52 protein-coding genes and 2 pseudogenes (2 of these 54 cut by a window edge) are annotated in these 56,689 nt (G+C 60.6%); 34 read left to right on the plus strand and 20 right to left on the minus strand.

Annotated features, from left to right (window positions below; all coding sequences use genetic code 11):
* The 5 genes from AC1DZU_RS26735 to drmD all read right to left on the minus strand — a co-directional run.
* A protein-coding gene (locus AC1DZU_RS26735) for a helix-turn-helix domain-containing protein (protein WP_477289654.1) crosses the window boundary here: on the minus strand, nucleotides 1–172 show its start. The gene continues 935 nt to the left of window position 1, outside the view; the window shows 172 of its 1,107 coding nt (coding positions 1–172); its start codon is at nucleotides 170–172; its stop codon lies beyond the left edge, outside the window.
* Between the two features lie 64 nt (nucleotides 173–236).
* Entirely contained in the window at nucleotides 237–725 is a 489-nt protein-coding gene (locus AC1DZU_RS26740; RefSeq protein ID WP_477289655.1) for a hypothetical protein, read from the minus strand.
* Nucleotides 725–1,255: a hypothetical protein gene (locus AC1DZU_RS26745; protein WP_477289656.1), complete on the minus strand. Its 531-nt coding sequence runs from the start codon at nucleotides 1,253–1,255 to the stop codon at nucleotides 725–727. The genes AC1DZU_RS26740 and AC1DZU_RS26745 overlap by 1 nt, the downstream gene beginning before the upstream one ends.
* Nucleotides 1,228–4,785 carry an Eco57I restriction-modification methylase domain-containing protein gene (locus tag AC1DZU_RS26750; protein ID WP_477289657.1) on the minus strand — a complete coding sequence of 1,186 codons (3,558 nt, stop codon included), beginning with the start codon at nucleotides 4,783–4,785 and terminating at the stop codon, nucleotides 1,228–1,230. The genes AC1DZU_RS26745 and AC1DZU_RS26750 overlap by 28 nt, the downstream gene beginning before the upstream one ends.
* Before the next feature lie 8 nt (nucleotides 4,786–4,793).
* Nucleotides 4,794–7,958 (minus strand): DISARM system SNF2-like helicase DrmD, encoded by a 3,165-nt coding sequence (gene drmD, locus AC1DZU_RS26755; RefSeq protein ID WP_477289658.1) that lies wholly within the window; start codon nucleotides 7,956–7,958, stop codon nucleotides 4,794–4,796.
* A 360-nt stretch (nucleotides 7,959–8,318) separates the two neighbouring features.
* Here drmD and AC1DZU_RS26760 point away from each other — a divergent pair, with 360 nt between their 5' ends.
* Nucleotides 8,319–9,539: a hypothetical protein gene (locus tag AC1DZU_RS26760; RefSeq protein ID WP_477289659.1), complete on the plus strand. Its 1,221-nt coding sequence runs from the start codon at nucleotides 8,319–8,321 to the stop codon at nucleotides 9,537–9,539.
* Nucleotides 9,540–10,025: 486 nt separating this feature from the next.
* On the plus strand, nucleotides 10,026–10,826 hold the full coding sequence (locus tag AC1DZU_RS26765; protein WP_477289660.1) for a hypothetical protein: 801 nt from the start codon (nucleotides 10,026–10,028) through the stop codon (nucleotides 10,824–10,826).
* Between the two features lie 141 nt (nucleotides 10,827–10,967).
* Here AC1DZU_RS26765 and AC1DZU_RS26770 read toward each other — a convergent pair whose 3' ends face one another.
* Complete coding sequence (locus tag AC1DZU_RS26770; protein WP_477289661.1) at nucleotides 10,968–11,195, minus strand: DUF1127 domain-containing protein; 228 nt, start codon at nucleotides 11,193–11,195, stop codon at nucleotides 10,968–10,970.
* 117 nt (nucleotides 11,196–11,312) lie between these two features.
* Between AC1DZU_RS26770 and AC1DZU_RS26775 the strand changes: the two genes are divergently transcribed.
* On the plus strand, nucleotides 11,313–12,221 hold the full coding sequence (locus AC1DZU_RS26775; RefSeq protein WP_477289662.1) for a transcriptional regulator GcvA: 909 nt from the start codon (nucleotides 11,313–11,315) through the stop codon (nucleotides 12,219–12,221).
* A 20-nt stretch (nucleotides 12,222–12,241) separates the two neighbouring features.
* Here the strand turns inward: AC1DZU_RS26775 and AC1DZU_RS26780 are convergent, their stop codons facing one another.
* A complete protein-coding gene (locus tag AC1DZU_RS26780; protein ID WP_477289663.1) occupies nucleotides 12,242–12,406 on the minus strand; it encodes a hypothetical protein in 165 nt (54 codons plus the stop codon).
* Between the two features lie 7 nt (nucleotides 12,407–12,413).
* Nucleotides 12,414–12,635, minus strand: a complete 222-nt coding sequence (locus tag AC1DZU_RS26785) for a hypothetical protein (protein WP_477289664.1) — start codon at nucleotides 12,633–12,635, stop codon at nucleotides 12,414–12,416.
* A 924-nt stretch (nucleotides 12,636–13,559) separates the two neighbouring features.
* On the opposite strand from AC1DZU_RS26785, the gene AC1DZU_RS26790 reads away from it, so the two are divergent.
* On the plus strand, nucleotides 13,560–13,748 hold the full coding sequence (locus AC1DZU_RS26790; RefSeq protein ID WP_477289665.1) for a hypothetical protein: 189 nt from the start codon (nucleotides 13,560–13,562) through the stop codon (nucleotides 13,746–13,748).
* A 277-nt stretch (nucleotides 13,749–14,025) separates the two neighbouring features.
* Nucleotides 14,026–14,400, plus strand: a complete 375-nt coding sequence (locus AC1DZU_RS26795) for a response regulator (protein WP_477289666.1) — start codon at nucleotides 14,026–14,028, stop codon at nucleotides 14,398–14,400.
* A gap of 483 nt (nucleotides 14,401–14,883) precedes the next feature.
* Here AC1DZU_RS26795 and AC1DZU_RS26800 read toward each other — a convergent pair whose 3' ends face one another.
* Nucleotides 14,884–15,084: a hypothetical protein gene (locus AC1DZU_RS26800; protein WP_477289667.1), complete on the minus strand. Its 201-nt coding sequence runs from the start codon at nucleotides 15,082–15,084 to the stop codon at nucleotides 14,884–14,886.
* On the minus strand, nucleotides 15,081–15,935 hold the full coding sequence (locus tag AC1DZU_RS26805) for an ATP-dependent DNA ligase (RefSeq protein ID WP_477289668.1): 855 nt from the start codon (nucleotides 15,933–15,935) through the stop codon (nucleotides 15,081–15,083). Before AC1DZU_RS26805 ends, AC1DZU_RS26800 begins: the two co-directional genes overlap by 4 nt.
* Nucleotides 15,936–16,292: 357 nt before the next feature.
* Here AC1DZU_RS26805 and AC1DZU_RS26810 point away from each other — a divergent pair, with 357 nt between their 5' ends.
* From AC1DZU_RS26810 to AC1DZU_RS26835, 6 genes are all read left to right on the plus strand, one after another.
* On the plus strand, nucleotides 16,293–17,117 hold the full coding sequence (locus AC1DZU_RS26810) for a hypothetical protein (RefSeq protein WP_477289669.1): 825 nt from the start codon (nucleotides 16,293–16,295) through the stop codon (nucleotides 17,115–17,117).
* Nucleotides 17,118–17,631: 514 nt separating this feature from the next.
* Nucleotides 17,632–18,333: an SOS response-associated peptidase gene (locus tag AC1DZU_RS26815; RefSeq protein ID WP_477289670.1), complete on the plus strand. Its 702-nt coding sequence runs from the start codon at nucleotides 17,632–17,634 to the stop codon at nucleotides 18,331–18,333.
* A 4-nt stretch (nucleotides 18,334–18,337) separates the two neighbouring features.
* On the plus strand, nucleotides 18,338–18,631 hold the full coding sequence (locus AC1DZU_RS26820) for a ribbon-helix-helix domain-containing protein (protein ID WP_477289671.1): 294 nt from the start codon (nucleotides 18,338–18,340) through the stop codon (nucleotides 18,629–18,631).
* A complete protein-coding gene (locus AC1DZU_RS26825; RefSeq protein ID WP_477289672.1) occupies nucleotides 18,628–18,873 on the plus strand; it encodes a hypothetical protein in 246 nt (81 codons plus the stop codon). The genes AC1DZU_RS26820 and AC1DZU_RS26825 overlap by 4 nt, the downstream gene beginning before the upstream one ends.
* A 265-nt stretch (nucleotides 18,874–19,138) precedes the next feature.
* Entirely contained in the window at nucleotides 19,139–19,444 is a 306-nt protein-coding gene (locus tag AC1DZU_RS26830) for a DUF1236 domain-containing protein (RefSeq protein WP_477289673.1), read from the plus strand.
* A 323-nt stretch (nucleotides 19,445–19,767) separates the two neighbouring features.
* Entirely contained in the window at nucleotides 19,768–19,980 is a 213-nt protein-coding gene (locus AC1DZU_RS26835; RefSeq protein ID WP_477289674.1) for a hypothetical protein, read from the plus strand.
* A gap of 12 nt (nucleotides 19,981–19,992) precedes the next feature.
* Here AC1DZU_RS26835 and AC1DZU_RS26840 read toward each other — a convergent pair whose 3' ends face one another.
* The 4 genes and pseudogenes from AC1DZU_RS26840 to AC1DZU_RS26855 form a co-directional block, all read right to left on the minus strand.
* Complete coding sequence (locus AC1DZU_RS26840) at nucleotides 19,993–20,328, minus strand: hypothetical protein (RefSeq protein WP_477289675.1); 336 nt, start codon at nucleotides 20,326–20,328, stop codon at nucleotides 19,993–19,995.
* A 524-nt stretch (nucleotides 20,329–20,852) separates the two neighbouring features.
* A complete protein-coding gene (locus tag AC1DZU_RS26845; RefSeq protein ID WP_477289676.1) occupies nucleotides 20,853–21,059 on the minus strand; it encodes a hypothetical protein in 207 nt (68 codons plus the stop codon).
* Between the two features lie 265 nt (nucleotides 21,060–21,324).
* The gene (locus tag AC1DZU_RS26850) at nucleotides 21,325–23,202 is read right to left on the minus strand and encodes a polysaccharide biosynthesis protein (protein WP_477289677.1); all 1,878 of its coding nucleotides are present in this window, start codon (nucleotides 23,200–23,202) and stop codon (nucleotides 21,325–21,327) included.
* A 392-nt stretch (nucleotides 23,203–23,594) separates the two neighbouring features.
* Nucleotides 23,595–24,079, minus strand: a pseudogene (locus tag AC1DZU_RS26855) (cytochrome b).
* A gap of 264 nt (nucleotides 24,080–24,343) precedes the next feature.
* Here AC1DZU_RS26855 and AC1DZU_RS26860 point away from each other — a divergent pair.
* The 4 genes from AC1DZU_RS26860 to AC1DZU_RS26875 all read left to right on the plus strand — a co-directional run bounded on the left by AC1DZU_RS26860 (nucleotide 24,344) and on the right by AC1DZU_RS26875 (nucleotide 28,007).
* Complete coding sequence (locus tag AC1DZU_RS26860; protein ID WP_477289678.1) at nucleotides 24,344–24,646, plus strand: hypothetical protein; 303 nt, start codon at nucleotides 24,344–24,346, stop codon at nucleotides 24,644–24,646.
* 179 nt (nucleotides 24,647–24,825) lie between these two features.
* On the plus strand, nucleotides 24,826–25,545 hold the full coding sequence (locus AC1DZU_RS26865; RefSeq protein WP_477289679.1) for a thermonuclease family protein: 720 nt from the start codon (nucleotides 24,826–24,828) through the stop codon (nucleotides 25,543–25,545).
* Nucleotides 25,546–26,018: 473 nt separating this feature from the next.
* Nucleotides 26,019–27,023 (plus strand): YihY/virulence factor BrkB family protein, encoded by a 1,005-nt coding sequence (locus tag AC1DZU_RS26870; RefSeq protein ID WP_477289680.1) that lies wholly within the window; start codon nucleotides 26,019–26,021, stop codon nucleotides 27,021–27,023.
* A 51-nt stretch (nucleotides 27,024–27,074) separates the two neighbouring features.
* Complete coding sequence (locus tag AC1DZU_RS26875; protein WP_477289681.1) at nucleotides 27,075–28,007, plus strand: complex I NDUFA9 subunit family protein; 933 nt, start codon at nucleotides 27,075–27,077, stop codon at nucleotides 28,005–28,007.
* Nucleotides 28,008–28,101: 94 nt separating this feature from the next.
* Here the strand turns inward: AC1DZU_RS26875 and AC1DZU_RS26880 are convergent, their stop codons facing one another.
* Nucleotides 28,102–28,956 carry a transglutaminase-like domain-containing protein gene (locus AC1DZU_RS26880; RefSeq protein WP_477289682.1) on the minus strand — a complete coding sequence of 285 codons (855 nt, stop codon included), beginning with the start codon at nucleotides 28,954–28,956 and terminating at the stop codon, nucleotides 28,102–28,104.
* 67 nt (nucleotides 28,957–29,023) lie between these two features.
* Nucleotides 29,024–29,923: a transglutaminase family protein gene (locus AC1DZU_RS26885; RefSeq protein ID WP_477289683.1), complete on the minus strand. Its 900-nt coding sequence runs from the start codon at nucleotides 29,921–29,923 to the stop codon at nucleotides 29,024–29,026.
* 217 nt (nucleotides 29,924–30,140) lie between these two features.
* Here AC1DZU_RS26885 and AC1DZU_RS26890 point away from each other — a divergent pair, with 217 nt between their 5' ends.
* The 16 genes and pseudogenes from AC1DZU_RS26890 to AC1DZU_RS26965 all read left to right on the plus strand — a co-directional run bounded on the left by AC1DZU_RS26890 (nucleotide 30,141) and on the right by AC1DZU_RS26965 (nucleotide 46,257).
* The gene (locus AC1DZU_RS26890; protein WP_477289684.1) at nucleotides 30,141–30,332 is read left to right on the plus strand and encodes a hypothetical protein; all 192 of its coding nucleotides are present in this window, start codon (nucleotides 30,141–30,143) and stop codon (nucleotides 30,330–30,332) included.
* A gap of 22 nt (nucleotides 30,333–30,354) precedes the next feature.
* The gene (locus AC1DZU_RS26895; protein WP_477289685.1) at nucleotides 30,355–30,537 is read left to right on the plus strand and encodes a hypothetical protein; all 183 of its coding nucleotides are present in this window, start codon (nucleotides 30,355–30,357) and stop codon (nucleotides 30,535–30,537) included.
* Nucleotides 30,538–30,680: 143 nt separating this feature from the next.
* Nucleotides 30,681–31,526: an alpha/beta fold hydrolase gene (locus tag AC1DZU_RS26900; protein ID WP_477289686.1), complete on the plus strand. Its 846-nt coding sequence runs from the start codon at nucleotides 30,681–30,683 to the stop codon at nucleotides 31,524–31,526.
* Nucleotides 31,527–31,688: 162 nt separating this feature from the next.
* Nucleotides 31,689–31,883: pseudogene (locus tag AC1DZU_RS26905) on the plus strand (chloride channel protein); the annotation flags it as partial.
* A 241-nt stretch (nucleotides 31,884–32,124) separates the two neighbouring features.
* Entirely contained in the window at nucleotides 32,125–33,090 is a 966-nt protein-coding gene (locus tag AC1DZU_RS26910; RefSeq protein WP_477289687.1) for an ABC transporter substrate-binding protein, read from the plus strand.
* An 11-nt stretch (nucleotides 33,091–33,101) separates the two neighbouring features.
* Nucleotides 33,102–34,052 (plus strand): ABC transporter permease, encoded by a 951-nt coding sequence (locus tag AC1DZU_RS26915; RefSeq protein WP_477289688.1) that lies wholly within the window; start codon nucleotides 33,102–33,104, stop codon nucleotides 34,050–34,052.
* Entirely contained in the window at nucleotides 34,033–34,884 is an 852-nt protein-coding gene (locus AC1DZU_RS26920) for an ABC transporter ATP-binding protein (protein ID WP_477289689.1), read from the plus strand. Before AC1DZU_RS26915 ends, AC1DZU_RS26920 begins: the two co-directional genes overlap by 20 nt.
* Entirely contained in the window at nucleotides 34,884–35,696 is an 813-nt protein-coding gene (locus tag AC1DZU_RS26925) for a TetR/AcrR family transcriptional regulator (protein WP_477289690.1), read from the plus strand. Before AC1DZU_RS26920 ends, AC1DZU_RS26925 begins: the two co-directional genes overlap by 1 nt.
* Before the next feature lie 45 nt (nucleotides 35,697–35,741).
* Entirely contained in the window at nucleotides 35,742–37,106 is a 1,365-nt protein-coding gene (locus AC1DZU_RS26930) for an aminotransferase family protein (protein WP_477289691.1), read from the plus strand.
* A gap of 80 nt (nucleotides 37,107–37,186) precedes the next feature.
* The gene (locus AC1DZU_RS26935; RefSeq protein ID WP_477289692.1) at nucleotides 37,187–38,356 is read left to right on the plus strand and encodes an acetyl-CoA acetyltransferase; all 1,170 of its coding nucleotides are present in this window, start codon (nucleotides 37,187–37,189) and stop codon (nucleotides 38,354–38,356) included.
* Nucleotides 38,353–39,960 carry an acyl-CoA synthetase gene (locus AC1DZU_RS26940; RefSeq protein ID WP_477289693.1) on the plus strand — a complete coding sequence of 536 codons (1,608 nt, stop codon included), beginning with the start codon at nucleotides 38,353–38,355 and terminating at the stop codon, nucleotides 39,958–39,960. The genes AC1DZU_RS26935 and AC1DZU_RS26940 overlap by 4 nt, the downstream gene beginning before the upstream one ends.
* Before the next feature lie 842 nt (nucleotides 39,961–40,802).
* On the plus strand, nucleotides 40,803–42,953 hold the full coding sequence (locus AC1DZU_RS26945) for an alpha/beta fold hydrolase (RefSeq protein WP_477289694.1): 2,151 nt from the start codon (nucleotides 40,803–40,805) through the stop codon (nucleotides 42,951–42,953).
* A gap of 112 nt (nucleotides 42,954–43,065) precedes the next feature.
* On the plus strand, nucleotides 43,066–43,359 hold the full coding sequence (locus AC1DZU_RS26950) for a GYD domain-containing protein (protein ID WP_477289695.1): 294 nt from the start codon (nucleotides 43,066–43,068) through the stop codon (nucleotides 43,357–43,359).
* A gap of 345 nt (nucleotides 43,360–43,704) precedes the next feature.
* A complete protein-coding gene (locus AC1DZU_RS26955; protein ID WP_477289696.1) occupies nucleotides 43,705–44,622 on the plus strand; it encodes a ketopantoate reductase family protein in 918 nt (305 codons plus the stop codon).
* Between the two features lie 33 nt (nucleotides 44,623–44,655).
* Complete coding sequence (locus tag AC1DZU_RS26960) at nucleotides 44,656–45,396, plus strand: class I SAM-dependent methyltransferase (RefSeq protein WP_477289697.1); 741 nt, start codon at nucleotides 44,656–44,658, stop codon at nucleotides 45,394–45,396.
* Between the two features lie 123 nt (nucleotides 45,397–45,519).
* Complete coding sequence (locus AC1DZU_RS26965; protein ID WP_477289698.1) at nucleotides 45,520–46,257, plus strand: GNAT family N-acetyltransferase; 738 nt, start codon at nucleotides 45,520–45,522, stop codon at nucleotides 46,255–46,257.
* Between the two features lie 15 nt (nucleotides 46,258–46,272).
* Here AC1DZU_RS26965 and AC1DZU_RS26970 read toward each other — a convergent pair whose 3' ends face one another.
* Entirely contained in the window at nucleotides 46,273–46,482 is a 210-nt protein-coding gene (locus AC1DZU_RS26970; protein WP_095088617.1) for a hypothetical protein, read from the minus strand.
* A 110-nt stretch (nucleotides 46,483–46,592) separates the two neighbouring features.
* Complete coding sequence (locus AC1DZU_RS26975) at nucleotides 46,593–47,363, minus strand: SDR family NAD(P)-dependent oxidoreductase (RefSeq protein WP_477289699.1); 771 nt, start codon at nucleotides 47,361–47,363, stop codon at nucleotides 46,593–46,595.
* Between the two features lie 430 nt (nucleotides 47,364–47,793).
* Between AC1DZU_RS26975 and metH the strand changes: the two genes are divergently transcribed.
* The 3 genes from metH (at nucleotide 47,794) to AC1DZU_RS26990 (ending at nucleotide 54,643) form a co-directional block, all read left to right on the plus strand.
* Nucleotides 47,794–51,603: a methionine synthase gene (gene metH, locus AC1DZU_RS26980; RefSeq protein WP_477289700.1), complete on the plus strand. Its 3,810-nt coding sequence runs from the start codon at nucleotides 47,794–47,796 to the stop codon at nucleotides 51,601–51,603.
* A gap of 178 nt (nucleotides 51,604–51,781) precedes the next feature.
* Nucleotides 51,782–53,176, plus strand: a complete 1,395-nt coding sequence (locus AC1DZU_RS26985) for a multicopper oxidase family protein (protein ID WP_477289701.1) — start codon at nucleotides 51,782–51,784, stop codon at nucleotides 53,174–53,176.
* Nucleotides 53,177–53,326: 150 nt separating this feature from the next.
* Entirely contained in the window at nucleotides 53,327–54,643 is a 1,317-nt protein-coding gene (locus AC1DZU_RS26990; protein WP_477289702.1) for an NAD(P)H-dependent oxidoreductase, read from the plus strand.
* 3 nt (nucleotides 54,644–54,646) lie between these two features.
* Here the strand turns inward: AC1DZU_RS26990 and proC are convergent, their stop codons facing one another.
* On the minus strand, nucleotides 54,647–55,462 hold the full coding sequence (gene proC, locus AC1DZU_RS26995; RefSeq protein WP_477289703.1) for a pyrroline-5-carboxylate reductase: 816 nt from the start codon (nucleotides 55,460–55,462) through the stop codon (nucleotides 54,647–54,649).
* Nucleotides 55,463–55,542: 80 nt separating this feature from the next.
* Nucleotides 55,543–56,689 carry the 3' portion of an O-antigen ligase family protein gene (locus tag AC1DZU_RS27000; protein ID WP_477289704.1) on the minus strand. It continues 179 nt past the right edge of the window, so the window shows 1,147 of its 1,326 coding nt (coding positions 180–1,326); its start codon lies off the right edge, out of view; the stop codon is at nucleotides 55,543–55,545.

Consider the following 56,689-nt stretch of genomic DNA (forward strand, 5'->3'; position numbering starts at 1 on the left):
CGAATATCTGGACGGCGCGCAGCAACTCGTCCGCCGCGACCTTGCGCTCGCCGGTTTCTATAGCAGACAGAGTCTGCCGATCCTTGAAGCCGAATAGCTCGGTCAGGGCCTCCTGGGACAGCTTCCGCTGGTCCCGCAGCGCCTTTATGCGCGCGCCGATGGTCGTGGTCATTGGAGCCTCCGTCGCAACCATATAGTCTTGCAGAATCATATTTGCAAGATTTTCTTGCGTATGCCTATTTGCCTAAAGCGACTCCTACGAGCACCGCGACGAGTGAACCGAGAAAGCTCGCTACAATCGGCACCCACCAGCGCCAGTCTGTATGTTGCTCGCGCGCCTTGGCGTGGAGCTCGACTGCAAGATCAATCAGCGTCTTGATTTGTTGCTCAGGGACTGGCGGACGCGAGACGAGTTTCTGATCCGAAACCGGCAGCGCATCATATTCTGCTTGGGTCAACGAGCGGCTTTCCTTTCGGAAAAATAACCGTGGCGAGGCTCTACGCCAGATGAGAGCGTAGTGACCCTCGTAATTGGGCGATCTGCGAAAGAATTCCGGGTGTTCATCGAAGACTTTTTGCCAATGGTCGCCCTTCGCCTTGTCACCGGAGATGCCATCCGCCCAGTCTCTACAAGTCTGACTGGACCGATCATTCATCGACATGAATTGGATGGCGGCAATCACATCCGCGAGGCGTCCAGGAATCAGATACGGCGACTTTGCCATCAAGCCTCCTCGCTAGCTTCGTCTTCGTCCAGCCTCTCGTCATCATTTTCCCTCACCCGCTTGCGGCCCTTCTCGTGCAGGCCCCGGCGGACTTCTTCCGCGTAGCGTTCGGCGTTGAGGGCGAGAAGGCGGGAAAGGACAAGGTCGCGTTGAGCGGCGGGCCAGAAATAGCGGCCCTGGTAGGTGTGGTCGTCTTCGGTGTCTTCGGTGAGGAACTCGGGCTTGAGCGTCTCGGCGAGATCGTCCCAGCCATAGGCACGGAGCACGGCGCGATCCATCTCGTCATGCAGCTCGCGCAGGCGCTGGATGGCCGCGCTGGTCTCGCTGTCCTTGTGGAAGCGATTATAGGTCTTGGTCATGCCCTCGTCGGCGGCGACCATCAGCTCGGCGCGGTGGTCGTGATAGGCCTGACCGGTCGGTTCGAGTATCGGATCAGTCTCGTAGCCGAGTGTAAAGGGGAAGGTCTCGAAGCAGTCTGAAGGGGCGTAGGCTAAACCATCCCCTAAGTCGATGAGAAACGTCGCGCCCAAATCTCATGGACACGAGATTGGAACACAGTGAATGCCGCATACGTTTCAAACATGAACACGTTAAGATTGGACGTAAAAACTACTCCGGTATCCAAGAATGCGAAGCAGTATTCACTAGCTGCCTGACTGGCAGTCACTAAAACTCTTTTTTTGCCAATTACTGCCCTATAAAGACCAGGCTGCCTATCACCGAATCGCCACCACCGAGCCCGACGCGCCGGTCGCTTATCACGGCTCCGCTCCGGCTTGACTCTTCTTGATACGATTTCCAGCAGGTCGGGCCAGTCTTCAGCTACTGAGCCGGGATAGTCGACGGGCACGAAACCGCCGCGCACCAGCTGTTGCTTTTCGTCCGCGTTCAATGACGCCCAAGTCGCCGTATCGACCACACGGCCCAACGGGAAGTCCGCGAAATCAATCACATATCGGTGCGGCAAGTGACTAGGAGAATTTGCTGCTTCGGCCCAACCGATCACTGGGAAGATGCGTCCGGAATTCGCCGGATTGCTTTCTAGAAGGGCCTTCATTGTATCAAGATTTTCCGTCAGACCCTTTGCGGCACCATCGTCATCAAAGGTGAACCCCATGCCCAGTATGACTGAGCCTTGGAAAACCTTGGCGAAGTTAGAGTGCAGCTGTTGAGGTGCCTCGTCCGCATAGCCACTGACGAGGTATGCGGAAATGCGTTCCACCTGCCGTCCGTCGAGAAATGCGGGGCGATTGCGACCACTTTTTGCTATGTGAATGATTGACACAATGACCGCTGCGCCTTGCGTGGGCCATTGGTAACGTCTTATTGCGCGATATATCTGACCGTCAGCTTGCAGTATAGACAGGAGCCCTACCTCCCTGGTGTCGCCCTGCGCAATCGTGTTGGTAGCAATTAGCCCAAAGACACCACCCGTGCGCAACAAAGCAAAGCTTCGGCGGAAGAAATGTGAGACGAGATCTGCGTTGCCATGCGCTCCCTCGTGCAACTGCTGGAGCCACAAGACATAGTGAGCGCCTGAGCTGGCGCTGATCGTGTTCTTCCCTGCAAACGGAGGATTGCCGACAATCGTGTCGAATCCCGGATTGTCGCGCATGAACACTTCCGGGAATTCAATCTGCCAATGGAATGGCCGCCAGCCTTGGGCGGTGCGGAAGCGCGTCGCCGCAGATGCGAGCCTGCCCCATTCCGGTCTGAAATTCGCGGTGATCCAGCTCTCGACTTCGGTCCGTGCCTGTTCTCTAGCTTTCGCTTTGTCTGCCGAAAAGAACGCAGCGACCATCGCGTCACCGACCTGCCTGGCAGGTTCGATCTCCTCCTCGACACGGCGATGTCGCGACTCCTGGATGGCTCGGGTCACGTCATCGGGGGCAGTTCGGATGGCCTCGCGACCTTCAAGCGCCTTTCGCACCTCGTCACGGATCAGCTGTCGGAAGAGAGGCAGACCTGGCTTGCTGTCGTCCCAGTTCGCTGCCTCGATCTCCCTCTGCGTCAACCCGACAAGACTATCCCCCGCCTTGATCGCGTGGTCGAGAAACGAGAACTCGTGCTCGCGGGCGAGCGTGGCGAGCCACAGCGACAGCCGCGCCAGGTCAACCGCCATCGGGTTGCGGTCGACGCCATAGAGGCAGCGTTGTGCCACCAGACGACGCGCATGAATCACTTCGTCCTCGTCCGGCGGGATGGTGGGCTTCTCCGCCTTGTGCATATCCCATGCTTGTTCCAGCCGAGCGCCGAGTTGACGGCAGGCCTCGACGAGGAAGGCGCCGGAACCGCACGCGGGATCGAGCACCTTCAGCGAAAGCACAGCCTCGGGCGAGGCGTCCGCGCCGATGCGCTCGAAGGACGGCTCCAGCGCATGGCGCACGATCGGTTCGGTGAGCGAGCGTGGCGTATAGTGCGAGCCGGAGCGACGGCGCTCATCGGTCGGCTGCAGATAGGGCACACCAGCGCCGATCGGCGTAGCCTTCGGCGACGCACGCTCATCCACTGCGCTGCCGAGCGCCTCTACCAGCGCATCGACATTCTCCGCGGCCTTCACGGCGGCGGCCTGTTTTGTCGAGAGCTTGATCGACTGATCCTTGAGCCATTTCTGCCGGTCGGATGGCTTCTGTGCCAGGAGGGTTTCGAGGCCGATGAAGTTCGGGAGCTTCTTCTCATCCTTGAGCGCGATCATGCGCTCGCCGGCGCGCCTGGCGGTGAAGCCCATGACGGTCTCGTAGACGGAGCCGATGCTTTCCACATCGAGCGATCGGTAAGAGAGACGCTCGCGCACCTTCTGGTTGTCGAGGCCACGGCCCTCGACCGTCATCAGCCCGTGCAGGATGCGTAGGATGGTGCCGTCAGATACCGACAGCACCTCAGCTGTTTCCTTCGCCGAGCCCTTGTCGCGCCCGTCTAGGAAGGTGAAGGCATGGGGATCGAACAGCTTGCCACCGCGACGCGCCACCCAGTCGGGATAACCCTCGTGAATGATGCGGAACACGGCGAGCAGCTGCCCCCAGGCCCCGCGGCGCTCGTCCATGGTATCTGGGTTCAGCGCCTCGTCGTCGAGCAGGCGCGCATACAGTGTCTTGATCGAGTAGCCTTGCTCCCATAGCGCCCTAAGATCCGGCTCGCGGGCCGAGGGCAAGAGGTCCCGGTCCTCGGCATAGAGCAGGAAGACCAGCCGCATCAGGCAGGTCAGCAGCCCCTCGTAGAGATGGTGCGGATCATTGGAGCCCAGCGCCTCGATCCGGGCTGGATCAGCGCGGTGCACACCACGCAGCAACTCATAGAGCGCCTCGAGCACCTGGCTAGAGAGCTTTTCGGAAACCTCGTTCTGCGCTTCGCGCGACAGCTTAAGAAGCTGCCGCAGTCGCGTTTCCTTCGGGCCGGTCCAGAAGGCGTTTCGCCCGAGACAGAGCTTCAGTCCGGCCAACATTGGCCGGCCTTCGACCCGCCCGAGCGCGGCCAGTGGCCAGGTGAGCCACCCGGCGGTCTCGCCGCGTGGCGCGTGTATCAGCCGCAGCGTGTTGCGGGCAATGAGGATGCCGGTGCCGACACTGGTTTCACGCAACAGCCGCTCGAGCCGTTGGTGCGGGCTCGCCTCCCACTCGTCGGCGCCGAACTGGCCGCGCCCGTCGGGATCGAGCTCCGGATGCACCAGCACCAGCACCTGCGCCGGCACGTCAGGCTCGCCTTCGCCATCGCGCCACAATAGCGCCATGTGAGGCTCCAGCAACGTGCCGTGTTCGGGCAGGGTTCGCGACAACTCTGAAGACACCGCCGGTCCGTCCGGAGCACCGGCGACATACCTTGCCGGCCAGCCGAGGAGCGTGCCGAGAAAGCGCCACGGATCGCGAAGCACAAAGCCTCGGTCATCCTCGCGCTCGGACTTCAGCGGCAGGCCGAGGGCTTCCGCGGCTGCCTCGGTGTCTAGCGGACCCTGCCGTAGCGGCGTCAGTCCACTGTTACGCAGCACGTTCGCGCCAAGGACCAGGCCCTCGGGTTGCAGGTAGTTCAGCCACTGGCTGGTTTCGTCGATATCGCCCAGTGCCAATTGTCGCCTCAACTCGTCGTGGGCCAAAGATAGACGAGCCCGATCGGCTCGAGCTGGCGCGCTGCTACGGCGTAGTTGTCGCGCACCTTTTGCGGTTCAGAGTCGAGATCCTTCTGCAGCCGCACAAGCTTGTCATACCAGGAGCGGCGGTCGGCCTCGAACTGTCGCAACTCGCGCTCGGCCTGCTGCTTCTGCTCCTCGCTCTGATAGAGCTCGAACGACAATTGTGCCGGAGGTTCGGCATCACGCACGCTTTCCCTTACGCGCTTGATCTGCCGCTCGAGCAAATCGCGCAGGCCATCGGCCTCCCGCTCGCCGTTTTGCGCTAGATCCTTGATCGCGGCTGCCTCAGCCGCGGAAGCACGGCGTTCAAGGTGAGGCCTGAGATCGGCGATGTCCGCATCCACCGACTGCTTGAGGCGTTCGACGATGCCGTCGCCAGGCGACCGCCCGGTGCGCAAAGCCTCTTCGAGCTGAGCGATCGTGGTCGCTTCGCCTGTGTCACCGAAAGGCTCGAGCAGGATTTCTCGACGCACATCACGCCACGCGGCTGTCACCGGGATAATCTCCTCATGCAAACGCCGCGCATCCGGCCCGAACAGCGACAGTCGACCAATCAGCACCACGCGCGGCTGAGCGCCCGCCCCAACGATTGCCGTCACGCGGCCGATAGACGTCCGGAAGCCCTGAGACGCGAAGCGCGAAATCAGCCGCTTCACCAGTCGGTGTTCGAGATGCAGTTGAATGATATCCTGCGGCTCGGGCTCGCCATCGGCAAGGACCGGTGGATCGAAGACCAACCCACGCACCGGCGTCTCCCGCCGCCACCGGGCGCGATCACGCTGGCGCGGCGGACGGCCCGAGCGCAGCTCGTCGAAGAGCGCTGCCCACGTCGCGTCCTTCGCGAAGGCTGGCCAGTCCGGGTTGAGTGTGACCGCTTCAGGAACGGCGAAGTGGCCCGGCTCGAGCCTGGCGCCGTCGTCGGCCAGTGCGATCTCGACGATCCGCTTCACGTCCGCACCGGCAACGCCAACACGCTGGCGGGCATCTTCGAGCCGTCGCTGCAACCAGTCCTGCTCTTCCTTCAGTCGCCCGATGCGCCGATCTGCCTCGTCGTCAAGATCGCGCTTTGCGGCTCCGACGCCATCGTCGGTGACGTTCTCGATCTCATCCGCAAGACGGTCCACCTCGCCACGCGAGATGCCGCTTTCGGTGAGCCGCGTCTCGATCTTGAGGCGCAGCACTTCGCCAGCCGTGCCCAACTGCTTGCGGATGATCTCGGTCTTGCGGATCAGAGTATCGAGCACGCGATCTTCGACACGCTGCTTATAGAGAAAATACCGGCAGCTCACCGTAGCGGCGGGCTGCAGTTTGCGGTCGATGCGGCCATTCCGCTGTTCGAGCCGGGATGGATTCCAGGGCAAGTCGATGTGGATGAGGTCGCGGCAGCGGGTCTGCAGGTTAAGACCCTCGCGCGCTGCATCGGTGCAGACGAGAATGCGGATCGGCGCCTTGTCGAAGGGCGCGTTGAAGCGCTGCTTGATGACGTCGCGCTCGTCAAGGCTGGTCCGGCCCGTGAAGCTGACGATGCGGCCATTCAAGTCGATCCTGCCACGACTGCGCTCGCTCAGGCCCTCCTCGAGACGTTCGACGACCCAGCGGCGGGTATCGTCCCATTCGGTGAACAGGATCAGCCTGCGATCCTTCCACGCGTGCTTCTCGTCGAGCATCTCCGCTTCGATCCAGTCAAGGAGCTTTTCGATCCGCTGGTCAGGGGCATGCCGATGCGCCTCAGTGATCTTCAGCATGGCTTCGACATGGGCGATCGCGGCATTGAGATCGCCGAACTCTCCACGCGCGTCGTGTGTGATCAGTTCGATGAGATCGTCGCTCTCGTTCACGTCCTCGGCTGTGTCATCGGCACTAACCAGCTTCTCCTGCCGACGCTGAAGCGTCCGCAAGTGCGTCCTCAGCGTGCGATCGAAGGCGATGATCGAGGAGAACAGGCGCTGCTGCAGGTTGGCGAACAGGAATTTCGCCCGGCTCCCGCCCATATTGCCCGATCGGTAGGCATCCAGCATGGCGGCCAGCTTCAACTCTGGCGCGTCGGACGGCAGCCCATCGATGACGATCGGGGCGACCAGGCGCTCGGGAAACTTGTGCCCCAGTCGGCGCAGGTCTTCCTTCAGCCGGCGCACCATGACCGGCTCGAGGTCTTTGGCGCTCACCTCGATCCCGCGGGTGAAACGCTGTGGGTCTAGGATATCCAGAAGGGTGGAGAACGAGTTGGAGTGACCGTTATGCGGCGTCGCCGACAGGAACAGCCGGTGCTCGAACGGCTGCGCAATTTCCCTCACGGCACGCGTCAACTGCGACTCGGTCGCCCAGGCGATCCCGCCGGCCGGAGCCGCATGATGAGCCTCGTCCAGGATGAACATCGAACGCGCCCGATATGCGCCGAGGACATCCCGCAAGCCGCTCATGTAGGTCTCATCCGCCAGCACACTGTGCGAGACAATGAACCGCGATCCGATGCTCCATGGATTCGCCGAAAAGCCACGACGCCGGCGGCTCTCGAGCAGGTATTCGCGGTCGACGATGGTGAAGTCGAGGCCAAATTTTTGCGACAGCTCGTCCTGCCACTGTGATTGCATCGATGCCGGCGCTGCGACCACAACGAAGCTCAGCCGCCGGCGCAACATAAGCTCGCGCACGATCAGTCCTGCCTCGATCGTCTTGCCGAGGCCAACATCGTCGGCGATCAGCAGATTGACGCGAGGGAGTTCGAGCGCCTTCGCTAGGGGAAGCAGCTGGTATTGCTCGAGCCTGATCCCCGAGCGGAATGGTGCCTGAAATAGCCTGCGGTCGGCTGATGTCGCCGTGCGCCACTCCGTGGCGCGGAGGTGTGCACCGAGGCGCCGTGGGCTTTCAAATGTGTTCTTTAGTAAGTTCGACCAGTCCGAAGTATCGACCGCCTCCAGATCGAGCTCGGCCTTTACAGCAACGCGCAGCCCATCGCCTTGCGAATCGTCTTCCACCGACACCAGATCCAGTGTCGGCACAGGCCCGCCCTCAGCTAGCGCCTCCACGATCCACGTCGTTGATCGGGCCCGAACGAAGTCACCCGGTCGAAGTATCAATCCACCAGCCAAAGAAGAATCCCCCTGCACCATGATGAAGCGTTTTGTCGAGCCGGGTCAACTCGGATGACTTATTTTGAAGCTCAAAGCCATCAGGGTCGGTGAAGCACGCATGCCCGGCACGGTCGTTCGGACGTGCCGGACAATAGCGAACCGGCGAATGTTTGTTCAAATTGCGATGAGCGGTATCGAGGCTCTGGGACCAGCGGCCGCAACTAGCTTGCATCGCGTAGTTGAGCTTCGCTGGCCGGACGGTGGCTACTTTCCGGCACGTCGACGGCGATCTGCTGACCTGCCGGGACCCCGTCTGTGAGATAAGCTCTATGAACCAGGATCGATTGCGGCTATGGGCGCTGGCCCACCTCCTCTCTGGCCCTTGATACAGCTACGCGCATGACCTCGCATTCCATCGTTCTGCCGGCCGTCAAGTCGTCCGCGGCCTACCGTCTCTCCTACGTAGAGCAGCAGGTAGAGAAGAAGCAGAAGCGGTTTCAGAACCGGATTTTCCTGCAACCGCAGATCGACCTGAAGGCCTATACATGCCGAGCGGTCATCGACTGGGCCGATATCCGCTTCCAGACGGTGAAGCATACCCAGTGGAGATGGATTAAACACTACATCGACAGAGCGATCGGGGAGAGGGTCTACGTCGAGAAAAAGGCACTCGACGATGACGGAAAATTCCGGGATTTCCGGGTGCGCATGCAGGAACCGACTACCAAGGATCTGCTGCTTGCGGAAGAAGTCGTCAGGGCGAAATGGAACCTGTGCGAGCCGGTAGCGATCGTCGGCCTCGAAGTCAGTGTCGATTTCAAGCCGCGCAAACCGTCCGACGAGGCGCTTGCGCTGATGTTCGGTGTCCTGGTGCGCAGCCACCTACCCAGCCGGGATGTCATTGACGAGCCGGCCGACCGCCCGAGGTTCGCTTGGGACAAAGGCGACGACGCCACCCGCTACGTGCTCGGTTATGATCCGAGGCATCCCGAGCGCAGTGACGCTTTCCTGCTCGATCCACCGAAGGACAAACCGGCGACGATCGACTCCACCTACTACGCCGGCGCCAAGGAATCGCACTTTGCGTGGCGAACGATGATCAAGCTGCTCGACAAACAGAACATCGCCACTGGTGCCAGGGAAGTTCTGCCGGAAGAGGAGCGGAGGGTGCGGATCGAGGTCACCGTGGACAAGGGCGAACTCAACGAGATGGGCATCCGCTCGATCGAGGATCTTGCAGGCTTCAAGTTCCAGCGCTTCCAGGGCGGATACTTTAAGTTCGCTCTCCCGACCTTCCCGGACCTTGCCTACCTGCGGGAAGAGAAAAGGGGACTGCTCTTGGAACAGCTCCGGAAGACGCGGCTGCAGCGGTTTCTGAACGCGGGTGTCGTCGGCCTGGAAGCGTGGGATGAGGCCTGGCGAAGGAAAAAGAAGCAGACGCGCAAGGAAACCCTCAAGAGCGACCTGCCTTTGGCGCTGACATCCATCATGGCCGGAAGCTCCAGCTCGTTGAAAGACTACAACGAGATCACAAGAAAGGTGATACAGGCCCTCCGTCACATCGATGACCGGATGCGGCTGAAAGGTCCATCCGCGAACTCCGGCGCCAGCGATTCTTAACGGTATGAAGGCCTTCCACTCTCTCTGGATGATATGGTGGTGAAGAAGATGGTGCTCTACGCATACACGCAGTAGAGCAAGTTATTAGAGCCGAAACATCAGCCATGATGACGGTGTCAGCGTCGGCAAGCAGTTCAGCGCTTCGCGCGAGGGCCGGCAGACGCATATTTCCGTGGAGAAAAGCTGAAAATGTGGTCTACGCGTCGGCCCGTGGCGATCCCGTCGGCTGAGGACATCAGGGCCGAGCCGTGGTCATCGCCGAACAGCGCCGCGCGACCGGCCTGACGAGATGACCCCACGCGCCCTCGGTATGACCCAAGTGGCTTTTCACATTACTGACGATCGCGCGATGCAACAGCGACATTGCTGCTCGTTTGAGATACGTGCCCTTGTCACAGGGGCGCTCAGGGGTTGGTGCCGACGCAGTCGAAGCAACTGTGACGCATCGGACGCGCGAAACCAGCCAGTGACGCTCCCCCCGCGAGAATGTATTTCATCCTCATCCGCATTGAGAACACTCGACAGGGTTTAGAAAAGTCAATGAATGAAGCGCGCCCGCTTATCTCCTACAGTTTTGCGTATGTGAGACGACAGCTCCGATCCAAGGACGAGGTCAATGCCAACGGCGCGCTCAAGCGTCAGCTTGCAGCCCAGCTAATCTTCGTAAAGGGAAGCGGAAGACGCATCTTGGAGAATTTCCCAGACTGGAGCACTTACCGCACGGCCCCATTCGTTTCGCGTGAGAGATTCCGGCAAGCGATCACGGTCGCGCGTAGTTCCGGCGCCGACTTGCTTTTGGCTAACATCAGACAACTGATGGAACGCACGACACCGGACCGGATCCTCAAGTGCGTCGATGCCCTAAATGCTGTCGATGTCGAAGTCTGGGATGCTTCCTTGCGTCGCACCTGGCAATCGATGACGGAGGACGAGCGACGCTCTCTCATCACTAACGCCGTGCGGATAAATAAATCGCGGTCGGAACCGGTGAAAGATGGAATTCGGCCTTCCCGAACTGACAAGGCTACGCTTCCGAACGCCAACTACAAACATGGCAATCGCGCCAATCGTCGTAACGCCGATAAGCGCGCATTCCGACTTCGGCGTTTTGTCCTGGAAGAAATGGCGAAGCTGCCGACCGGTGAGGAATTGTCGCCTTCAGCCTTGGCAGCGGCGCTGAACGCGGCCGATGTTTCCTCTGCTCGAGGTGGACGCTGGACCCACAACACCGCAAGGGACCTTATGGCCCGTATAGCAACCTTGTCGGCGAAGCCTACGTCGACATGACTACGCATTGGCATCGACGTCTCCGGTGACGAGAATGACGGCGGGCAACGCGGGGCCTCTTCATTCTTTTGTCCATCTCGCTGTTCCTCAACGCGCCAGTGATCATGCGCCCAACTGGATACGCTTGCGAACCTAGGGCCATCACGTCTGCCACGGCCACTTTGCACATTCCTCCCGAACCTGCGCAGGGCTCAGACCCAAGTCTGCCAACTGATGGTCTTCGAGTTCGGCCAGTTGTTCCCGTTGGCGATGGAATTCGATCCAGCGCACCACCGATGCCATCGACCGCTCTAGATTTTCGATAACGCTGGTGGCGCTTACCTGTGAATATGAACGCCTCGGGGGCTCATTCAGCAGACGGTTTAACATTTCTCATCCTTCCAGCATCCGTGTTGACGTCTGGCGCTGAAAAGCTCCAATCTGCCCACGGGCGCAAAGCATGGTTTCTCGCGCTTGGCCCAATTTTTCTCATGACATGGTGCGAAATTGGCCCGCCGACTGCCATCACTCAACGCCCTCAAAGCCTTCGAGGCGGCGGCGCGCCACGAGAGCTTCACCAAGGCGGCGGAAGAACTTTCCGTGACGCAAGGCGCGGTTAGCCATCAGGTGAAGGCGCTCGAACTCGAATTGGGCATCAGGCTGTTTGATCGCGAACGTCAAAAGCTGAGCATCACACGGGCCGGCCTCTCCTATCTGGAGGTGGTCCGTGATGCCTTCGACCGTATAGCTCTCGGCACGCAACGCATCCAGCATCTATCTCGGGCCGGAGCGCTGACGGTCAGCACGTCGCCCGACTTTGCCGCAAAGTGGTTGGTGAACCGCCTTGGCAGGTTTGCAGAGATGCATCCGGACATCGATCTCAGGATTTCCGCAACCATGCATCACGTCGACTTCGCTAGGGAGGATGTCGATCTTGCCGTGCGGCATGGCGATGGCAACTGGGCGGGGCATGATGTTGTCCGCCTGTGCTCCGAGCAACTGTTCGCGGTCTGCAGTCCCAAACTTCACCAGCGGATGCGCGAGCCGTCCGACGTGCTGAAGTTTCCGTTGCTACATCTTGATGACCGAAAGGACTGGTCGGAATGGTTCGAGGCCGCTGGCGTGGTCGGTGCCGAACTCTCCCACGGACCGGTCTTGAACCGTGCCAGCATGGTCATAGACGCCGCTGTTGACGGCCAGGGGGTCGCACTCGCCCGCACCACGCTCGCGGCTTGGGACCTCATCAACGGGCGCCTCGTAAGACCATTCCCCACGGCTCTGCGATTATCCAAGACCTACTGGATCGTCTGCCCCAAGGCGACGTCAATGCTCCCCAAAATCGCGACATTCCGCGCCTGGTTGTTGGCCGAGGCCGCCGATGATGTGCGCCGGCTCAAGACGCTTTGCGCCGTCTGAAGCGATGTAGCCGGGTAGCCCTAACGCTTCTTCACCTTCGGCGTGATCGTCTCGACCCGCACCTTGTCGCCGATCTGCTTGGCGAGATCGAAAGCCTTTTGCTTGTCCCTGGTGGTCAACACGGTCCGCCAATGCGGCTTCTCGAAAACGCTCACCACGTAGGTCGTTAAGGGCTTGTCGGCCATCCGCTCGTCAGCCCGCCAAGCCGCCTTCGCGGTGCAGCATGGCCTCGGCGATGACTTGGAACACGCTGCCGACCTCCTCGCTGAACTCTTCGGTCCGAATGCCTGTCTCGTCCGCGGCTTTCATCGCCTGGTCGGCAAGGTCGCTGATGGCGGCCGGATCGTCGGTCATGGCGTTCGGCAAATGCTCTGCCATCCATTTTTCGAGGAAGTCGATCCCGCGCTTGCTCATCTCGCCACAAGCTCGCTGACCGGCTTAGGTTCTGTCGTCGCGAAACCCTGCACCGTGACATGGTCGGCATGGCCGCTTGCCTCCTGAGGGCCGGGCATGGGCGCCTATATGGCTGTTTCGCTAGCGCTTCTCGAACGTCGGCTTCCAGTCGCGGTTCCCGCTCCCGTCTGCGACTTGTATCATTTTAATACAATCCCCAATTGCTAGACTCTCGCTGTGCACAGGCAGTTAGTGCAACTCGTCAGGCCATGGAGGGGAGGCCGCGGCGGGAGGAGCAACGATGGCGGTGCAAAAAGAAGACTATCGAACGAATAGAGCCGACTATGTGATTGCGGCGAAGCGTGGCCAAGCTACCACTGATGACGGCGTTCGAGCTGAGCTACTGGCAATAAAAAAGAAGTCCCTTTGGCTGAAAGACCGGCGATCCGCCAAATTGGCTGCAAACCCGGCGGAAAGTTCGCCAGGACCTAAAGGCAGACCGCGCGGTTAGTTGTCTCTGGTCAGAAAGCGGGCTTCTCGTATCAGCGAACGCAAAAAAAGCCTCGCTGCTCCTTTTCGCGAAGCGGCGAGGCCCCCAAGTTTTGCCCCCAACATTTTGGTAGGCTAAAGAATCATGTGTCGTTTGATCAACTTGGAGATTGGGCGTATGCGGCACCTGCAATGGAAGTAGGATCCGCGCCGCATCGCTAGATTTCAAGGATGCATGAAATCGCCTATGATTTGCTAGCCGGCGCGGTCCCCCACCCCGCGCCGGCCAGGCCCGGTGGTCAAACCCCAGCCCTCCACCCTTGGCCGCTGGGCCGCTTGTAGCCATCGGGCTTTGGTTAAAAATTACAGTCGAACCCTATTGAAAGCGGCTCTGAACGCATTATTAAATCCCCAAGTTGCCATTCTGTTTCCAGCCCTTGGATGGGAGGTTGCACCATGGATAAGCTGGGCGTTTCGGTATCGTCTTTCGACTGCGATATCATTCGCAGTGCCTTCATAAAATCCGTCATCGAAACGAACATTCCTGAAGACCAATGGCGGGCCGAGGCCGAGCGTCTGATCGCCGACTACACCGGCACTGATGACATTGACCCCCAGTTGCTGGAATGGATGGTGCGGAAGTAGCCGGCGCTACCCGTTGGGTCTAACACGGCCATTTGAATTGCGGCGCGTGCGGTGACTGATTACCTGCCCGCCATGAACAAGACGAAGCTCACAACCTGGATTGGGCTGACGGCGCTGATCGTGGTCGGCATTTATCTGTTTATGCAAGCGAATTTGGGCTTCGCGGCTTGATGGCTGCCCAGCCGTAGGGCGGCCGCCGGTGCACGTTTTCGGCAGTTGACTAAATGGAACAAATGGCGGTCTTGCGCGTAGTGGGTGCGCAACTGGGACGCTAACAATGTATGTCGGGGCGGTTCTTGTCGTTGAAGACGAGCCGCTTATCCTGCTCGATCTCGAATCGGCATTGGAGGAAGCTGGCTTGGAAGTGGCGTCGGCCCGAGACGCCGCCGAAGCAATAGCGGCTTTCGATGCAGCCCCTGACAAGTTTAAGGGCCTTATTACAGACGTCCGCCTAGGGGCAGGGCAGTCCGGTTGGGAGGTTGCCAGGCATTTGCGCCAAGCCAACTTAACAATTCCCGTGATCTACATCAGCGGCGATAGCGCCATTCATTGGGGCGCTGAGGGCGTGCCTAACAGCGTGATGATCACGAAGCCATTCGTTCAGGCCCAGATCATCACGGCTCTTTCCGCGCTGCTAAACTATCGACCATAACAACTCCTGACGTTTGGTCGTAAGCACCTAGACAAAAGAGCCCGCCACCGGGAAACGATGGCGGGAAGTTGTGTGGGTGCTCGGGAAGTGACTGCCGAGCAGGATCAGAACTTCACCTTCTGCGACAGGTTCCAGCCTCGCGCACAAAAAAGCCCGCCGTCCAGTCGCGGCCGGGACGCTCTACAAGTTCGTGATCCTGCAAGGCTCGGTTAGTGCGTGTCTCGTTCGGGACATTTTGCACTCCATAGATTGCCGGTGGCCTATCAACGAGTGTTCTTTTCACGCCGCAGTTGCGACTGAAGTCCCATGAGGATGGGCAAAGGTCGCACTCACGAAACATTAGCAGCTCTTAATCATTGAGGGAAACCGACGAGCAAAGTCCCCTCTGTCGGAAGGGTGCCCGCCATCATTTGGGCGATTGGGCGAATGGCGGGCACCCTACTGCGAAGAGTAATAGCGGCAGGGAAAGAGACTGGTGTTCCACTAGCGCAACCCCTGCATGATGAATTTGTAGATCGCGCCAATTTCCTCGTCTATCTCCTGGCCGGGAATGCCATGGGTTTCCGCCGCTCGTTTTGCGTCAACAGCCATATCGATCACCAGTAGCACCGGATCGACAATCGGATCGTCGGATAGATGCTCCGATATCCAATGGTAGAGAAAATCGCTACCGCGCTTGCTCATTCCTCTCGGAAATCCTGCAGCGAGGCGTGCCGCAAATCTTCCTCGCCGCGCAGATGCTTCACGCGCCCAATGATGCCCGGCTTGACCCATTGCGTGGCCGGCCGCTTCATGCCGTTGGGAGGCGGCCCTGCGTGCTCCTGGACGCGCTTCCATAGACGTTCGCTGATGGCGCGGCTCGAGTTGATAAAGGCAGAGCCGACATACCTCCCAGTCGCACGATCGGCCATCATTGCGAAGGCCGGCTTGCCCATCTCGCGCTCGACGCCGAGCAATTCGTATTCGCCGATCGTATAACTCTTGATCTTCAGCCAGTTGGTGGACCGGCCGCTCCGATATTTGCTGTCACGACGCTTCGACACCATGCCCTCGATGCCGGCTTCATCGATCAGGTGAAAGATGGCGCTCGCTTCACCGGGTAGCACCTGGCTGAACTGGATATGGTCGCCCGACTCGATGATGCCTTCCAGGATTTCGCGACGGTCCTCCAGCGGCATGTCACGCAGATCGTGGCCATTGAGGTGCAACAGGTCAAAAGCCACGAAATAAAGGTCTTGCTCCCGGCGGGTGATCGCCTTGCGCAACGCGGCGAAGTCGGACAGGCCGGCCGCATTGAGCACGACGATTTCACCATCGATGATGGCATTGTCGACCCCGAGCCTCTTGGCGGCGCCGACCAGGCTTCGATACTTCATTGTCCAGTTGAGGCCGTTCCGGGTGAAATTTCGGACGTCGTGGTCAATGATGATCTGCGACCGGTAGCCGTCGAACTTGACCTCGTGAGTCCAATCCTCGCCCTCCGGTGGCTTCTCCACCAGGGTCGGCATTAACGGCTCGATGAACTTCAAGCGCATGAACTGACTCGCAAAACCGCGATTCAATCAGCTTTAGCTAAAATGGTTCCAAACCGGGAACCGGGGCTGCAACAAAGAGGCCGGCCGGGCGTTTGCACATCAACAAAGGTGCAACGAGGAACCGATGACGGAAACTCCAATTGGGCCGCCGATCGTAGGGAAGCGGACATGGCGGCGATCTCGCCGACGAGCGGATACATTTCTACCAGTGCCCAGCGGCAAGCCGGTCGACATGCGCGACATCCGCCAAGTAATGCTGCACGCAACGCCTGGACACGGGCTCCGGCGCCGGAGGCTTGGCGCGACTAGCTGGGCAGCAGCTTCGCCGTTGAGTCGCTCGCGAAAGGCTACGCCGTCATGTCTGTAAAATCTGCCTCGACCCGCCCATCGCCAACCCTCCTCACCGCGCCCATCGAGCTTGCCGGCGACTGGGGCCGCATGCTTGCGGGCGCGGCTGATCAGGTCGTCGAGCGGATGCGGCATGCATGCCTTGACGGCGTCCGCCTGCTCTCTGACCGCCAGCCGACGGGGTTGCGTGTCGACGAGCACACTTCCGGCACGCCAGCCGTCTGGCTGCATCCGGACGGCAGCAGCATGGCCTGGATCATCGTGGATATCGGTGAGCGCGACTGGTCGAAGCTCACCTACCAGTTCGGCCACGAACTCGGCCACGTGTTTGCCAACAGCTGGCAGCCGGATGCCAAGCCGGCGACGCCCTGCCAGTGGCTCGAGGAGGCGATGGTGGAAGCCTTTTCACTGCGCGGCCTGGGGCGCCTGGCGAAGGACTGGAAGGAGAACCCGCCGTTCACCGGCGACAACGCTTTCGGCGATGCCATTGCCGCCTACCGCGAGAATATCATCCGAGGCTATTCCGCGCTCGCCGACAGCCAGGGGCTGACGCGCGACGCCGCGGCGTGGTTCGCCCACCATCGTGGCGAGATTGAGATGCCCGCCCTCAATCCGTTCGCCCGGGCGATGTCTGTGACCATCCTTGCCGAATACGACCGCGCGCCGGACTGCCTCGAGGCGCTGGGCGCACTCAACCGCTGGCCCGGCCGCACCGGTCTGCCGATCGCCGAATATCTCGGGCGATGGGAGGCGAGCTGTGCCGAATTGCGCGCTTCGCCCAGCTTGCCGATCCGCGTGCGTGACCTGCTGCACATTCCGCAATGGGCTAAGTGAAGAGCACCTCGAGGTCTTGTCTCCGCAATTACGTTGTTCATCGGCGCCACTGCGACGGGCATAGCCATTTTTTCACCGTCGGAAGGGTTCCGGCCCCATCTCCGGCCAGATTTCAAACCATCCTTGTCCTCCGCCGGGTCCACCATCTATCAAAGGCGCCCCTTGTGCCAGCCGCGAGAATAGCCGTTCGAGACTGCTGCCCGCGAGAAGGCTAGTTCCCGTTCAAGGTCGATGTTCCTTGCAAGGACATTCAACAATGCAACTATGGCGTCGCCGCCGGCTGCAGCTATGGCCTGCTGGGCAACCTCTTCTAATTCGGACATAGCTTCGCCGGCCGGCGCGTTTTGGCGCTTTCCCATAGCTTTTTCCTGCTCAGATGGCATTCAGGAATAAGGAACATATTCCTGTTTCGTCAAGAGGTCTTGACTCTCATGTTCTCATTTTGTTCACTGTTGGCAAAATGGAGACATGACCCATGCAGCCGATCATGCCGAAGCGCAACTAGGGGCAAACTATGTGCGGACGCTACACCAGATATCTGTCTTGGTCGGAAATCCACCGCCTCTACCGGCTGACGGCGCCGGCCGAGGTCGGCCGCAACGATGCTCCTCGCTACAACATCGCGCCCACTGATGAGGTGCCGTTCATCACGGCTGGGGACGATGGCAATCACAAGCTGCGCACGGGGCGATGGTGGCTTGTGCCGTTCTGGGCGAAGGAAATGCCTAAGGCTGCGATGTTCAATGCTCGTATTGAGGGCGTCGACACGACACCCGCCTTCCGTGACGCCTTCAAATCGAAACGCTGCCTCATTCCGGCTGATGGCTATTACGAGTGGACGATATCGCCAGCGGACGGGAAGAAAGACCCTTGGCACATTTTCCAGCCTAGCCATGCGCCGTTCTCATTTGCTGGCCTCTGGGCCTATAATTCGAATCTCGACATCACCAGCTGCACGATCATCACCGAACCGTCCGCGGCGCCCGTCAATCAGATCCACGATCGCCAGCCGCTTATTCTTGATCCGGCCTGCTATGACGTCTGGCTCGACCCGAAGACGCCCGCTGGCGACCTGAAGGACATCTTACGACGCGACATAGACGGAAGGCTGCGGTTCTATCGTGTTGGCCGAGATGTGAATGCCGCAGCCATCAACAAACAGCCCAACGACCACGCCGGCCTCATTGAGCCGATCAAGTTGTTTCAGGAGGGATAGGCCGATGACCCGCATCAGCTTTGCATTGGACCTCGAGAGCGCCGCCGACGCAATTGCGGACGTTTCTCGAGCCGATCTTCAAATCATGCTCAGGCGGGCCGCGCTGATGCTCAGGAACGTTCCGGGAGTCGATTTGGAACCGAAGGTCGAGGAATCGCTCGCTGGGCTTTCCGCGGAGATGGGTATTTCCAAGCCCGATTTGATCAAGACGATCATCCGCGAATGGCTTGTTGCCAACGCCTATTTGCCGGTGCCTTACGCGCTCGATGAGGATGGCAGCGTGGATGGAACGGCATGATCAATCTGCCAAGGCGCGCACGGGACTACTCCGATGGAGAGATCGATTGCCAGGAGGCGATGGAGCCGGGCTTTCAGGCAATAGTTGATTGCATGCTTGAGGGGGCTGGACGCGAGGTGAGGACCTTGCGGGCAATGAAGCGGCTGATTGCCGCCGACAACACGACCCAGAAAGAAAACGCCAGGATGGAAACGCAGCTTGCGATTGCCCGCGCCATGATACGCGCCGGGAAGCCGCTGTAGCGGAGCTGAAGTTTTCGACCAGTGTTGTCCTTCGCGCCGCATTTGCGACTGAAGTCCCATAGGATGCGCAAAGGTCCCAACAGCGATCAGAAGGACTTCTCGCTCATTAACAACCCAACGAGCGTTTGCGATCAGACTTAAGTCCTACCTGCTGCTCGACCGAAGCCTCAAAGGCGGAACGTTTGGCGTTGCCCCAAGTTCGTTTTGGAGGTCGGCTTAGACGATATCTTGGTGCGCTGACCAGACAATAACAGAGGAGAAAATCATGAGAATGCATCTTACGGGCGCCGCTGCGGCGTTGTTGCTTTTCGCCGGTGTCGGCGCGGTCGCTGCTCAGGACGTGGTCATCACGCCTGAGCAGGATACTGTCATCCATGAGTATGTGAAGAAGCAGCCCTTGGCATCAGTCAAGATTCCCGGCGTCGAACTCAATATCGGCACAGCGCTGCCCGACACCGTCGAACTGCATGAAGTGAAGGTGCCCGACGTCAAATACCGCTATGTCGTGATCGACAACCGGACGGTTCTCGTGGACCCGGGCACCCGCAAGATTATCAAAGTCTACGACTGAAGAATCTAACTGCTGAAGTCCGTCGCCCCCTTGGGCGGCGGGCCTTAGGCGACTACGATGGAGCAGCAAGATGGATGGGCTGAACTGAGCCCCGTGACTTTCATCATCCCGCTCTACATAGCCACAATCGCGGCCTATGCTCGCTGGCGCCTTCTGGCGCTACCGGCAGCGCGATATGATCGGAATGGCCGGTTGCCTAATTATGGCCGGCATGGGCGTCCGCTAGCAATGCCGAAATCGTGTTGGTCTCCCCAGGAAATTCCTTCGCGTCAAAACCATCATGTGAGATAATTCCGCATCAGCCGTGTTTGAGGGACGGCAAAATGCCACTGCAGCGTTATAGCGGTGTATTCGAGCCTGCTGATCTGGACTTGTTCCAGCGGGTGTTCGACCAACTGGGCATCGAGCTCCGTCTAGCCCAAAAAGACAAGGAACAGAGGGAAGAACTCGCAGAGGAAATCGTCGGCGTTTTCGGGAATGGGATCACCGAAGAAGCGGATTTGTTGAATGCGCTTTCTAAGCGCCGTAGGGCCTAGCGTTTCTTCATTTTAGGCGTGATCTCTTCGATTTGCACCCTGTCGCCCATCTCCCATCTCCTTCGCCACTGCCAACGCTTTGGCCTTGTCTTTGGTGGTCAACACCGTTTGCCAATGCAGTTTCTCGAAGACGCTCACAACGTAGGTGGTCACCGGCTTATCGGCATCTGGCTGATCGAGCGCATGTTGCCTGATCAATCCCTGCGCAGCTTTAATCACGGCCTTGCGGCTATTACCGTGTTGCAGGATCAACTCCCAAGCCAGGTCCGGAGTCAAACCGTTCTCCGAGGCGAAATATTCGACCTGGTGGTCGTGAATAGCATCCTGCCTGCGCTTATCGCCGGCCATTTGAGCCTCCGCGCGCCAGTTCGGCAGCCTGATGCTGCCGTGGGGGAATGGCCGGTGCTGGGAGCCGCACGGGCCATTGCGGGTCAGTCTTTTGGATCGTCCCCCGCATTGCCAAGCTAAATGCATATTAGCAATAGCTCAACTAAGACTGAAGTCCCTAAGCCAATCGAACGTCGGCTTCCAGTCGCGGTTGCGCCGCTGCCGATCGCCTTCGTAGTCTGGAATGCAGGTGAAGAACGCCGGCCGGCGATCGCGGCCCGCAGCCTTGCAATCCGAGCATCCAAAGCGCCCGATCAAATCCCATTGCATCGAACCGTGATCCGGCCCGAGCCTGTCGATCAGCGCTTGAATGTCGAGCTTTGTCGATTTGCAGCACGCCGGGTGCCTGCAAAGGACATACATGGTTTCTCGGGCGGCCAGGGTGTCGACATGGCGATCTCCGTTGAAGGGGGTTCGCCGCAACGAAGGATTATATTCCTGATATCGATGGCGCCGGGAAGGCCATCAGAGAGAGCCATTCTCGTTCATTTCGCTACGACGGCGAACCGCTCGCAGCGGGTTTTGGAATAGTTGAGCTCCACGCCTGTTCCTGTGAAATATTGGCACGCGAAAAAGCCCGATGCTTCCTTCTCCTCATGGATGAGCAGTTGGGTGGACGTGGTTATCAACGCTATAGCGGTTCCCGCTGCACTTAAGACTATCAGCACAATGAGACCGGTGATCAATTGCATCTCCTCACTCCTCCCGAAAAATTCTGGAGCGAAGCGTGGCGAAGGTCTACCTCACCGCGTAGGTGCTTCACGCGGCCGATCAGCCCCGGCCCGACCCATTGCGTAGCCGACCGCTTCACGCCCTTGGGCGCCGTCCCTGCTTCATGGCCTTGCGCCGATTCTAAAAGACGATGCGCCGCCTGCCCTCACTTCTGGCAGGCAACCGGCGCGATGGCGAATGAGGGTCTTCCGATTGTCAGCTTCGCAGGTGGCATCGCGAAGAGGATCAGTGCTTGCCCGAGTCCTCCCCGCTCATCAGCAGGTGAATCTCGCTCCCCGGAATAAACTCCCCGACGGTCGATTTCAGAAGCCGTAGGGCGCCGGGCAAATCTTGGGCGTCGATCCTGCGCTTCATTTCGTCGAAGATGCGCACGATCAGCGCTCCCTCGATCGACCGTGGAGATGCGGCCAGGATCCCCGACGCACCGGTCCCGCTCAAGGTTTCCTTGTTGTCGAAGAGTTCCTCGTAAAGCTTTTCCCCAGGCCGAAGCCCGGTGTAGACTATCTGAATGTCTGTGTCCGGGCGGTGCCCCGAGAGACGGATGAGATTTCGAGCAAGATCCACGATCTTCACCGGCGAGCCCATGTCGAGAACGTAAATTCGGCCGCGCTCCTGCTGCCGCTCGCGGCTATGCGCCGCCGCCTGCAGGACGAGGAGGCAGGCTTCCGAAATTGTCATGAAAAAGCGTTCCATTTCCGGATGGGTAACTGTCACAGGGCCGCCGGCCCTGATCTGCTTCTCGAACAGCGGGACCACGGACCCGGCCGAGCCCAGGACGTTGCCGAACCGAACGGTGACGAAACGCGTTCCGTTGACCGCCGAGTCCAGATCCATCGCCTGGCAGAACATCTCCGCCATCCGCTTGGTCGCGCCCATAACGCTAGAGGGATTCACAGCCTTGTCGGTCGACACCATAATCATCGTGGAGACGTTGGCACGAAGCGCAGCCTCGGCGACATTGCGCGTCCCGATCGCGTTGGTGAAAAGGCCTTCAAGCGGCTGAGCCTCAACGATCGGCACATGCTTGAGTGCTGCTGCGTGGAACAGCACGTCGGGCCTATGGGAGGCGACGATTCTGTTGACGGCGTCCTTTTCGCGCACGTTGCAGAGGGCAGCATGCAACTCGAGGCTCGGGCGGGTGCCAGCGAGTTCAGTCTCGATAGAGTAGAGAAGGTGCTCGCTGGCGTCCACGAGAATGAGGCCGCGTGGGTTCAGGGCTGCAACCTGTCGTGCCAGCTCAGATCCAATCGAACCGCCCGCGCCGGTGATCATGACGGTCCTGCCCTCGATCATCGAGGCGATCTTGAGCGCATCAAGTCTAACGGGCGGCCGAAGCAAGAGATCTTCCAACTTGATCGGACGCGGCTCAATTTCAGCATCGATGCTTTGCATATCGAGAAGGTTCGGGAGCTTCAGGATTTCTACTTTCTGCTGTGCCGCAATCTCAACCAGCGCCTCGATGCTGGCGTGCCGTTGATAGTCCTCGCGCGAACGCGTCAGGATGAGCGCCTCGGGTCGGCGCCCCTGGGCCTCAAATCGATCGAGGATCTGCGGCAGTCTTTCCAGCGGACCCAACACTGGAACGCCGCGAATAGAACGTCCGGTCCTGCGACCCCGTTCGTCGATTATCGCAAGGATATTGAATGACTCATTATTCCTCTCCTTAGTGGTCCTCAGGAAGGCGTCAGCGTTGTCGGTAGCTCCAACCAGCAGCACGAACTTGCAGGTGCCGCGATCGAACAAGCGACCGGTGTCGTGGCGATTGCGATAGAGCCGATACGCGGCACGCGGCCCGGCTAGCAGCACGATCAGGAAGGCCCAGGCGATCAAGATCGAAGAACGGGGAATCGAGCCCAGTCGATCCAGCAGGAATTGGGCCACTGTAAAACTAGCGACGGACGCGCTAGCAGCATAGGTGATTGCTAGGAGATCCGTCAGCGACGCATAGCGCCAAATACCACGGTTCAGCCCAAAGAAGAAACCGACGCCGCAGACAATGAACCCGAATAGAGCCGCTGCACCAAGGAAATACGTCAGGTTTTGAACGACAATATCGAAATCAAGCCTCAACACGAGCGAAAGCAACATCGCGGCAGCACCCATTATGCCGTCGTGAACCAGCGCCAAGCCCCGCAATACTATCGGCCGAGAAACCCTCCGAGGCCAAGTCGTATTGTCTCCAGTATAAACACGCTCTCGCCGTTTGCGTTCTGCTGGAGACACTAGTTTAGACCTTGAATAAAGGCGGCCATCATCCGCGGACGTCTAATTTCCAAACAGCCAAGGCTCGGTCGTTCGGAGTCGCAGTATAGGGCTCTGGCACTGACATGTGCCAGCAACTTCTGAAAATGGGAATCGTTCACGCGCCGATAGATCTGCGAGCGGTAGCCGTCGAACTTGACCTCGAGAATCCAGTTGTCACCCTCGGGAGGCTTTTCCACCAGGGCCGGCAGCGCCTCGCGCTTCCTGGCGCCTGTCTGTGGCCAAGCGGAGCCTTACTTTGCCGCCTTCGGAAGCATCCTTGTCAAAATCGCATCTCGTCGGACGAAATGATGGTAAAGCGCAGCCAAGGCATGGAGGCCGGCTGCTATCAGAATGCCATCCGCGCACAATGAGTGAAGTTCTCGGATCGTGCGAGCCGTAGTTCGATCAGGTGCAAATGGAGCCGGGACCGTGAACAGGCCGAAGAAGCTCAACTCATCACCCCTGAACCAGGTCAAAAGGATGCCTAGGACAGGGATCGCAATCAGAAATGCATAGCAAGGTGGCCAACCTTGGCCGCCGCCCGCTCGGGAGCCGACATCTCATTCGGAAGACCGGGGGCTCCTCTCAGGCCGCGCAGGACGGCCCGCCAAAGCACCAGGCCAGCCAACAGAAGGCCAAACGAAATATGCAGCCGCCAGATGGAATCGACCGTAGGATCGCCACGAGGCAACAGGTCCTCAGCGTAGGTCAGTGCGTAGAGCAAAAGGACGAGCACAAAGAGAGACCAGTGCAAAAAACTTCTGGGTCGACGTGTATGCGGCAGAGGTCATCCGACGAGGGCTCCTGTCAAAAAGGATCTCCCTCTTCCGTTTGCTTCCTGGCAGACTTGTGGCCGCCAAATTACGATTTTGTAACGATCTCGCTCGGTCCTGCCTTCCACGGCGTCCAGCCGCGGGCCCGGCGCGCTCGGTTTAGATCGCTGTCGCGCATATATTAGCAGTCTCTTGACAACCAGGGACGCCGCTCCACAATCCTTTGCATGGCGCGGGATATCAATATCGGTGACAAGGTGGCGATCATCGCCACGGTAGGCAAGCGCATCGAGGAGCGCGTAGCCTTGCATATCCCGACCGCCAATTTGCCCTATTCGATCATCGATCCTAAGGCCAATCCAGGCGACAAGATGAGATTCGAGGGCGAAGTTGTGCACGTTGACGACGATCTAGGCCGCGTAACGCTACAGGCGCTCGGCCGTGTCACGGTCGACGCTGAGACGGTTCATCTGGTGAGGAAGTTCCGTCGACCGAAAGGCCCGACGCCGCTGTTCGAAAAGCCGATCTAAGAGTTCTCTAGACTCGATGTAGCAAAGGACGCATCCTCTCTCTGGGAGTAGAGGGCGTGAACAAATACCGATACGACAATCGGTCTGACCAATGGCGCAAATGGAGAGGCGCACAGCGGCTGCGCGCACGCCTGCTGGCAAGCGTTCCGAAGCGGCTCGTGTTCGTTACGCTCGCGGCAATGGCCGCCTATGTGACGCAGTTTGTCGTGCAGCGCAGTGAAAGCGCTCCCGACCTCAACCTGTCTCAATGGATTGGGTCGACACCGGCACCGATCGCCGGGGTGGCGTCAGTCATCGACGGCGACACGATCGAGATCCATGGACAGCGCATCCGCTTCAATGGCATCGACGCGCCCGAGTCAGCTCAGCAATGCGACGACGCCAGGGGCTTTCGCTACCAGTGCGGCGCGAAGGCCGCAGCAGCACTCGACGGGTTCTTGGCCGTATCGAGGCCGGTCCGATGCACCTTTGTTGCCTGGGATCACTACGGCCGCTTTGTTGGAGACTGCCGGCGCACGGATGGCGCTAGCGTCGGCTCATGGATGGTGGAGAACGGACAGGCGCTCGACTGGCCCCGCTACAGCCATGGCGCCTACGCGTCGCAGCAGATGAAGGCTGAAGCCGCGAAGGTCGGGTTGTGGGCCGGAACGTTTCAGGCGCCGTGGGATTGGCGAGCCGAGCATCGCGACAGTGGACGGTCGACCAGCGCGCCTCTCTTCGCGGCAGGCAACGGTGGGTGCACCATCAAGGGCAACATTTCGGCCGACGGCGAGCGAATCTATCATATGCCCGGGCAGAAATTTTATGGCGTGACGAAGATCTCTGAGGCGAAGGGCGAACGGTGGTTTTGCTCCGAAGACGAAGCCCTGGCCGCAGGTTGGCGACGATCGAAACGATGACGATCCTGGAGCGGTGCTGGTGCAGGGAGTGCAGGACTGCTACCTCGCGGAGCGGCCGGTGCTCGCTTGCCTTCGAAATAAGCCGGCATCCGCACCCCGGCAGAAACGCGATAAGTGGCGTGAAGGATCACAAGACCCTACAGACGATGACCGAAAGGCTCTAGTCGATAGCCTCGACCTCGACACCAAGGCTGTTATCGAGCACGTCGCGCAAGCCGCTGCTGCAGCAATATCCGGCATGTGGGCCAGAGGTGTGCTCCCGCATATGTGGGAACCTTGCAGGACGATCTTTGTCATGGGCCAAAAACCGACGAAGCGGCGGTTGGGCGGTCGTGGAATCCAGTAGGCTCACAGCTGGCGCTAGCCTTAAAGGGGTTTGAGCCCGTGACTTGGACGTGGCCCCGGTCGGAACATCGGAAGTTCTGGCGCATTGCTAGTGGACGCCATTGCCACTCACTGCCTACGGACTCGAAGTGCGACCCTCGATCACAAATGTATGGGACTTGGCGCGAGAAAGCGCAGTTGGCTTTGTCAACGACAATGCTCTTAGTCATGGCGCTGCGATGGCTTTTTATGCCGCCACTTCGCTGGCGCCAATTTTGCTGATCGTGGTCGCGATCGCAGGCCTCGTTTTCGGTCATGATGCTGCACAACTGGCCTTGTCTGCCCAGATCTCGGGGCTGATGGGCTCAGAAAGCGCAAGTCTCCTTCAGACCGCGCTCGAAAGCGCATCCGGCCAATCATCCGGGACTTGGGCGGCGGTCATTGGCATCGTCACCTTGTTCGTGACCGCGTCTGGCGTCTTTGGTGAAATGCAGCAGTCGCTGAACACAATTTGGAAGGTCGAACCGCAAGGCAGTTCCTTATCGCGTCTGGTGCGCGCACGTGCAGCAAGTCTGGGTTTGGTCGCAGCACTCGGGTTCATGTTGCTCGTATCTCTCGTAGCGAGTGCCGCCATCTCGGTGCTGGGCAATTTCATCAACGCTCAGATCCCGTTCGGCACAATCGTCCTCGGCGTGCTCAACRCGGTCGTYTCGTTTGYMCTGATCTCKGTAATGTTCGCTGCMATYTACAAAGTYTTGCCSGATCGRACYCTCSAATGGCGCGACGTAGGGATTGGTGCTGTKGTGACCGCKGCCCTGTTCACSCTCGGAAAATCACTTATYGGCTGGTATATCGGCACCAGTGCGATCGCGTCCTCATATGGTGCCGCCGGTGGACTGCTCGTCATACTCCTCTGGGTTTACTACTCATCGGAAATCTTTCTTCTCGGCGCCGAATTCACTCGCGCCTATTCCGTTCGACACGGCAGCAGGTCCGATCTGGACGCGCTGGTTCACAGTTCGTTGCCCGCAAGACAGGTCGTCCCATTTCGCCGAGGGCAAAAGGCCAACTCTGCTGGCGTCGTTGTGCTGTTAGCGGTGGCGTGCGCGAGCGCAACGATGACCGCGCTTATGCTGGGTCTTCGCCGCCCGTAAACCTCGCGTCAGGCGTTTGGCAGGCATGCGAAGACAAGGGATGGCGAGGCAATGGATTCTGATGATCTCAACACGAAACGGATCGTCACTGTGTTCGGCGGAACAGGCTTTCTCGGGCGCAGGATTGTGAAGCGGCTCCTAGAAGGGGGGTTCACGGTCCGCGCCGCATCCCGGCACTCGGCTCGCGTGGGCCCCTTCTTTTCATCGACTGGAAGGATGCCCGAAGCAGTCGAGGCGGATATATTGGATGCGTCCTCAATCGGCTCGGCCATTGCCGGATCAGAGGCGATCGTGAATGCTGTCAGTCTTTATGTCGAGCAGGGAGTCCAGACATTCGAACGCGTGCACGTGAAGGCCGCAGCCGATCTCGCCGCCGCGGCGCGCGATGGCAAGGTCGACCAGTTCATCCATGTTTCGGGGATCGGCTCCGATCCTAAATCGGATTCGAATTACATCGGGGCACGTGGGCGCGGAGAAGTAGCGGTGAAGAGCGCATTTCCCGGCGCTTTCATTGTGCGTCCCGCCGTCATGACAGGACCTGACGACGCTTTCCTCACGACTATTGTGAGACTGATCCGCCTCCTGCCGGTCTATCCGGTGTTCGGCGATGGTGGCACACGGCTTCAACCGGTCTACGTGGAAGACGTCGCAGAAGCAGTGAGCGTGCTGATCGACGGGCGAAACCACAGGAGTTCCTCCATATTCGAATTCGGTGGCCCGCGCATCTATACCTATAACGAACTGCTTAGGGAGATCGCCCGACAGCTCCATACGAATATCAAGCTGATGCCGGTGCCGTTTGCGGTGTGGAAGGCCTTGGCTGGCGTCGCGGAACTCCTTCCGGTCGCGCCCTTAACGCGCAACCAGGTCGATCTTATGCGTCACGACAATGTGGCAGCAATCGACGTGCCGGGCCTGAAGGAACTCGACATCGAGCCACGGGATATCGACGAACTGATCCGCTTGATCGAACAGCGCGCGTAATGCAGCTTCGCGCTCGGCCGGCGTCAGCCCGGCGGCCTGCCAAAGGAGCCGAAGCCGCGCACCGTCGTGGACCCTTATCGTCACATCCATCAGATCAAGGTGAAGACTCGGGATTTCCGAAAGGATCCCTCGACAATTGGTCCGTTTGGACTTCTTCCGTGACAACCTCGAAGCTAGCAAGTCTCGATGCGCCGAAACTTGTTGAGAAAGCAACGTCGGTCGCGTCGCAACCCGTCGCCATTAGGATCCTACCTATGCGAGGACGGTTATGCCGAGCATCAAATGTGAACCAGTGACCGCTTAGATATGCTTGGAACCATGCGCTGAAATCCATGGGATCCGGCACGGGAGGCACGCCGATGTCGCCGAGATAACCGGTGCAATAGCGCGCGGGAATATTCATGCAGCGGCACAGCGAGATTGCCAGATGTGCAAAATCGCGACAGACGCCGGTTCTATCGGTGAGAGCGCCATGGGCGGTCCGCAGCGGGTCTGCGGCCTGGTAGCTGAAAGCGATGTAATCGTGCACGAAATTGCAGATCGCCTGAACCCGCGCCCATCCGGGCGTGGTATCACTGAACTGCTCCCAGGCGAAGTCGCCAAGCCGATCGGTATCGCAATACCGGCTGCCGAGCAGAAACCTGAGCACGTCGTCCGGGAGTTCCTTGATGTCGTGCTGAACGGCCTCTGGCACGACAACATCGGACTTGCCGGTGTCGTAAATTTCGAAGCTCGTCGATACCGTCGTCAGCCCTGCCGGCGCTTCTATTCTCGTGCACGCGTTGCCGAAAGCATCCATGTAGCCGCGAGCCTCGATCGGGCGATCAAAGCCTATGATCTGCTCTGTGAGCAGATCGACGCGTCGTGACGGATGGACGTCAAGGACCAGCAGCATTGGTGTCGGCTGCGGACAGTCGTAGATAAGGTTGAAACCTGCGCGGATCCGCATCGACGCTCCAATGCGCTGATTCAGGAACCGGGCAAACTCCGGATTGCCCAAACAGTTCCGGCGAACATCAGAGGGAGCTAACTTTTGTTGGCGACGGTTTCCTCGTCACCTTCACCTCGACGCTCATGCCCAGAAAACTCGATGCACTCCCGGAGTAGCTTCCGGAAAGTGGGATAGCTTGCCGAGGATGGCGAGCCACAGCCACCCTGATCAAATCCCGGTTGCCGACAATGCCATTGGTTGGATCAAACTCGATCCAACCGGCCCCAGGCAAATAGACCTGGCACCAGGCATGAGTTGAGCCCCCGCCGCGGACCGCATCACTGTCGCGGCTCGGCACATACACATAACCTGTCACGAAGCGGGCGGCAAAGCCGAGCGAGCGGACCGCTTCCATCATGAAAAGCGCAAAGTCCCGGCACGTGCCTTTGCGCAGATGCAAGGTCATGAGAGGCGGTTGCGTTCCAGTTTCGAACCGACGCGAATACACGAAGCTCTCGTGGATGGCGTAGCAGAGCGTCATCAACAGTTTTCCGGTCTCGGTGTGTCGTGCGGCACTGACGAACTGTCGTGCCCATTTGCCGACCTCGTCGCCGTCGTCGAGATGATGGCGCTCCATTGTTTGCGCGAGGTCTGCTGCCTCGTCGGGATCGTAAGAGAATGGATAATTCAGCGCGGCCTCATCGATACGGAAATCAGGCGCATGCTGCGGTGTGTGATCGAGCCGAATGTCTGTCGCGAAATGAAGTTCATTGGCCGAACCCCTGAATTCGATCACGGCAACGCAGTTGCCAAAAACGTCATGGATCCAGCGAACCTCCACCGGCTCGGGGTCCACGGACAGAGCGTGGTCCAGAAGCCGCTGATCGAAACTGTCGCGCGGCCTGAACATCAGCCGGTGCTCGCCAAAGCTTACCTTCTGGGTATAGCGATAGACGGTCGTGTGCTTGACTGAAAAGATCGGCATGAGCGTCCGTCGGCAAATTCACCTGCGCGCAATCATACAATCTTTTCGACGTGCATCCGAAGGGACATGTTTGGAGGCGCTGCGCGGAACTGATTCCCATGCAGCCCGCCCTTTATGAGCAAATAACTCGCTTCGCACATGTTGCCGAGGTAGCAGCGAGCAACGCGATGCCGGTCAGGTCTTTTGTCCGAACTTTCCGTCTTATGGCTTTCTCTATTTGATCCCAGCACCAAAGAAGACCCAACCGGGCGACGAGTTGGAGCTTAGAGGTGAGGTCAGCCACATCGAGGAGGACTATCAAAAGGTGACGGTAAAGGCTGGTGGGCTGATTACAGTCGATGCCGATACGATCACTGACTGGACGCCTGTGTCGCCCAACAAGACGGCACTTCGAGATGAGGCGGAGTAGCGACGGCGATCAAAGGGAAAGCATGGAAGCCCGAGAGACGATTTGCAACGAACGGGCCTGGCTCAAATTGGTTCGCATGGCCATAGAACAGATCTGCCCGGCTGGCGTGCTGCCGAGCGAGCAAGGGGTGTTGCTGCTCTACGAGGGCGAAGCCTTTGCCAAAGCCATCATCGCGATGATTGAAAAACTTACCGCCTGCGGATAGCGCGCGGGACCCAGAAAATCCCGGACGCCTCCGACGGCTGGCACCATCCGTCAGGTATGGTAGTCTGCCGAGGCGCGGCAGTATCTGCCTGTCGGAGGTCGGCATCCCCGAATGATAGCGATCTTGGTCGGGAGGAGGCGCCTGTGCAAGACTTGCAGATCACCCTGAGCGACGGACGCGCGCTTGCCTACACCGATATCGGCGAGCCGGGCTGGCCGACTGTTCTGTTTTTCCACGGCGCGCCGATGAGCCGACTGCACCTCGCCTACCTCGAAGAGCAGTTCATTGCGAGAAAGGTTCGGGCCGTCTCGCCCGACCGCCCCGGCTATGGCAGATCGTCATCGTTCCCAGGCCGTTCGCTGACCGACTGGCCCGCCGACGTCGCGGCGCTGGCCGATGCGCTGTCCATCGACCGCTTCATGGTTGCCGGCCATTCCTCGGGTGGCCCCTATGCCGTCGTCTGCACGGCTCTTCTTCCGCAGCGTGTTTCGGCTTTGGCGGTCTTCGGCGGCGTTACCGACATGGGCTGGAGCGATGCCTGGGTCGGATTCAGCCAAGTCGAGGGCGAAGCGATGCGCCAAGCCGACGAGGCTGCGGCGATCGCCTGGTGCACGGAGAAATTTGGCGCGGACGGAAGCCGGTTCGAAGCGGTGTCTGATTTTGTCTTCGCTGAGCCCGATGCCGACCTCCTCGCAGACGAACGCGCCGGCCCGGCGATAGGGGCGGCCGCGCGCGAGGCGTTCCGGCAGGGAGTGATTGGCTATGCGCAGGACACTCTGGTGCAGGGACGGCCCTGGGCCTTCGACCCCGGCGCCATCGTTGCGCCGGCCCGAATCATCCATGGCGCGTTGGATGCGGCGTTGCCGATCGCCCACAGCGAGCACACCGCTCAGCTGATCCCCGGATCGATGCTCGCGGTGCTGCCAGGGCAGGGGCACATGACGACGATCGCCGATCTCCCGACGATGATTGCGGCGCTTGGCGCCTGACCCGCGACCCACCTACTCAGGGGCTCGACAGCCGCCCGCCCAAACCCAAGGTCGCTAGGACCCTAGCCGTTAGGCACCAATATCGATTTCAGCGCCTGCCCGTTCGGCTTGGACGCTCGATCGGCACTTCCCCAAAAGCCTGCGATCCTAAGAACGCAAGGCATCGGTGTAATCAGCGTGCTGTTCGCGGTGCTGGCCGACAGGGCGCAAGGCCTGTTTCGTATGATGATAGGCAATGACGGCGGCTGGCGCAGTTTCCCGCCGCTTGCGATCACGCCCCTGGGCTTCGTGCTGTGCGCGTGGCTGGCCCACGTCTTCTTTCCCGGCTCGCAAAGCAGCGGCATTCCGCAGGCTATCCGGTCATTTCGACGGTCGTCACAATGTTACAAAACATCTCATAAGTCATTGATATTATTAATACAACTCAGAGTTAAGTCCTTTCTTGCATCGCCCCTTTTTCGCAGGTCAATGTCGCAAAAGCCTGCCTCTCCAAGCACTTTCTTACGAAAGCCGGTTGACAAATTATGAAACTGCATTCAGTTTCATAATTGGAACAGACAAGCGCAGCCTGTGAGGCGGCGGAACATGGGGAACTGACATGAAGGCACTGATCGCACTGTCGACGGTTGCAGGTTTGACTCTCGCCTGCTCGGGAGGCGCCAAAGCGGAAGATGCGGCGCTTTCTGGCAAAACAGTCTGTGTGAACAGATATGCATCGGCGCCTGTCATTGATGACATCCTGAAAGGGATGCACGATGGGCTGAAGGCTTCGGGCGGCGAAAATATCGTCCAAAATATCCAGAATCCCGAGGCTGACGCCGCAACACAACAGACGATCGCGCAGCAATTTGCCAACGGTGGCTGCGATCTCATCGTGGTCATTGGCACCGCCGCGGCTCAATCCATACAGCAGGCGACCAAGACTGTGCCTGTAGTGTTCGTCGGCGTGTCGACACCCGTCGAGGCGGGCATCGTCCAGTCCCTCGAAAAGCCCGGCGGCAACATGACCGGCGTTTCGGATCCGCTTCCCGTTGAATCGGAAATCGACGGCATGCTGAGCATACTGCCAACGATCGAGACTATCGGCCTGATCTACAAGGTTGGTGATCCTGCGGGCGATCCGCTGGCGGCACGCGCTGTTGCGCACATCGAAAGCAAGGGTTTGAAGCACGTCACCGCGGGTATCGCCAACGCCGGCGAAACCACCCAGGCAGCGCAATCGCTTGTCGGGCGCGTTCAGGCGATCGAGTTCCCCTGTGACACGACAACGATCTCGGGCATGGCCGGAGCTCTAAAGGTTGCCAAGGACGCCAAGCTTCCAGTGTTCGGCTGCACGTCCGATGCGGTCAAGGGTGGCGCGATCCTGGCTGGCAGCTACAGTTATGTGACTGTTGGAATGAGGGCGGCCGACCTTGTGGTGGCAGTGCTAAAGGGCGCCAACCCCGCCACGACACCGGTCATCATTCCCAAGATTGCTGGCTTCGAGATCAACAAGACCGAAGCGGGCGCCTTGGGGCTCAAGATTCCCGAGGCTATGATGACCTCGGCAGTCAAAACCTACTGAGGCGGATTTCGATGCTGATCGATGTGCTCGTGATCGGGGCCCAGATTGGGCTCCTCTATGGACCGTTGGCGCTGGGTATTTACCTCGCGATCAACGTGCTCAGCCTGCCGGATCTCACACTTGAAGGCTCGTTCGGCCTTGGTGGTGCGGCTGCAGCGAGCAGCCTTCTCATGGGGGTCGATCCGGTCAGCTCGCTGTTGCTTGGCATGTGTGCCGGTGCGCTCGCCGGACTTGTGACGGCGCTGCTGCACGTAATCCTTCAGATGAACGTTCTGCTCGCCGGCATTTTGATGACCACAGCAGCGTGGTCCGTCAGCATCGCCGTGATGGGCACAGGCAATGTCTCACTGGTCCGGGTGGATACGTTGTTCACTTGGGCCGAGAATCTCGGCCTGCGTAACCAGGCGGCCTCCATAATTGTGGCGGGCGCCGTCACCCTGATCTTCGCGACGTTCCTGGTCTGGCTTCTGCACACCGGCTACGGCCTCGCGACACGCGCAAGTGGGCTGAACATACAGACTGCTCGAAGTCTCGGCATCCGCACGGAGATGCATCAGGTTCTTGGCCTTATGCTGGCCAATTCACTGGCGGCTGCATCGGGGGCGCTGGTGGCGCAAAGCCAGGGTTTCATGGATGTCTCTATCCAGGGCGGCGTGATCGTGGTCGGCCTGGCAGCATTGACGATCGGAACCAGCGTCATCCGTTCCGACAAAGTCGCTGTCGGGGTGACCTCCGTTATCATCGGCGTGATCATCTATCGCTGTATCGTGGCGCTCAGCCTCAGAATGGGCATTCCGCCAAACTCCGTTCGATTGATCACCGCGCTGCTGGTGTTCGCCTTCATCGCAGCCCGCATCCACGGAAAGGGCACGCTAGCGATTTCCGGGTTCGAAGGCTGGCGCGCCCGTCGGCGCAAACATGTGCAATTCTTGGAGAACGATCGTGTCACCAGCCTTCTCTGAGCGACGCATTGGTGGCGCACCACCAGCGATACGTCTTCGCCACGCGACGAAGCGCTTTGCCGGCCTTGGCAAAAAGGAGGTCTTCACCGCACTGGATGATTTGACCCTTGATATCGCACGGGGCTCCTACGTTGCGCTGATCGGCTCCAACGGCGCTGGTAAGTCCACCCTGCTTTCAATCCTCATGGGGACATTGCTCCTCGATGAGGGATCCCTGCACATCGACGACGAGGACATGAGCGAGAAGCCCTCGTGGCAGAGGGCATCCAAGATTGCGCTCGTTCGCCAGAACCCCATAGACAACGTGCTTTCGTCGCTCAGTATCGAGGAGAATTTTGCACTGGCCGTGATGGGAAGGGAGCGGGCCTTCCGCCTTCGCCGCTATGACCGCGATAGCGTGAGGCTGGCGGCGAAAAGCGCGCTTCAGCGATTTGGCATGGGACTGGAAGATCGGCTCGGGGAATCGACGGGCACTCTTTCCGGAGGGCAGCGCCAGGCGGTGGCGATGGCGATGGCCGCGGTCCGCAATCCGCGCGTTCTGCTGCTGGATGAGCACGTGTCGGCGCTCGACCCCAAGCGTGCGAAAATCGTGGCTGACGTGACCGAGGAGATTGTGCGTGCGCAAGACATCACCACGGTCATGGTCACGCACGATCTTGGTCATGCACTCAGCCACACGGATCGAGTGCTGATGATGCATCGCGGCAAGGTTGTGATGGATCTGTCGGGCGAGAAGAAAGCTGCACTCGACCTGGCCGAGCTTGCCCGCCAATTCGAGAGGCTGGTCGGGGAGGCACTGCCTGACCGCACGCTGCTTGCGGCGGCGTCCTGATGGGGAAAGAGATGACGGATCACAACGCGCCAAACACCTACCCGGCTGGAACCCCGTCAGGCCGGAACGAAGCCTCCTCCGCCGGACCGCATCTGGCATTGGGCGATCGCTACGTCGCCGCGCTGAATGCCCAGATCAAGGGCGCGGGTGGCGAAGGGAAAAGCGCGCGGACTCGCGCAAAACTGAAGCGGGCCGCGTTCGATTGCTTGACGGAAAGCGACCTTGCCAGCCTCACAATCAGCTCGATCACCGGCAAGGCAAAGGTCGCCGCAGGGACGTTCTACCTGCATTTCGACGGCATACGTGACCTGGTGCTTGAGATCTTTTCGGAGTTCGCCGCGGTCGACATTGCGCCGGCAATTCCCGAAGGCGACGAATTTGTCGACCTCTTCTCTCAGATGAAGGCGACATTCATCGAAATCGTTGGAGCGTTCCGCCGCCGCCGGATGTTCTTTCGTTCGCTGTTCCAGATGAAACGGCAGGACGCTGAAGCCAACGCCGTCTGGCTGAGGCTGACGGCGCAATGGGCGGAAATACTTTCGACCATTGCCAGGGATCATTCGAAGCAGCCGGTCCCCGCAGCGTTCGATCGGTTTATTGGGCACGCAACTAGTGCGTTCGCTGACGAGATCATGACCCGCATCTATGTCGACGAGATTTTTGGCGCAGCGTTCCCCGACGATCCGCGCAATGACGAGCACGTAGCGGAACTCCTGGCATTTACCCGCCATCGGATGCTGTTTGGTTCTGACCCCGACCCCAAGCTGTTGACGGCGAATTCCCCACTCAATGGTTTCTCTTTTCCTGCCTAGCGGTCCTGAAAAGACCCGCCCCGCAGGCAACGTGCGAGGACTCTCATGACACTACGCTATCAGCATTTCATCACGCCTGAAGGCACGAAGGAATTTCCCAAAGTCGTCCGCGGTGAAGGCGTCTATATCTGGGATAGCACCGGTCGTCGTCTGCTGGATGGATCGTCCGGCGCCATTTCGGTCAATGTCGGCCATGCCCATCCCAGAGTGCTGGACGCGATGCGCGACCAGATGGGGCGCATCATCTACGCGCACAGCATGAGATGGGACAACGACCCCAACGAGCGGCTGGCCGCCAGGCTAGAGCGGTTGAGCGACTGGAATTACGGTGCCGCATTCTTTGTTTCCGGGGGATCGGAGGCCAACGAGGCCGCGATCAAATTCGCCCGTCAGGTAGCGGTGGCGCGAGGTCAGGCATCACGCTTCAAGATCATCAGCCGCATCCCTTCCTATCATGGTTCGACAACGGCGCTTCTGGGCATTACCGGCGACCCTGACTACGCGGCAGCCTACAGGCCGATGTTTGTCGACATGCCGAAGATTGACGCGCCGTTGATGTATCGGCGCCCACCCGGCGAGAGCGAGCAGGATGTCGTCGACCGCTGTGTGCGGCAGCTGGAAAAAACGATCCTCAGGGAAGGCCCCGAAACCATCCTCGCCTTCATGATCGAACCGGTCGGCGGCGTGTCGACCGGAGCCCTGGTTTCCCCGGACAGCTATTCCACCTGCATCCGGGAGATCTGCGACCGCTTTGGCGTCATGCTGATCTACGACGAGATCATGAGCGGCGCCGGGAGGACGGGCAAGTTTCTCGCAGGTCATCATTGGCCGGATTGCCGGCCCGATATCGTCACGCTCGCAAAGGGTGTCAGCGGCTCGTATGCCCCACTTGGTGTAGTCTTGGCGTCAGCCGATATGGTCCACGATGTCCGCCGTTCGGGCGGCTTCAAGCACGGCCATACCTACTCAGCTAATCCCGTCAGTTGCGCTGCATCCGACATGGTTCTTCAGGTTGTCGAGGAAGACGGTCTGATGGAGCGAGCGCGGAACCTGGGCGCGCTGATTAGGTCCCGATTGGAGAAAATCAAAGGCAAGACCGGCATCATAGGCGACATTCGCGGGCTTGGACTGCACATGGCCGTGGAGATCGTCGCAGACCAGGTAACCAAGGAACCGTTCCCGGCAGAGATGCGGGCGAGCGAGCGGATAGGAATGATCTGCCGCGACCATGGACTACTGCTGTTCTCCCGGCGCACTGCCGGCGGGTCGTTTGGAGAATGGCTGATGGTCTGTCCTCCGCTGACGATCAGCGAAGCGGAAATCGAGGAACTGATAGAATCGTTCACGGCCGGCATTCGCGCTTTCGAGAAGGAGATTTCGGCCGTGCCCGAACTGCGCGCGAGCGCCTGACCGACATGGCGGCAGTGCTTGCCGCAATCAGAAGAACTGGCTGATTAGACGGCATCCGTCGAGCGCCAAAAGGAACAGTTATGGCCAAAGCGGAGATGATCGGTTGGGCTCACACCAATTTCGGGAAGTCCGCCGCCCCCGACACCGAAACGTTGATGGCGGGGGTCGTTGGCCCGGCGCTCGACCATGCGGGCATTGGGGCTGCCGACGTCGATGGCATCTTCGTTGGCGTCTACAACAACGGCTTTTCTCGTCAGGATTTCCAGGCCGCGCTGGTCGGCATGAGTCATCACGGACTTGCCGCGACACCTGCTGTGCGCTTTGAAAACGCCTGCGCGACCGGTTCAGCTGCTCTTTTTGGTGCACTCGATTTCATCGAGGCCGGTCGCGGACGGATCGCTCTGGTGATCGGCGCTGAAAAGATGACTGGCCTGCCTTCCAGCGAGGTTGGCGATGTCCTGATGTCTGGCTGCTATCGCAAGGAAGAGGCAGCCGTGGAAGGTGGTTTTGCGGGCGTATTCGGGCGCATCGCGCAGAACTATTTTCAGCGCCATGGCGACAGATCCGAGGAACTCGCGCTGATCGCCGCAAAGAACCATCGCAACGGAGTCGCCAATCCGGTTGCGCATATGCGCAAGGATCTGGGCTTCGACTTCTGTAACACGGTATCGGAGCGCAACCCTTACGTAGCCGCCCCTCTGCGGCGAACTGATTGCTCCCTTGTGTCTGACGGGGCTGTAGCCATCGTCGTGGCGGACGAAGGGACAGCAGCCCGGATGTCACGTGCGATCGCATTTCGCAGCAGAAGCCATGCCAACGACTTCATGGCGCTAAGCAGGCGCGATCCGATCGCCTTTGACGGTGCGAGGCGGGCTTGGGCAACGGCGCTCGGGACCTCCATGTTGACCATAGATGATCTCGATCTTGTCGAGACACACGACTGTTTCACCATTGCCGAACTGATCGAATATGAGGCGATGGGTCTGGCGTTGCCCGGCCAAGGTTTTCGCATAGTGCGCGATGGGGTCGCGAACCGTTCGGGCCGGCTGCCGGTGAACCCATCTGGCGGCCTGAAGGCGAGAGGCCATCCGCTCGGCGCGACCGGCGTCTCCATGCATGTGATGGCGGCACAACAACTGATGAACGAGGCCGGCGGAATGCAGGTTCTCAACGCGAGTCTTGCGGGGGTCTTCAACATGGGAGGTGCGGCGGTCACTAACTACGTCTCAATCCTGGAGCGGGTCCGATGAACGGGGCGACTGAAAGTTCAATCGAACCGGTGTCCAAGCGCGTGATGAACCTGTCGCACTTCGTCACCCAGGCAGCTCGCCGATTTCCCGATAAGATCGCATTCGTCTGGGGGAACAAAAGCTGGACATGGCGGGAGATTGATCGGCGCATCGACGCAATGTCTTGCGCGCTTGCTGAAACTTACGGGGTCAAAAAAGGCGATCGAGTTCTCGTGCAATCGCAAAACTGCAACCAGATGTTCGAGTCCATGTTCGCCTGCTTCCGCATCGGCGCGGTATGGGTGCCGACAAATTTCCGGCAGACGCCGGAAGAAGTAGCCTACCAGGCAGAGGCAAGCGGCGCCGCAGGAATGATCTGTGGCAATATGTTTGCCGACCATCAGGCCGCATGCGCGGGGTCTTCCGCGCCTCTGCGCTTCTTCATATCCATAGGCGAATCCGCATTTGGTCCCGACTACGACACGATCGTTTCGCAGCACGACGGCAAGCGGGTCGAAACGGTGGCAGTTGAACGAGACGACCCCTGCTGGTTCCTATTCACATCAGGCACGACAGGCCGGCCAAAGGCGGCCGTTCTAACGCACGGCCAGATGGCGTTCGTCATCACCAACCATCTTTGCGATCTCATGCCAGGGACGACAGCTGACGACGCATCGCTCGTGGTAGCACCACTGTCTCACGGCGCAGGCGTTCACCAACTGACACAGGTGGCGCGAGGCGCCAAGACAGTGCTGCTGGCGACAGATCGCTTCGACATCGAAGCGGCGTGGGCTCTGATCGAAAAGTGGCGCATCACCAACGTCTTCACCGTCCCAACAATCCTCAAAATGCTCGTCGAGCATCCTGCTGTGGATCGGTATGACCACTCATCGCTTCGCCATGTGATCTATGCCGGAGCCCCGATGTATCGCACGGATCAAGAGCACGCCCTGACCAAGCTCGGGCCTGTTCTGGTCCAATATTTCGGGCTCGGCGAGGTGACAGGCAACATCACGGTTCTCCCGCCCAATCACCATCGACTGGGTGACGGTCCTGATGCGAGGATCGGCACTTGCGGCTTCGAGCGAACAGGAATGCAGGTTGCCATCAGGTCACCTGAGGGCAAAGAGCTCGAGCCCGGCGAAACGGGAGAAATTTGCGTGATTGGCCCGGCCGTCTTTCCTGGATACTTCCACAATCCGGAAGCGAACTGGAAGTCGTTTCGGGACGGCTGGTTCTGCACGGGTGACATTGGTCACCTAGATTCAGAGGGCTTCCTCTACATAACTGGTCGGGCATCGGACATGTATATTTCCGGCGGATCGAACATCTATCCGCGAGAGATCGAGGAGAAAATCCTTGCCCATCCCGGTATCAGCGAAGTGGCCGTCTTGGGGGTTCCCGATCCAATCTGGGGCGAAGTCGGGGTTGCTGTTTGTGTTGCAGCGCCTGGCACCGAGGTCGCAACATTGGACATGGATTCCTGGCTGATGGACAAGATCGCCCGCTACAAGCTGCCAAAGCGGTATCTGTTTTGGAGCGACCTGCCAAAATCCGGTTATGGGAAGGTAGCTAAGACGAAAATCAGAGAGATTCTAGTCGGCCGAGACGGATTGACCCTCTGATGGCGCCGGATTCCGTCTGCGATACGCTCATTTGATTGCCCGTCACAATGTTACAAAACGTCGCATAACTCATTGATTTTATTAATACAACTCAGAGTTCAATCCTCTCTCGCAGCACCAGTCCATCCCGTTGAAGTCGCTGAAGCCATTGGCGCGCTGCGCGTTCCGTCCATTCTGACGTTACAAATGACGTCACAAGACGGAAATCGAGACGGCCGCTGTCCACCAGGCTTGTAATCCCCAAGGACCTTCGGCCCTTTATGGAGTGCAGGACAGGGGCTACGAACACGCCTTGGGCCTGGTTACAGGACGGCTCACAAGGCACTGCCAGGCGCTGTCGCTGCTCATCATCATGAGCGCTTTGTTGCGCAGCTCCGGCGTGGGATCGCTGGACTGCTGAATGATGCTGACCCGGTCAGCGACGGTGAGTTCTCGGCGCTCCGACGGGAGCGACCAAGCGCCTGAGAAAGTCCCGCCCGGCATCTGCTATCAGCACACATGCGCGGATCGTCGCGGTCCGAAGATCGAACGAGCGGACCATTGATTCACGGCCAGCCCGCTGCTTCTCAAGATAGCGCGCGAGTGCAATTTCGTGGCGTTGCGGCGCAACCGCATTCCACAGCCGCGGGTTCTGCCCGGGATCATCATGCCAGATGGGCCACTCATTCGGGTGCAGCATAGCATCCTCCTCCTGAGACAAGGGCTGCCTCGTCCGGGCAATCTCCTCCGCCGCCCGTGAGAAATGCGTTGGAACCAGCGTGATGAATTCGTGAAAAGCGTCACGCCGGCAAAATCGCGATTGAAATAGGGGCAGGTAGGGGAAATGATTGCCGGTGGGAGCTATGGCTGTGGCGGATTCGATGACGCACCCTCATCTCTGTCTGCTCGGTGGTTTCGATTTTGCCAACGATGCAGCGACGGTTCCGCTCCTCGGCCGCAAGGCGCGTGCCATGATAGCTTACCTGGCCCTCCAGTCCGGACGCTCGCAATCGCGCGAGAAACTCGCTTCCCTTTTGTGGGGTTGCAACAGCGAGTCCCAGTCCCGGACGAACCTGCGGCAGGCCTTGTCTGCCGTCAGGAAGGCCACTCACGCATCAGGGGGCGGGAGGTTCCTCACCGAGGGCGACACCATCAGCCTCAATCTCGACGATCTCGATTTCGATGTCGCGCGGTTCGAGGCGCTGGCTGCGGGCTCCGCCCCCGAGCAGCTCGAGCAGGCGCTTGCTGTCTATCGTGGCGACCTCCTCGACGGCTTCGATCTCAAGGAGGAGCCGTTCGAAGACTGGCTGAGGTTCGAGCGCGAGCGATTGAGGGCAATCGCCATTACAGTGCTGGACAAGCTCGTCGCATACCATTCCGCGACAAGCGATTCTGCATCAGGCGTGTGGGCGGCTACGCGCTTGCTGGCTTTTGAACCCCTCCGGGAAGACATTCATCGTGCCTTGATGCGGGCCTATGTAGCCCAGGGCCGCCTCAACCTCGCCCTGCAGCAGTATGAGCGATGCCGCGATGCCTTGCAGCGGCAGCTCGGCTTGCAGCCCGAGCCCGAAACCCGGAAGCTGTATGACGACCTTCGGGCGCGCCGCATGGCACCGGACGCGGCTTTTCCAGCACCCAGAGTTTCACCTTCGCTACAGACGCGATCCCAAGCCGATAAGCGTCCGGATTTCTCAGGTCACCGCATCAGCCCGCCGACGTACTACGTCAAATCGGCGGGGATCAACATCGCTTATCAGGTGACCGGCGACGGGCCGATCGACCTGATCTATGTGCCTGGATGGGTCTCCAACCTCGACCTTTCCTGGTCGTCGCCGCGGCTAGCACACGTGCTCCAGCGCCTCGGCAGCTTCTGCCGCCTTATCCGGATGGACAAACGCGGCACGGGGCTGTCCGACCGCAATGTCGGTCTGCCGACGATGGAAGAGCGGATGGAAGACGTGCGGGCAGTGCTGGATGCGGTCGGCTCGAAGCGCACGGTTCTGTTCGGCAGCTCCGAGGGCGGCCCCATGTGCATGCTGTTCGCGGCGACCTATCCCGAGCGCACGGCGGCGCTCGTGCTCAACGGAGCCTATGCCAGCGGCAGATGGTCGAAAGATTACCCCTGGGCGAGAACAAGCGAGCAGGTGGAACAAGATCTAGCAGTCGTCGAGAGAGAGTGGGGAGAGCCGGCGGACATGAGCAACGCCGCGCCCAGCTTGATGAACGACAGTTTCGAGCGAGAATGGTTCGCCGCCTACCTCAGGAATTCAGCCTCTCCCGCCGACGCGATAGCGCTCTGGCGCTGGGGAACCGAAATCGACGTTCGCGACATTCTGCCGGCCATTCACGTTCCGACGCTCATCGCTCAGACGACGGGCGACCGCTGGGTAAAGCGGGAAGAAGGACGCTACCTGGCAACGCATATCGAAGGTGCCCGATACATCGAGCTTGCCGGCCGGGACCACGTGATCTGGGGGGAGAATTCCGATCGCCTCGTGGACGAGATCCAGGCTTTTGTCACCGGCGCTTTGCCGGCGGTGCCGGGCAAGCGGCTCCTGGTGTCGGTGCTGTCCGTAGAGATAGAAGGCCCTTCCTCTGGTGCCGGCACGGATCTGATTGAGCGACACGCCGAAGAGATCCGTAGCGATCTGCTCGGCGCCGAAGGCAGGCGGATCAGACGCACGGCAAGCGGATTTGTCGCCGTATTCCAAGGCCCGACGCGATCGATCCAGTGCGCGATCGCGATCCGTCAACGCCTGAAGCAATCCGGTCTCGATGTCCGCTCGGCAGTCCATACCGGCGAATGCGAGGAGCGCGGCGATGATTTCACCGGGATGGCGATCGAGCTGTCATCGCGGCTGCTCGATCATGCGCGGCCAGGCGAGATCATTGCCTCGCGGACGGTTCGTGATCTCGTGTTTGGCTCCGGCCTGATGTTTGAAGAGCGCGGCGGTACGGAACTTGCCGGGCTTCCCGGGAGCTTGCAGCTTTTCTCCGTCGGTGGGCCAGCCTGACGGCGATGATCCTTGACCCAAGTGGTTCGCGCACCTGACTCGTGTTATCGTCGTTGCGGGAGACGGCGGACGCGCCGTGAGTGCCCGCCCGCTCCCACAATGGGAGGAAAAAATGGCTTACTACGTATTGCTCTCAAATTTCACAGATCAAGGTATCAAGAGCATAAAGGATACCCAGAAGCGCGCGGAGGCCTTCAGGGCGATGGCCAGCAAGAACGGCATCAAGGTTCACACCTTGTTGTGGACGCTTGGCCAGCATGATGTCGTGGCGATTGCAGAAGCCGACGACGACATTGCTGCGACCGCGCTAGCCTTATCGATCGCATCGCTAGGTAACATCAGAACCCAGACATTGAGGGCGTTCGACGCCGCGGATATGGCCAAGATAATGGCAAAGATGGCCTGACCGCCACTCTGCCGTGAACGGGCGATCGAAGCCCGCTGGCGAGGGGAACGGCGGCCTCGCTCATATCCTTGAAGCGAAAACCCTGGGACGAGGCCAGGGTTTTTTATGAGGGACATTCAACGAGCTATTCCGGTCTGGTCGCAGTCGGAACCATCTGCATGGCGGCTGCCAGAACTGCGGCTTTGGTGGCTTATTGGGCGAGGACTCATCGTGATCGCTTGCCGTCGGACCTCCAACCCGTCGGCTGGCCTTGTATTCAAGTAAATGCTAATAGACATCGGGCCGGCGGATGCCGTTCCAGCTTCGCGCGGCCCATGGCGGCAGCTGACGTCGAGGGGGGGACGCATGCGGATCGCAATGATAGGGGCGGGCGGCATCGGCGGCTATCTCGGCGCGAGGCTCGCCGAAGCGGGGGGCGACGTCAGCTTCATCGCTCGAGGTGCCCACTTGCAGGCAATGCGCCGGGACGGCCTGCGAATTCAAAGCGATATCGGCAACGTCTTTCTCCCCAATGTGTCCGCGAGCGACGCGCCGGCCGACATCGGTCGCGTCGATCTCGCGATTTTTGCGGTCAAGCTCTACGACAGCGAGAAGGCCGCCGCAGCGCTGGGACCGCTCATCCGCAGGGATACGCGTGTCGTGACGTTGCAGAACGGCATCGACAGCGTCGAGATTCTAGGCCGCCATGTTCCCGGCGACCAGGTGATTGGCGGCGCCACCTACTTGTCCGCATTCATCAAACAGCCGGGAGAAGTCGTCCACGCTGGCGGGCTGCGTCACATCCTGGTCGGCGGGCACCGCGAGCCTCTCATCAAGGACCTTCAGGCGCTCTGCGATCGTGCTGTCGGGCTTGAGCTGAAGCCGGTTGCCGACATCGACAACGTGCTGTGGGAGAAGTTCGTGACACTCGCGGCCTTTTCCGGAGGAACGTCGCTCATGCGCTCCGGGATCGGTCCGATCCTCGACGACCCCGAGGCTCGTATCTTCATCGAGCAACTGCGCGACGAGGGGATGGCGGTCGCGGCCGCGGCCGGTCATCCCATGGCCGAGGGGTTCGAAGGGCGCGTTGTGACCAGATGGACCGCATTCCCACCGCACGTAAAATCGTCGATGACCAACGACCTCGAAAGGGGCAAGCCAATCGAGGTCGCCTGGCTGTCCGGGCGCATGCACGAATTGGGCATAAGGTTCGGTGTTGCGACCCCCGGCCACACGGCGGTCTTCCGCGCCCTGCATCTCTACGCAGAGGGTGCAGCTCCGTAGCGGCGCCCCGTCAACGTTCCTTGGGAGGATATCATGGCCAGTTCGTCGAGCGAGAGCATGCCGGTGGCGACCGTTAACGAGGCTACCGGCTCCCAGGACATGTTCAACAAGGAGCTGGAGACGTACCGCAGGATCGTGGCCACAAACCTCATGTTTCACCGCGAGGTCTACGGGCTCCTGCGCGATGTGCTCGTTGAGCATGCACCAGGGTCGTTTCGATTCCTCGACGTGGCGTGCGGCGATGCCGCTGCCTCTGCCGCGATGCTGAAGACGTCCGCGATCGGCGGCTATGTCGGCATCGACCTGTCGGAAGCGTCGCTAGCGCTTGCCGCTCGCGCGCTCGAAGGGCTCCCATGCCCGGTCGAGCTGCGCTGCGGCGATTTCGCGCAAGCGATGGCGAACTGGTCGGAACCCGTCGACGTAATCTGGATCGGCATGTCGCTGCACCATCTGCCGACCGAGGGCAAGGCGAAGCTGATGCGGCACGCCCGCAGGGCCTTGGGCGGCGTGGGCCAGTTCGTCATCTGGGAGCCGGCCCTGTTCGAGGGAGAAGATCGCGCCGCCTGGCTCGCCCGCTTCTCGTTGCTGCGAGACAAATGGTCGACAGTTTCCGACGAGGAATTCGCTTCCATGGAACGGCATATGCTTCTGGCCGATTTCCCTGAAACCGCCGACACTTGGCTCGGCATGGGGCGGGATGCCGGGTTTCGCCGCGCCGAGGAGATCTTCATGATGCCGAACAGAATGGGCAGGGTATTCCGCTACTGGAACTAGAGAGCAGTTCACCGTTTCACGGAAACGGCGAACGGCTCTAACTCTTTGTTTTGACGCAATTCCGGACGGAAAGCCGTTTCACACTTTTCCTGGAATTGCTCTAGCCAGTGCGTCGGGGCGACCATGTCATCAAATCTGAAACCGGGTGAGATCCCGCCGGGCGACGCTCCGGTTCCCGCCGCCGTCGTGCTGGTCGGCCGCTGGGGCCGCCTGCGCCCGCTCGACGCCGGGCGAGACGCATCCTGTCTCTACCCGCTGTCGCATGACGGGCACACGAATGCCACTTGGGTCGACATGAAGGTTGGCCCGTTCGCCAGTGAGCAAGCGTTCGCCGACCACGTCGCCGAACTAGTGGCCGACAAGAAACGCGCCTTCTTCGCCGTCGCCGGCCTCGACGACAAGCCGCTGGGGTGGCTCTGCCTCATGGAGGCAAGACCCGCCCATCATGTCGTCGAGCTCGGCTATGTGCTCTACACGCCGCCGCTGCAACGCACACGTCTCGCCACCGAGGCGCTCTACCTGATCCTGCGCCATGTCTTCGACGATCTTGGCTACCGGCGCCTCGAATGGACCTGCACCTCGAACAACCTGCGCTCGCGCAAGGCGGCCGATCGACTCGGCTTCGTCTATGAGGGCACGCTGCGCCAGGGCCTGTTCCTGAAGGGCAAACCTTGCGACATCTGCGTCTATTCGATGCTTTCCAGCGAATGGCCAGCCCATCGCTCAGCTTTTGAGGCCTGGCTTGATCCCGGAAATTTCGACGCCGAGCGGCAGCTTCGCTCGGTTGCCGAGATCAGGAGCGGCCTTGATTGGCATAATCCAGAGGTCAATCCTCTGTCGCAGCACCAGTCAATCCGTTGAGATCATAGTGCTGCGTCACCGACCAAGCGGCTGCCGTGACAAGGCGAGGAGCTCGGCCTCGTCGGTGATTCCGGCCATATAGTTGGCGATAATGCGGGAGGCCAGCGCTTCTCGGCTGGCATCAGAGTCGCCCTCGCGCTTTGCCTGGTCGAAGACACGCCCAAGAAGTCCCATCTCGGACGGTGTGAAGTTGCCCGCCTCTTTGAGCTTGCGATTGATGGACATGCCGCCTTCCTTCCTTTCGAAAAGTATACGCGCATCTCACGCAAAAAGGACGGACTGAACGAGCGACAGCTTCGATTGCGCCCTTTTTGATTCGCTCACAACCCGCGATCTTACGCCACCGACCAGCCGCCATCGACCAGAATATTGGCGCCGGTGATCATCGAGGCTGCGGGCGAGGCCAGGAACACGACGGTTCCTGCGACATCGATCGGATCGCCGATGCGGCCGAGCGGAATGTGCCCCAAGACATGGGCGTGAAAGTCCGGTTCGGCGAGGGACGGCCGCGTGCCGTCGGTCCAGATGAAGGTCGGCGCCACGCTGTTTACGGCGATCTTGTGCTGCGCCCATTCGGCGGCCAGGCAGCGCGTCAAATGGTTGATCGCCGCCTTGCTCATGCAGTAGATCGCCTCGCCCTTCAGCGTCACCGTGCCGGCCTGCGAGCTGATGTTGATGATGCGCCCGGATTTCTGCGCGATCATCAGCCTTCCGACCGCCTGGGTGGTGAAGAACGTACCCTTGAGGTTGACGTTCACCGTCAGGTCGAAATCCTCCTCGGTGACGTTTTCGGCCAGGTTTTCCGGCCCAAGCCCGACATTGTTGACCAGCACGTCGATGCGGCCGAAGGCAGTGTGCGCCTCGGCGACAGCGGCCCGTACCGTGGCGAGGTCGGTCAAATCCATCTGCACCGGAAGCGCTCGCCTGCCCAAGCTCTCTATCTCGGCGACAAGCTCCGCGCCGTCGGCCTTGCTGCGCACGCCGACGATCATGTCGGCCCCCGACCCGGCACAGGCCAGCGCACAGGCGCGGCCGATACCGCGCGAGGCGCCGGTGACCAGCACGACCTTGCCGGCCAGATCGAACTTTGGTGTGAACTCTGTCATTGCAACCTCCCCTGAAAGGCTCTGTCTTCTTGAGCATGATCTCTAGCGAATCCGGATTGCGGTTTTCGGGATCGTGCTCCAGGCCGAAACCGTCGCGGATGATGACGGCCCTCTTTGCAGAACACTATCCGGTCGCCGCTTGAAAGCCAGCCGGCATCTGGGCTCACGACAAGAACACCGCTTGCCCCCGGACTTGACAGCCTGTGCGACGTGCTGACCGATCTCGGCGCCGCCCGCAATGAGAAGGCGATGGTTCGGAAAGAAATCTCGCTGAGGCGCAAGCCTTGCTGGCCGCACTGCATTGACGCAGCGAATTCGCTCGGGAACCAGGCGCTTGCAACGACGCGTGACATTGTCGATCGTTTGGCGTATATTGACATAAAGATATCCTTATGTGACACGAATAGGCTTGTCGCCAAAGGGATAAAAAATGTCGCAGAATTCTGCATCGCTGGACGCATTGTTCGGCCCCGTTGCGGCAAGGCCCGACGGTTCGGAAGTGCTTGCGGCGCTAACGGCGGCGGCGCGCGAACGCATCCTCATCCTCGACGGCGCCATGGGCACGCAGATTCAGGGCCTCGGCTTCGACGAGGGCCAGTTTCGCGGTGAGGCCTTCGCCGGCTGCGCCTGCCACCAGCAAGGCAATAACGACCTTTTGATCCTGACCCAGCCCGGGGCGATCGAGGAAATCCATTATCAGTACGCCATATCAGGCACCGACATCCTCGAGACCAACACCTTCTCCTCGACCTCCATCGCCCAGGCTGACTACGGCATGGAGGATGCCGTCTATGCGTTGAACCGCGACGGCGCACGGCTGGTGCGGCGCGCAGCGTTGAGGGCGCAGCAGCAAGACGGCAAACGCCGTTTCGTCGCCGGCGCGCTGGGGCCGACCAACCGCACGGCGTCGATGTCACCTGACGTCAACAACCCCGGCTACCGCGCCGTGACCTTCGACGATCTGCGCCTCGCCTATGGCGAGCAGCTGCGCGGCCTCATTGACGGCGGCGCCGACATTATCCTCATCGAGACCATCTTCGACACGCTGAACGCCAAGGCAGCGATCTTCGCCTGCAACGAGATCTTCATCGAGAAAGGCGTGCACCTGCCGGTGATGATCTCCGGCACGATCACCGACCTGTCCGGCCGCACGCTGTCCGGCCAGACGCCGACCGCCTTCTGGCATTCTGTGCGTCACGCCAGCCCGTTCGCCATCGGCCTCAACTGCGCGCTCGGTGCCAAGGCCATGCGCGCGCATCTGGCCGAGATTTCGGACGTCGCCAACACCTTCACCTGCGCCTATCCGAATGCAGGCCTGCCCAATGAATTCGGCCGATATGACGAGAGCCCGGAATTCATGGCGGCGCAGATCGAGGATTTCGCTCGCGAAGGGCTGGTCAATGTCGTCGGCGGCTGCTGTGGCTCGACGCCGGATCACATCCGGGCGATCGCCGAGGCGGTGCGGAAATATCCGCCGCGCGCCATCCCCGACATCGAGCCGAAGATGCGCCTGTCCGGGCTGGAGCCGTTCACGCTGACCGACGAGATTGCGTTCGTCAATGTCGGCGAGCGGACCAATGTCACGGGGTCGGCCAAGTTCCGCAAGCTGATCACGGCGGGCGACTATGCCGCCGCGCTGGACGTGGCGCGCGACCAGGTCGCCAACGGCGCCCAGATCATCGACATCAACATGGACGAGGGGCTGATCGATTCGAAGAAGGCGATGGTCAGTTACCTCAACCTGATCGCCGCCGAGCCGGACATCGCCCGCGTCCCGGTGATGGTCGACAGTTCGAAATGGGAGATCATCGAGGCTGGCCTGAAATGCGTTCAGGGCAAGCCGCTGGTCAACTCCATCTCGATGAAGGAAGGCGAGGAGGCGTTCCTGCATCATGCCAGGCTGGTGCGCGCCTATGGCGCGGCGGTGGTCGTCATGGCCTTCGATGAGGAAGGCCAGGCCGACACCAAAGCGCGCAAGGTCGAGATCTGCACCCGCGCCTACAAGCTCCTGACCGAACAGGCCGGCTTTCCGCCTGAAGACATCGTCTTCGACCCCAACGTCTTCGCCATCGCCACCGGCATCGAGGAGCACGACAATTACGGCGTCGACTTCATCGAGGCCACCGGCGAGATCACCGCGACGCTGCCGCACGTCCATATTTCCGGCGGCGTGTCGAACCTCTCCTTCTCGTTCCGCGGCAACGAGCCGGTGCGCGAGGCGATGCACGCCGTGTTCCTCTACCACGCCATCCAGCGTGGCATGGACATGGGCATCGTCAATGCCGGGCAGCTTGCGGTCTTCGACACGATCGAACCGGAACTGCGCGAGGCTTGCGAGGATGTCGTGCTCAACCGCGCCCCCAGGGCCGGCGGCACCGCCACCGAACGCATGCTGGAGATCGCCGAACGCTTCAAGGGCACGGCGGGCCAGGAAGCCAGGGAGCGCGATCTCGCCTGGCGCGAATTGCCGGTCGAGCAGCGGATCAGCCATGCGCTGGTCAACGGCATCACAGAGTTCATCGATGCCGATACCGAGGAAGCACGGCTGGCGGCCGAGCGCCCGTTGCATGTCATCGAAGGCCCGCTGATGGCCGGCATGAATGTCGTCGGCGACCTGTTCGGCGCGGGAAAGATGTTCCTGCCGCAAGTGGTGAAGTCCGCGCGGGTGATGAAACAAGCCGTCGCAGGACTATTGCCGCACATGGAGGCCGAGAAGCTGGCCAACGCCGCCAACGGCATCGACAATGGCGAGCGCCAGACGGCCGGCAAGATCCTGATGGCGACGGTGAAGGGCGATGTCCATGACATCGGCAAGAACATCGTCGGCGTCGTTCTCGCTTGCAACAATTACGAGATCATCGATCTCGGCGTCATGGTGCCGGCGGCCAAGATCTTGCAGACGGCGCGCGAGCAGCACGTCGATATCATCGGCTTGTCCGGCCTGATCACTCCGTCGCTCGACGAGATGGTGCACATGGCCGCCGAGATGGAGCGCGAAGGCCTCGACATCCCTCTGTTGATCGGTGGCGCGACGACCAGCCGCGTGCACACGGCGGTGAAGATCCATCCGCGCTATGCCAGGGGCCAGACAGTCTACGTCACCGACGCCAGCCGGGCGGTCGGCGTGGTCTCGTCCTTGCTGTCGAACGAGACCAAGGGCGGCTATGTCGAAGCGGTGCGCGCCGAATACCAGAAGGTCGCCGATGCGCATGCCCGCTCCGAAGCCGACAAGCTGCGGCTGCCGCTCGCCAAGGCGAGAGCCAACGCGCACCGGATCGACTGGTCGAGCTGCGAGCCGCCAAAGCCGTCCTTCACAGGCGTGAAGGTTTTTGAAAACTGGGACCTCGCCGAACTCGCGCGTTACATCGACTGGACGCCATTCTTCCAGACCTGGGAGTTGAAGGGGCGTTATCCCAAGATACTCGAGGACGAGGCGCAGGGTCCCGCTGCTCGCCAGCTGTTCGAGGATGCGCAGGCAATGCTGAAGAAGATCATTGCCGAAAAATGGTTCGCGCCACGCGGCGTCATCGGCTTCTGGCCGGCCAACGCTGTCGGCGACGACATCAAACTGTTCACGGACGAAGCACGCTCGCAGGAACTGGCGACCTTCTTCACCTTGCGCCAGCAGCTGACCAAGCGCGACGGCAAGGCCAATGTCGCGCTGTCGGATTTCGTTGCCCCGTCGGACAGCGGGAAGCCCGATTATGTCGGCGGCTTCATCGTCACCGCCGGCATCGAGGAGGTGGCGATCGCCGAGCGTTTCGAGCGGGCGAACGACGACTATTCCTCGATCATGGTCAAGGCGCTGGCCGACCGCTTCGCCGAGGCCTACGCTGAGCGCATGCATGAGAAGGTGCGCCAGGAGTTCTGGGGCTACGCGGCAGACGAGAATCTGGCGCCAGACGAACTGATCGGCGAGCCCTATCGCGGCATCCGTCCGGCGCCCGGCTATCCGGCGCAACCGGACCACACCGAGAAGGCGACGCTGTTCCGGCTGCTCGACGGCGAAGGCAATGCCGGGGTGAGCCTGACCGAAAGCTATGCGATGTGGCCGGGCTCGTCTGTGTCGGGGATCTATCTGTCGCATCCCGAAAGCTATTATTTCGGCGTCGCCAAGGTCGAACGCGACCAGGTCGAGGACTATGCACGCCGCAAGGCCATGCCGTTGGCCGAGGTCGAGCGCTGGCTCGGACCCATCCTCAACTATGTTCCGGCGCACCATGCCGAGGCGGCTGAATAGCGCGGCAAGCTCTGTCGCCTTTTCGCTCTGACAGTCCGTGTGAACGGGACTCAGGCGCAGGTGTTTTGACCCTGGTTCACGCTGTGCCGTCAACAGAATTTGCTCTGGTTGCCGGCTTGTGATCCATGGCGTGGCGGTTACACCATCGGGGTAGCCGTCTTTGCAGTTGGAGCGCCAAATGACTGTACTCACACGCCGCAGGCTTTTGAAAACGGCAACGATTGCCGGCGCCGGCGGGGTAGGGCTCTCGGCCATGGGCAGGTTTGCTGGCTGGGCCGCTACCGGGCCTAAGCCGGTGGTGCTGCAGACGGCCAAAATCCAGGCGAAGCTGATGGATGTCGGCCAGACCAGGGATGTGCTGACCTATGGCAATGCCGGAATGCCGCCGGTACTCAGGATGAAAAAGGGCGAGCCCTTCGCCGCGCGGCTTGTCAATGCGATCGACGATCCGACGACGATCCACTGGCACGGCATCCGCGTGCCGAACAAGATGGATGGCGTGCCGTTCCTGGTCCAGCCCTATGTCTATACTGGCGATCATTTCGACTACGCCTTCACGCCGCCCGACGCCGGCACCTTCTGGTACCACCCGCACTGCAACACGCTGACCCAGATGGGCCACGGCCTGACGGGCGTGATCGTTGTCGAAAACCCTGGCGATCCGAAGTTCGACGCCGAGATGGTCCTCAATCTGCGCGACTGGCGGCTTGGCGACGACGGCCAGTTCATCGACCAGTTCCGGCCGCGCGATGCTGCAAGAACCGGCACCTACGGCACCGTGCGTACCGCCAACTGGCTAGATCAGCCCCAATATGACGCGCCGGCCGGCGGGCTGGTGCGGCTCAGGGTCGCCATCACGGACGTCACGCGGATCTATGCTTTTCTTGTCGACGGGGCGGAGGCCACAGTCATGGCGCTCGACGGCAATCCGGTGCCGCAGCGTTTTTCACCCGATGCTCTGCTGCTTGGACCCGGCCAGCGCATGGAGTTGGCCATCCGCATGCCCGACGACGAGGGCGCGATCGTCAGCCTGCGAGACGTCAGGGGCACCAAGCCCAAGGTGCTCGCGACCCTGCGCGCCACTGGAAGCTCGCTCAAGCGCGACATTCGCGATGTTCCCCCGCTCGAGGTCAATCCGGTGGCAGAGGTCGATTTCACCGCCGCCCAGCATATTTCGCTGGCGCTCAGCGCCACGGCGGAAAACGTCCCGAGCGATGGCATTTGCGGTTCGCTTGGCTACAGTTTCTGGGCAATCAACAAGGTTCCGTGGCCAGGCGATACGCCCGATCCAACCGCGCCATTGGCCGAACTGAAGCTCGGCCGAAGCTATGTGATCGAGATGGAAAACCTGACGCCGCAATCCCATCCGATGCATCTGCACGGCATGAGTTTCAAGGTGTTGTCGTCCTCGACGCGCCAGGTTCACCCGCTGATTTCGGACACCTATCTCATCCAACCCAACGAGAAGGTCAGCCTGGGCTTCGTCGCCGACAATCTCGGCGACTGGCTGCTGCACTGCCACATCATCGAGCACCAGAAATCGGGCATGACGAGCTATGTCAGGGTGGTCTGAACCGGTTTCAATGGCTCGGAGACGGGTGGAAGGGGTGCTCTAACACTGCATTGACGAGCGAGAAATTGCCGCCGGCTTGCGGTTTTGTTGGCAAAAGGGGGTGTTTCCCTGCTATTGCCGCCTCAAATCGAGAAGCATGGACGTCCCAGCATGACCAATGTCGCCTTGACCGGGCTTGCCCGCGATCTTGCCAGGCGTGCCGCCGAGGGCCGCCCGGTGCGCATCGGCGTTATCGGCTCGGGCGAGATGGGCACCGATCTGGTGACGCAAGGCATGCTGATGAAGGGCATTTCGGTCTGCGCCGTCTCGACCCGCCGTCCGCACACCGCGCGCGAGGCCATCCGTATTGCCTATGGCGATGAAGCGATGGCGGTCGAAGCCGACACCGCGTCGAAAGTCACCGGCGCCATCGAAAGCGGCAAGATCGCCATCACCTCCAACGAGATGCTGGTCACCAATCCGCTGATCGACGTCGTCATCGATGCCACCGGCAAGCCGGGTGTCGCCGCCGATTTCGACCTGATGGCGATGGAACACGGCAAGCATCTGGTGATGATGAACGTCGAGGCCGACGTCACCATCGGCTGTTATCTCAAGCAGCAGGCCGACCGGCTCGGTGTCGTCTACTCCGTCGGTGCCGGCGACGAGCCGTCGAGCTGCATGGAATTGATCGAGTTTGCGTCCGCGCTCGGCTACACCATCGTGTCCGCCGGCAAGGGCAAGAACAACCCGCTCAACCACGATGCGGTGCCGGACGACTATCGCGAGGAAGCGATACGCCGCAACATGAACCCGCGCATGCTGGTCGAGTTCGTCGACGGCTCGAAGACCATGGTCGAAATGTGCGCCATCGCCAACGCCACCGGGCTGGTGCCCGATGTCCCCGGCATGCACGGCCCGAAGGCCGATCGCGACGACCTCGCCAAAGTGCTCATTCCGCGCGAGGATGGCGGGCTGTTGTTGAAGAAAGGCGTCGTCGACTACACGGTCGGCAAGGGCGTTGCGCCCGGCGTGTTCGTCATCGTCGAGGCGACGCATCCGCGCATCATCGAGCGCATGGACGATCTGCATATCGGCCACGGCCCCTACTACAGCCTGTTCCGGCCGTATCATTTGACCTCGCTGGAAGTGCCGTTGACCGCCGCCCGCATCGTGCTTTTCGGCAAGCCCGACATGGTGCCGCTGCCAAGGCCAGTGGCCGAAGTGTGCGCCGTCGCCAAGCGCGATCTCGCCGCCGGCGAAACCTTCGATGCGATCGGCGAGACCTGCTACCGCTCCTGGACCATGACAGTCGGCGACGCTCGCGCCCAGCGCGCCGTGCCGGTCGGCCTGCTCGAGGGCGGCAAGGTGCTGAAGCCGGTCAGGAAAGGCGAATTGCTGAGCGCCGACAATGCCGCGCCCGACCAGACGACGCGGCTGTTCGCCCTGCGCCGGCTGCAGGACGAGATGCTGTACGGAACGAACTGAGTCTTACTTCCCCAGTTCGATCGACCGCAGCCGCGCAGCCTCGACTGCCTGGGTAAGCAGATTGGTCAGCCTGTCCTCGCCCATCAGCACGCCAAGCGCGGCTGCGGTCGTGCCATTGGGGCTGGTGACCTGCTGGCGCAGCACGCCCGGCTCCTCGCCGCTTTCGGCGGCGAGCGAGGCAGCGCCGTAGACTGTCTGCATGGCGAGCAGCTTGGCGGTCGCCGTCGGCAGGCCAGCCTTCTCGGCGGCGACAGTCAGCGCCTCGATGAAATGGAAAATGTAAGCCGGCCCCGATCCGGACACGGCGGTCACCGCATCCATCAGGCTCTCGTCTTCGATGGTTGCCACTTCGCCGCTCGCCGACAAAAGGTCGGCAACGAAACGCTTGGTGTCGTCGGAGACCAGGCTGTTGGAAAACACCACCATCATGCCCTTGCCGATCGAAGCGGGCGTGTTGGGCATGCAGCGCACGATCGGCGCGCGGCTGCCCAGGATCTCCTCGAAGGTGGCTGCCGGTGTCCCGGCTGCGATGCTGACGAAGGTGGTGCGGCCGTCGCCGAAGCGCTTGAAGGCGGCCGTCACATCACGGATCACCTGCGGCTTCACCGCGATGACGACGAGATCGGGCACGGCATCGGTCGGAATGCCGCCGGCATCGGCTGATGTGCCGCAACCCAGCACTGCTGCGCGATTGCGCAGGTCGGCATTGGGCTCGACCACGAACACCGCCGATGGTTGAAGCTTGCCGGATTTCAGCCAGCCCGAGAGCATGGCGTAACCCATATTGCCGCAGCCGGCGAGAACAAGCCTGATCGTCATGGAAACCCTCCGAAGGAAGGCCTTCACATAGACGCAAGCGGTTCGGTGGGGAAGCCCCGTCAGGACGGGCGGGAAGGCCGCTAGCCGCGATCGGGGTCGCGCACTGCCATCGGCCGCAGCGATACGTGCCTCAGGCCGAGCACGCCGAGCACGAAGAAAAGCCAGACCGGGTCGCCGCGGTGGAAGAAGAAGCTTTCGAGGAAGGCGTTGAGCGCCGTGAACAGCACCACCATCATGAAGAAGTCGCCGAGATAGATGTTTTCCTTGCGCAGCGGGATGCGCATGTAGTCGCGCATCGGTGCGATGAGGAAGGTGTAGACCGCGACGCAAAGTGCCGGAATGCCCATCAGCACGGCGATGTCGAGATAGCCGTCATGGCCGTGCACGATGGTTCTGATGTCCCAGGGCCGGTCGAAGGGCTGGTCCTGGTTGAGCAGCAGCGGCGTGCCCCAGAAGCTTTCATAGCCGTAGCCGGTCCATGGTCTCTTCGCCAGCATACTGCCGGCGAACTCCCACAGCGTCGTGCGCCCGGTATAGGTGAGGTCGGGGAAGTAGATCGCCGCCAGATGCTTCACCGGCGGCAGGAAGACGATGCCGAGCGTGCCGACCGCCGTGCCGATCATCGCCAGCGCAAACAGAACCGGTGTGCCGAGCCGCATCCCCATCAGGCTCGGAAACATGACGATCAGGATCGAGAACGGCACCAGGCCCGCCGTCGTTTTGGAGCCGGTGTGCAGCATGAAGATCATTGCCGCGCAGAAGATCGCCGCCCCCCAACGCCGCTGCCGGCGCCGACAGAGGTACAGGCCGGCGAAACTGAAACAGGCCATGATCGGGCCGGCGATGTTCTTGTGGGTGAACACGCCGCGCCACAGGCCGGCATGTTCGGGCTCCTGCGAGTCCGCGGTGTGCATGGCTTCGTGCGGAAAGACGATGAGGCCGAAATAGGACAGGCCCATGACCACGACGGCGGTGAAGATGATGACCTTTGAGAAAGCCTCAGCGTCGCGCGGCAAGACCAGTATCGTCGCCATCGTCAAAATGCCGATCAGCGTGAACGAGGCGGCACGCATCGCCGTGGGCGGGTCGGTTGCCAGCACCACCGACAGGAAAAAGAAGCCCAACATCAGCACCCAGGACGGGCTGAGCAGCGAGCGCACCACGCGCGGATCGGCGAAAGCCATCAGCGAGAAGATCGACATGGCGCCGAGCGAGCCGAAGCCAAGT

The sequence above is a fragment of the Mesorhizobium sp. P2_A12 genome, assembly GCF_056405075.1.

Excerpts from the sequence above, each read along its gene's own strand:
- drmD (WP_477289658.1), bottom strand. The coding sequence starts at position 7,958 with ATGGTGCAGGGGGATTCTTCTTTGGCTGGTGGATTGATACTTCGACCG.
- AC1DZU_RS26950 (WP_477289695.1), top strand. The coding sequence starts at position 43,066 with ATGGCTTACTACGTATTGCTCTCAAATTTCACAGATCAAGGTATCAAG.
- AC1DZU_RS26975 (WP_477289699.1), bottom strand. The coding sequence starts at position 47,363 with ATGACAGAGTTCACACCAAAGTTCGATCTGGCCGGCAAGGTCGTGCTG.
- AC1DZU_RS26740 (WP_477289655.1), bottom strand. The coding sequence starts at position 725 with ATGGCAAAGTCGCCGTATCTGATTCCTGGACGCCTCGCGGATGTGATT.
- AC1DZU_RS26930 (WP_477289691.1), top strand. The coding sequence starts at position 35,742 with ATGACACTACGCTATCAGCATTTCATCACGCCTGAAGGCACGAAGGAA.
- AC1DZU_RS26850 (WP_477289677.1), bottom strand. The coding sequence starts at position 23,202 with ATGGGTGCTGCCGCGATGTTGCTTTCGCTCGTGTTGAGGCTTGATTTC.
- AC1DZU_RS26865 (WP_477289679.1), top strand. The coding sequence starts at position 24,826 with ATGGCCGCCTATGTGACGCAGTTTGTCGTGCAGCGCAGTGAAAGCGCT.
- AC1DZU_RS26915 (WP_477289688.1), top strand. The coding sequence starts at position 33,102 with ATGCTGATCGATGTGCTCGTGATCGGGGCCCAGATTGGGCTCCTCTAT.
- AC1DZU_RS26800 (WP_477289667.1), bottom strand. The coding sequence starts at position 15,084 with ATGAGCAAGCGCGGTAGCGATTTTCTCTACCATTGGATATCGGAGCAT.
- AC1DZU_RS26875 (WP_477289681.1), top strand. The coding sequence starts at position 27,075 with ATGGATTCTGATGATCTCAACACGAAACGGATCGTCACTGTGTTCGGC.
- AC1DZU_RS26910 (WP_477289687.1), top strand. The coding sequence starts at position 32,125 with ATGAAGGCACTGATCGCACTGTCGACGGTTGCAGGTTTGACTCTCGCC.
- AC1DZU_RS26845 (WP_477289676.1), bottom strand. The coding sequence starts at position 21,059 with ATGCAATTGATCACCGGTCTCATTGTGCTGATAGTCTTAAGTGCAGCG.
- AC1DZU_RS26965 (WP_477289698.1), top strand. The coding sequence starts at position 45,520 with ATGTCATCAAATCTGAAACCGGGTGAGATCCCGCCGGGCGACGCTCCG.
- AC1DZU_RS26945 (WP_477289694.1), top strand. The coding sequence starts at position 40,803 with ATGGCTGTGGCGGATTCGATGACGCACCCTCATCTCTGTCTGCTCGGT.
- AC1DZU_RS26880 (WP_477289682.1), bottom strand. The coding sequence starts at position 28,956 with ATGCGGATCCGCGCAGGTTTCAACCTTATCTACGACTGTCCGCAGCCG.
- metH (WP_477289700.1), top strand. The coding sequence starts at position 47,794 with ATGTCGCAGAATTCTGCATCGCTGGACGCATTGTTCGGCCCCGTTGCG.
- AC1DZU_RS26935 (WP_477289692.1), top strand. The coding sequence starts at position 37,187 with ATGGCCAAAGCGGAGATGATCGGTTGGGCTCACACCAATTTCGGGAAG.
- AC1DZU_RS26765 (WP_477289660.1), top strand. The coding sequence starts at position 10,026 with ATGTATTTCATCCTCATCCGCATTGAGAACACTCGACAGGGTTTAGAA.
- AC1DZU_RS26805 (WP_477289668.1), bottom strand. The coding sequence starts at position 15,935 with ATGCGCTTGAAGTTCATCGAGCCGTTAATGCCGACCCTGGTGGAGAAG.
- AC1DZU_RS26825 (WP_477289672.1), top strand. The coding sequence starts at position 18,628 with ATGATCAATCTGCCAAGGCGCGCACGGGACTACTCCGATGGAGAGATC.
- AC1DZU_RS26770 (WP_477289661.1), bottom strand. The coding sequence starts at position 11,195 with ATGTTAAACCGTCTGCTGAATGAGCCCCCGAGGCGTTCATATTCACAG.
- AC1DZU_RS26970 (WP_095088617.1), bottom strand. The coding sequence starts at position 46,482 with ATGTCCATCAATCGCAAGCTCAAAGAGGCGGGCAACTTCACACCGTCC.
- AC1DZU_RS26955 (WP_477289696.1), top strand. The coding sequence starts at position 43,705 with ATGCGGATCGCAATGATAGGGGCGGGCGGCATCGGCGGCTATCTCGGC.
- AC1DZU_RS26840 (WP_477289675.1), bottom strand. The coding sequence starts at position 20,328 with ATGGCCGGCGATAAGCGCAGGCAGGATGCTATTCACGACCACCAGGTC.
- AC1DZU_RS26815 (WP_477289670.1), top strand. The coding sequence starts at position 17,632 with ATGTGCGGACGCTACACCAGATATCTGTCTTGGTCGGAAATCCACCGC.
- AC1DZU_RS26795 (WP_477289666.1), top strand. The coding sequence starts at position 14,026 with ATGTATGTCGGGGCGGTTCTTGTCGTTGAAGACGAGCCGCTTATCCTG.
- AC1DZU_RS26895 (WP_477289685.1), top strand. The coding sequence starts at position 30,355 with ATGGAAGCCCGAGAGACGATTTGCAACGAACGGGCCTGGCTCAAATTG.
- AC1DZU_RS26820 (WP_477289671.1), top strand. The coding sequence starts at position 18,338 with ATGACCCGCATCAGCTTTGCATTGGACCTCGAGAGCGCCGCCGACGCA.
- AC1DZU_RS26860 (WP_477289678.1), top strand. The coding sequence starts at position 24,344 with ATGGCGCGGGATATCAATATCGGTGACAAGGTGGCGATCATCGCCACG.
- AC1DZU_RS26925 (WP_477289690.1), top strand. The coding sequence starts at position 34,884 with ATGGGGAAAGAGATGACGGATCACAACGCGCCAAACACCTACCCGGCT.
- AC1DZU_RS26760 (WP_477289659.1), top strand. The coding sequence starts at position 8,319 with ATGACCTCGCATTCCATCGTTCTGCCGGCCGTCAAGTCGTCCGCGGCC.
- AC1DZU_RS26940 (WP_477289693.1), top strand. The coding sequence starts at position 38,353 with ATGAACGGGGCGACTGAAAGTTCAATCGAACCGGTGTCCAAGCGCGTG.
- AC1DZU_RS26780 (WP_477289663.1), bottom strand. The coding sequence starts at position 12,406 with ATGGCCGACAAGCCCTTAACGACCTACGTGGTGAGCGTTTTCGAGAAG.
- AC1DZU_RS26810 (WP_477289669.1), top strand. The coding sequence starts at position 16,293 with ATGTCTGTAAAATCTGCCTCGACCCGCCCATCGCCAACCCTCCTCACC.
- AC1DZU_RS26790 (WP_477289665.1), top strand. The coding sequence starts at position 13,560 with ATGGATAAGCTGGGCGTTTCGGTATCGTCTTTCGACTGCGATATCATT.
- AC1DZU_RS26960 (WP_477289697.1), top strand. The coding sequence starts at position 44,656 with ATGGCCAGTTCGTCGAGCGAGAGCATGCCGGTGGCGACCGTTAACGAG.
- AC1DZU_RS26785 (WP_477289664.1), bottom strand. The coding sequence starts at position 12,635 with ATGAGCAAGCGCGGGATCGACTTCCTCGAAAAATGGATGGCAGAGCAT.
- AC1DZU_RS26990 (WP_477289702.1), top strand. The coding sequence starts at position 53,327 with ATGACCAATGTCGCCTTGACCGGGCTTGCCCGCGATCTTGCCAGGCGT.
- AC1DZU_RS26985 (WP_477289701.1), top strand. The coding sequence starts at position 51,782 with ATGACTGTACTCACACGCCGCAGGCTTTTGAAAACGGCAACGATTGCC.
- AC1DZU_RS26830 (WP_477289673.1), top strand. The coding sequence starts at position 19,139 with ATGAGAATGCATCTTACGGGCGCCGCTGCGGCGTTGTTGCTTTTCGCC.
- AC1DZU_RS26835 (WP_477289674.1), top strand. The coding sequence starts at position 19,768 with ATGCCACTGCAGCGTTATAGCGGTGTATTCGAGCCTGCTGATCTGGAC.
- AC1DZU_RS26885 (WP_477289683.1), bottom strand. The coding sequence starts at position 29,923 with ATGCCGATCTTTTCAGTCAAGCACACGACCGTCTATCGCTATACCCAG.
- proC (WP_477289703.1), bottom strand. The coding sequence starts at position 55,462 with ATGACGATCAGGCTTGTTCTCGCCGGCTGCGGCAATATGGGTTACGCC.